Source organism: Vibrio caribbeanicus ATCC BAA-2122, assembly GCF_000165125.1.
In the GTDB taxonomy this organism is placed as follows: Bacteria; Pseudomonadota; Gammaproteobacteria; order Enterobacterales; family Vibrionaceae; genus Vibrio; species Vibrio caribbeanicus.
Window position 1 is genome coordinate 1 of record NZ_AEIU01000121.1, and the last position, 42,558, is coordinate 42,558.

At 42.9% G+C, this 42,558-nt stretch carries 36 protein-coding genes, 1 other RNA gene and 1 pseudogene; 11 read left to right on the top strand and 27 right to left on the bottom strand.

The features are described from left to right. The 5 genes and pseudogenes from RH40_RS19390 to rsmI all read right to left on the bottom strand — a co-directional run. Window positions 1-432: pseudogene (locus tag RH40_RS19390) on the bottom strand (peptidoglycan glycosyltransferase FtsI); the annotation flags it as partial. Next, the gene (gene ftsL / locus RH40_RS19395; protein WP_009603421.1) at window positions 429-746 is read right to left on the bottom strand and encodes a cell division protein FtsL; all 318 of its coding nucleotides are present in this window, start codon (window positions 744-746) and stop codon (window positions 429-431) included. The pseudogene RH40_RS19390 and the gene ftsL, both read right to left, overlap by 4 nt. Window positions 747-751: 5 nt before the next feature. Continuing rightward, window positions 752-1,702, bottom strand: a complete 951-nt coding sequence (rsmH, locus tag RH40_RS19400) for a 16S rRNA (cytosine(1402)-N(4))-methyltransferase RsmH (RefSeq protein WP_009603422.1) — start codon at window positions 1,700-1,702, stop codon at window positions 752-754. A gap of 185 nt (window positions 1,703-1,887) precedes the next feature. After that, an RNA gene (gene rnpB / locus RH40_RS20175) (RNase P RNA component class A) lies at window positions 1,888-2,281 on the bottom strand. Between the two features lie 123 nt (window positions 2,282-2,404). Next, window positions 2,405-3,268, bottom strand: coding sequence for a 16S rRNA (cytidine(1402)-2'-O)-methyltransferase (gene rsmI, locus RH40_RS19405; protein ID WP_009603423.1), 864 nt, complete (start codon window positions 3,266-3,268; stop codon window positions 2,405-2,407). 69 nt (window positions 3,269-3,337) lie between these two features. On the opposite strand from rsmI, the gene RH40_RS19410 reads away from it, so the two are divergent. From RH40_RS19410 to RH40_RS19425, 4 genes are read left to right on the top strand one after another with little or no spacing between them, the layout of a single operon-like run. Continuing rightward, the gene (locus RH40_RS19410) at window positions 3,338-5,140 is read left to right on the top strand and encodes a penicillin-binding protein activator (protein ID WP_009603424.1); all 1,803 of its coding nucleotides are present in this window, start codon (window positions 3,338-3,340) and stop codon (window positions 5,138-5,140) included. Further along, complete coding sequence (locus RH40_RS19415; RefSeq protein ID WP_009603425.1) at window positions 5,127-5,492, top strand: YraN family protein; 366 nt, start codon at window positions 5,127-5,129, stop codon at window positions 5,490-5,492. The genes RH40_RS19410 and RH40_RS19415 overlap by 14 nt, the downstream gene beginning before the upstream one ends. A 3-nt stretch (window positions 5,493-5,495) precedes the next feature. Beyond that, window positions 5,496-6,086 carry a phosphoheptose isomerase gene (locus tag RH40_RS19420; RefSeq protein ID WP_009603426.1) on the top strand — a complete coding sequence of 197 codons (591 nt, stop codon included), beginning with the start codon at window positions 5,496-5,498 and terminating at the stop codon, window positions 6,084-6,086. Between the two features lie 2 nt (window positions 6,087-6,088). Further along, complete coding sequence (locus RH40_RS19425; protein WP_009603427.1) at window positions 6,089-6,649, top strand: BON domain-containing protein; 561 nt, start codon at window positions 6,089-6,091, stop codon at window positions 6,647-6,649. A gap of 26 nt (window positions 6,650-6,675) precedes the next feature. On the opposite strand, the gene sspB is transcribed toward RH40_RS19425, so the two are convergent. The 8 genes from sspB to zapE all read right to left on the bottom strand — a co-directional run bounded on the left by sspB (window position 6,676) and on the right by zapE (window position 12,989). Next, a complete protein-coding gene (gene sspB, locus RH40_RS19430) occupies window positions 6,676-7,149 on the bottom strand; it encodes a ClpXP protease specificity-enhancing factor (RefSeq protein ID WP_009603428.1) in 474 nt (157 codons plus the stop codon). A gap of 13 nt (window positions 7,150-7,162) precedes the next feature. Further along, entirely contained in the window at window positions 7,163-7,798 is a 636-nt protein-coding gene (sspA, locus tag RH40_RS19435) for a stringent starvation protein SspA (protein WP_009603429.1), read from the bottom strand. A gap of 94 nt (window positions 7,799-7,892) precedes the next feature. Beyond that, window positions 7,893-8,630: a cytochrome c1 gene (locus RH40_RS19440; RefSeq protein WP_009603430.1), complete on the bottom strand. Its 738-nt coding sequence runs from the start codon at window positions 8,628-8,630 to the stop codon at window positions 7,893-7,895. Continuing rightward, complete coding sequence (locus RH40_RS19445) at window positions 8,627-9,892, bottom strand: cytochrome b (protein ID WP_009603431.1); 1,266 nt, start codon at window positions 9,890-9,892, stop codon at window positions 8,627-8,629. The genes RH40_RS19440 and RH40_RS19445 overlap by 4 nt, the downstream gene beginning before the upstream one ends. After that, window positions 9,892-10,485 carry a ubiquinol-cytochrome c reductase iron-sulfur subunit gene (gene petA, locus RH40_RS19450; RefSeq protein WP_009603432.1) on the bottom strand — a complete coding sequence of 198 codons (594 nt, stop codon included), beginning with the start codon at window positions 10,483-10,485 and terminating at the stop codon, window positions 9,892-9,894. Before petA ends, RH40_RS19445 begins: the two co-directional genes overlap by 1 nt. A gap of 321 nt (window positions 10,486-10,806) precedes the next feature. Beyond that, window positions 10,807-11,199, bottom strand: coding sequence for a 30S ribosomal protein S9 (rpsI, locus tag RH40_RS19455; RefSeq protein ID WP_009603433.1), 393 nt, complete (start codon window positions 11,197-11,199; stop codon window positions 10,807-10,809). Window positions 11,200-11,214: 15 nt separating this feature from the next. Then, window positions 11,215-11,643: a 50S ribosomal protein L13 gene (gene rplM / locus RH40_RS19460; protein ID WP_009603434.1), complete on the bottom strand. Its 429-nt coding sequence runs from the start codon at window positions 11,641-11,643 to the stop codon at window positions 11,215-11,217. A gap of 236 nt (window positions 11,644-11,879) precedes the next feature. Further along, the gene (gene zapE, locus RH40_RS19465; protein WP_422636329.1) at window positions 11,880-12,989 is read right to left on the bottom strand and encodes a cell division protein ZapE; all 1,110 of its coding nucleotides are present in this window, start codon (window positions 12,987-12,989) and stop codon (window positions 11,880-11,882) included. A gap of 148 nt (window positions 12,990-13,137) precedes the next feature. Here zapE and zapG point away from each other — a divergent pair, with 148 nt between their 5' ends. The 3 genes from zapG (at window position 13,138) to degS (ending at window position 16,272) form a co-directional block, all read left to right on the top strand. Beyond that, entirely contained in the window at window positions 13,138-13,596 is a 459-nt protein-coding gene (zapG, locus tag RH40_RS19470; RefSeq protein WP_009603436.1) for a Z-ring associated protein ZapG, read from the top strand. 126 nt (window positions 13,597-13,722) lie between these two features. Beyond that, window positions 13,723-15,090 (top strand): DegQ family serine endoprotease, encoded by a 1,368-nt coding sequence (locus RH40_RS19475; protein WP_009603437.1) that lies wholly within the window; start codon window positions 13,723-13,725, stop codon window positions 15,088-15,090. A gap of 117 nt (window positions 15,091-15,207) precedes the next feature. Then, window positions 15,208-16,272: an outer membrane-stress sensor serine endopeptidase DegS gene (degS, locus tag RH40_RS19480; protein ID WP_009603438.1), complete on the top strand. Its 1,065-nt coding sequence runs from the start codon at window positions 15,208-15,210 to the stop codon at window positions 16,270-16,272. Between the two features lie 34 nt (window positions 16,273-16,306). On the opposite strand, the gene parC is transcribed toward degS, so the two are convergent. The 6 genes from parC to nudF form a co-directional block, all read right to left on the bottom strand. Then, window positions 16,307-18,559, bottom strand: coding sequence for a DNA topoisomerase IV subunit A (gene parC / locus RH40_RS19485; protein ID WP_009603439.1), 2,253 nt, complete (start codon window positions 18,557-18,559; stop codon window positions 16,307-16,309). Window positions 18,560-18,562: 3 nt separating this feature from the next. Beyond that, window positions 18,563-20,443 carry a DNA topoisomerase IV subunit B gene (gene parE / locus RH40_RS19490; RefSeq protein ID WP_009603440.1) on the bottom strand — a complete coding sequence of 627 codons (1,881 nt, stop codon included), beginning with the start codon at window positions 20,441-20,443 and terminating at the stop codon, window positions 18,563-18,565. 196 nt (window positions 20,444-20,639) lie between these two features. Beyond that, window positions 20,640-21,224: an esterase YqiA gene (gene yqiA / locus RH40_RS19495; RefSeq protein ID WP_039955064.1), complete on the bottom strand. Its 585-nt coding sequence runs from the start codon at window positions 21,222-21,224 to the stop codon at window positions 20,640-20,642. Between the two features lie 5 nt (window positions 21,225-21,229). Further along, entirely contained in the window at window positions 21,230-22,051 is an 822-nt protein-coding gene (cpdA, locus tag RH40_RS19500; RefSeq protein WP_009603442.1) for a 3',5'-cyclic-AMP phosphodiesterase, read from the bottom strand. A 10-nt stretch (window positions 22,052-22,061) separates the two neighbouring features. Next, a complete protein-coding gene (locus RH40_RS19505; protein WP_009603443.1) occupies window positions 22,062-22,499 on the bottom strand; it encodes a DUF1249 family protein in 438 nt (145 codons plus the stop codon). After that, window positions 22,487-23,116 (bottom strand): ADP-ribose diphosphatase, encoded by a 630-nt coding sequence (gene nudF, locus RH40_RS19510; RefSeq protein WP_009603444.1) that lies wholly within the window; start codon window positions 23,114-23,116, stop codon window positions 22,487-22,489. Before nudF ends, RH40_RS19505 begins: the two co-directional genes overlap by 13 nt. 231 nt (window positions 23,117-23,347) lie before the next feature. On the opposite strand from nudF, the gene tolC reads away from it, so the two are divergent. Beyond that, window positions 23,348-24,661 carry an outer membrane channel protein TolC gene (tolC, locus tag RH40_RS19515; RefSeq protein ID WP_009603445.1) on the top strand — a complete coding sequence of 438 codons (1,314 nt, stop codon included), beginning with the start codon at window positions 23,348-23,350 and terminating at the stop codon, window positions 24,659-24,661. 36 nt (window positions 24,662-24,697) lie between these two features. Here the strand turns inward: tolC and RH40_RS19520 are convergent, their stop codons facing one another. The 3 genes from RH40_RS19520 to RH40_RS19530 all read right to left on the bottom strand — a co-directional run bounded on the left by RH40_RS19520 (window position 24,698) and on the right by RH40_RS19530 (window position 29,315). Next, window positions 24,698-25,138, bottom strand: coding sequence for a hypothetical protein (locus RH40_RS19520; protein WP_050790469.1), 441 nt, complete (start codon window positions 25,136-25,138; stop codon window positions 24,698-24,700). A gap of 2 nt (window positions 25,139-25,140) precedes the next feature. Further along, entirely contained in the window at window positions 25,141-27,486 is a 2,346-nt protein-coding gene (gene arcB / locus RH40_RS19525) for an aerobic respiration two-component sensor histidine kinase ArcB (RefSeq protein WP_009603447.1), read from the bottom strand. An 86-nt stretch (window positions 27,487-27,572) separates the two neighbouring features. Then, window positions 27,573-29,315, bottom strand: coding sequence for a diguanylate cyclase domain-containing protein (locus RH40_RS19530; protein ID WP_009603448.1), 1,743 nt, complete (start codon window positions 29,313-29,315; stop codon window positions 27,573-27,575). Window positions 29,316-29,810: 495 nt separating this feature from the next. Between RH40_RS19530 and gltB the strand changes: the two genes are divergently transcribed. From gltB to RH40_RS19545, 3 genes are all read left to right on the top strand, one after another. Next, window positions 29,811-34,280: a glutamate synthase large subunit gene (gltB, locus tag RH40_RS19535; protein WP_009603449.1), complete on the top strand. Its 4,470-nt coding sequence runs from the start codon at window positions 29,811-29,813 to the stop codon at window positions 34,278-34,280. Window positions 34,281-34,303: 23 nt separating this feature from the next. After that, window positions 34,304-35,716, top strand: a complete 1,413-nt coding sequence (locus RH40_RS19540) for an FAD-dependent oxidoreductase (protein ID WP_009603450.1) — start codon at window positions 34,304-34,306, stop codon at window positions 35,714-35,716. Window positions 35,717-35,832: 116 nt separating this feature from the next. Beyond that, window positions 35,833-36,258, top strand: a complete 426-nt coding sequence (locus tag RH40_RS19545) for a DUF1499 domain-containing protein (RefSeq protein WP_241209916.1) — start codon at window positions 35,833-35,835, stop codon at window positions 36,256-36,258. 50 nt (window positions 36,259-36,308) lie between these two features. On the opposite strand, the gene truB is transcribed toward RH40_RS19545, so the two are convergent. The 5 genes from truB to rimP all read right to left on the bottom strand — a co-directional run bounded on the left by truB (window position 36,309) and on the right by rimP (window position 42,457). Next, window positions 36,309-37,250: a tRNA pseudouridine(55) synthase TruB gene (truB, locus tag RH40_RS19550; protein WP_009603452.1), complete on the bottom strand. Its 942-nt coding sequence runs from the start codon at window positions 37,248-37,250 to the stop codon at window positions 36,309-36,311. Beyond that, the gene (gene rbfA, locus RH40_RS19555) at window positions 37,250-37,660 is read right to left on the bottom strand and encodes a 30S ribosome-binding factor RbfA (RefSeq protein ID WP_009603453.1); all 411 of its coding nucleotides are present in this window, start codon (window positions 37,658-37,660) and stop codon (window positions 37,250-37,252) included. Before rbfA ends, truB begins: the two co-directional genes overlap by 1 nt. A gap of 114 nt (window positions 37,661-37,774) precedes the next feature. Next, a complete protein-coding gene (gene infB / locus RH40_RS19560) occupies window positions 37,775-40,468 on the bottom strand; it encodes a translation initiation factor IF-2 (RefSeq protein ID WP_009603454.1) in 2,694 nt (897 codons plus the stop codon). Between the two features lie 21 nt (window positions 40,469-40,489). Continuing rightward, window positions 40,490-41,977 carry a transcription termination factor NusA gene (gene nusA, locus RH40_RS19565; RefSeq protein ID WP_009603455.1) on the bottom strand — a complete coding sequence of 496 codons (1,488 nt, stop codon included), beginning with the start codon at window positions 41,975-41,977 and terminating at the stop codon, window positions 40,490-40,492. 24 nt (window positions 41,978-42,001) lie between these two features. Further along, complete coding sequence (gene rimP, locus RH40_RS19570) at window positions 42,002-42,457, bottom strand: ribosome maturation factor RimP (protein WP_009603456.1); 456 nt, start codon at window positions 42,455-42,457, stop codon at window positions 42,002-42,004. Window positions 42,458-42,558 lie beyond the last annotated feature (101 nt).

The window sequence follows — 42,558 nt, forward strand, 5'->3', positions numbered from 1 at the left end:
GGGACTGACTTGTCGTTGCAAATAAATAAAACGTTTGTTTTCATTACGCTTAATTTTTTCAATCAACTCTTGTCTTTTAAGCCCCAAAACATCAGCAAGAGCGTACCAACGATTGATCTCCTTTAACCCACCTTCTTTGAAAATCCTGACCGGATCAGCCCATACAGCCTCGACGGGTACGCTTACTGCCAAAGGTTCTCCGTTTCTATCGGATATGATACCTCGAGCGGAATGAAGTGTTTTGGCTCTTATCGATCGCAAGTCGCCTTGCTTAATTAAGTTATCTGGTTCAATAATTTGAATATAGGCGATCCGACCAGCGAGCGCTGAGAATGCAAAAAAAATGACCAAGAGTACGAGATAAAAACGCCAACGAATTAATACCATTGAATCCTGATTATTTTTCTTTTTAACTGATGATTTTTTTTTCATGGCAGACTAATAACTACTTCTTTGTCAGAATCTGGCCTTTTCATTTCCAGCTCTTGCTTTGCAATGCTTTGAACACGACTGTGCTCAGCAAGGGAGGTTTCTTCGAGTAACAAATTACGCCACTCGTTATCAAGGCGCTCCCTTTCAATTAATGCGTGATCCTTTTCGGTTATTGACTGACGCGTATGGTGAGTCATGAACACAACTCCCATTGCAGTCGAAAAAATCAACACCAGCAAAATAAGAGGAATACGACCTGACTCCCATATATCAAGAACAATCATCTTTGCTAGATTATCAGACTGATTCTGCATATTCTTTATAACTTTTCAGCAATACGTAATACCGAGCTGCGTGAGCGAGTATTTTCATCAACTTCTTTCGAAGATGGCTTGATAGCCTTACCCACTGCTTTGAGGTTAGCACTGCCCAAGGCCTGAATTTGCTCTTCTGTTAATGGTATACCATGGGGAACTTGAGGGCCCTTGCTCTCTTTACGAATAAAATGTTTCACCATTCTGTCCTCTAAAGAGTGGAAACTGATAACCGATAATCTGCCCTTGGTGGCTAAAATGTTCACTGCACCTTTTAGTGCAGTGTCTATCTCATCTAACTCACTGTTGATATAGATGCGAAAGGCTTGGAACGCCCTTGTCGCAGGATGTTTTTTTTCTTTGAAACTCTTAGGTGCACTCTCAGAGATCAATTTTGCCAACTGGCCTGTTCTTGTTAAAGGAGGATTATCAGCATTCTCACGATATGCAACAATCGACTTTGCAATTCGTCTTGCGTGCTTATCTTCACCGAACTCGCGGATCACCCAGGTAATATCATCCAACTCTGCTTCTAGTAGCCATTGAGATACAGGTATGCCGGAAGATGGGTCCATACGCATATCAAGTGGACCATCCTTCATAAAGCTGAAGCCACGCTCAGCATCATCCAATTGTGGAGATGAAACACCAAGGTCAAGTAAAACGCCGTCAACTTTACCAACTAAATCATAAGTTTCAGCATAATCAGCGATCCCTGAAAATGGGCCATGGATAATACTAAATCTAGGGTCTTGAATTTTTTTTGCTTCCGCGATAGCTTGAGGATCTCTATCGATACTGAATAAACGCCCATTCTCACCTAGCTTTGATAAAATCGTTCGACTATGACCTCCTCGTCCAAACGTACCATCAATGTAAATACCATCAGGCTTTATCGATAACCCATCGATAGATTCGTTAAGGAGTACAGATATATGTTTCAGTGGTTCGGTCATAGTTTTCTCATTCGTCGGACACTCAAGCTAAATCAATCTTAAGTGTACTGGTTTAAACAATTATCGCTAGCGGTGTTTGCATCGGAATGATTGTTTTTTGCAAAGTTTAGTGGCTTGAAAATAAATTGGGTCAACTAAAAGCAAAAAACCCATCATAACAGTAAAGTTACGATGGGTCTTCGAAAAGGCGGAGTCGACATATAAGCCGGGTTCTGTTCCGCTTGCACGGTGGTAGCCATTCGTCTAGGCCAGCAATCGCTCACTGGCTCGAGCAACCTACCCGCCTCCTTACGCGAGCAACGCAATATGGAAGCCTATTTGGTCTTGCTCCGGGTGGAGTTTACCCTGCTACGGACTATTGCTAGCCGTCCGGTGCGCTCTTACCGCACCCTTTCACCCTTACCTGTGCTAAACGTCATAGAACGATAAGCCATCGGCGGTCTTCTCTCTGCTGCACTTGTCGTAGGCTTACGCCCCCCAGGCGTTACCTGGCACCCTGCTCTATGGAGCCCGGACTTTCCTCCCCTTCATCAGTCTCCATAAGGACATCAATGAAGCAGCGACTACCCAGTCAACTCCGAGGACGGATTCTATAGATTTATCTTTGCAGTGTCTAGCGAGATAGTTAAGTTCACACAAACTGCAGAGTAATTGCTTATATTCCGTTCAAATTGGCGATAACACACGTCCTTGTATCTTACTTTAAGATAGGTTTTCAAGTCCCCATTTATAAAGTGCGTTTTTCTTTGTCGAATAGAGTTCAGCGACCAATGCGGAAGCTTTCTTCAAGGGTAATTCTTTGCAGAGAAGAGTTAGAGCCCTTTTTTCTTCTTCGGAGATATCATTCACTGCAAGTGCTCGGTAACCGTGCACCAGTAATACCATCTCACCGCGTTGCTGATTTGGATCGGATTTCACCCAGTTTACCAACTCACCTAAAGGCATAGATTGAATGGTTTCGAAAGTTTTTGTCAGCTCTCTTGCAAGGGCAACTTCTCTATCGGGCCCAAGAATATCAAGCATGTCATTCAAGGAGTCTAAGATCCGATGAGGTGATTCATAAAATACACACGTTCTCTCTACCGTTGATATTTCGTTAAGTTTATCTTTACGGCCTTTACTTTTAGCAGGAAGAAACCCTTCAAAACTAAATCGATCAGAAGGCAAACCTGAAGCACACAATGCAGTAATAACTGCGCACGCGCCGGGAAGTGGCACAACTTTAACTCCCGCTTGACGACAATGATTGACAAGATGGTACCCTGGATCACTGATAAGTGGGGTTCCCGCGTCTGAAACTAACGCAATAGTCAATCCAGTTAACAATTTATCGACAAGTACTTGCGATTTTTGTTGTTCATTATGATCATGGAGTGCGTAGGTTTTGGTATTGATACCAAAATGGGATAACAATTTGCCAGTATGTCTTGTATCCTCTGCAGCTACAAGATCAACGCGAGACAGAACATCGAGTGCTCTTTGAGTAATATCACCTAAATTACCGATAGGTGTTGGAACAATATAAAGGGTTGGAGACTCTACAGGTAAAGTTTTGCTAACTGTCATTTGTTTACCATCACTACAACGATTAATATAGATACAATTTTTACGGAATAAATAAAAGAACTCATGGCTATGAAAAACCACAAGCGCAGTAGTATACCACGCCTAATGACTTCGATTGTACTTACGGCTACATTGGTTGCATGTTCTTCTGCACCGAAAGCTCCTAGAGCAATTGATATTACACTAGAACCTAATCAGGCGGTAGCTACATACCTAATGCGTGCGGACAGCAATCAGGGCGACATGCAGAATGATTGGTTAATCATGGCCCTTAAAGCGTCTGTTGAATCAAACAATACGCAGCAAGCTCAGAGAATATTTCAACGTTTACAAAGACAGAAGCTAAAGCCTAAGCAAAGCGCTCAAGTCCAGTTATCTTATGCAAAAATATTGCAACAAAAAGGATTAATTAAAGACGCTTTAGAAACGCTTAGTTTTTCATCTCAGTGGTCTCTAGAGGACAAAACTTGGCTTCAATACCATCAGTTAAGGGCTTCTCTTTTTCTTGAAATAGGAGATCAGTTTAATGCAGCAAAAGAGCTCACATCTGCTAGCCGCTTATTATCTGATTCAGACCAGCAAACCACCTCTCAAGAAGTTTGGAAAGATTTAAGTCAATACACGTTACAGGATTTAGAAAAATATCAACAAGAAGTTGATGAACCCATCATGAGTGCTTGGATAACACTAGCTATTGATTTCAAAAAATTATCCCATGATTTACCTACTCTTAAAACTGCGCTAAAACAATGGTTAATCGAAAACCCGCAGCATCCAGCTGCACTTTATACGCCTGAGTCCATCGAGACAATTTTAAATTTAGAAATAACACAACCGAAGAATATTGCTTTATTGTTACCCCTCACCGGAAAGTTTTCGAAACAAGCACAATTAATCCGTGATGGTTTTATCTTCGAGATGATGAATAGTAAGAACCCACATAGCGCCTCACTGACCGTCATAGACACAAATAAAACATCTGTTGAGAACCTAGAGCCCATCTTACTAGAGAAAAAGATTGATGCTGTTGTTGGTCCACTGCTTAAAGGAAATATTGAAAAGTTCCAAAATCTTCAGCAGAATCTAGCACAACCAATTACTACTTTGGCATTAAATATTCCAAAGCAATTCGATGACAAGATCGATATGTGCTTTTTAACACTGTCTCCAGAGCAAGAAGTTGCCCAAGCAGCAAGACATTTAGCTGAGCAGGGAGCTAAATATCCTATGATACTTGCTCCGAAAGGAACGCTTGGTGATCGCGTTGTAAATGCCTTCGAGAAAGAATGGAACAAACATAGTACTCATAAAGTTGCTATCAGTCTTTTTGGCGATAGAAATCAACTACAGAGGAACATCAACCAAATTTTTGGGCTTCAAGACAGTCAACAACAAATCGCACAAATGAGCAAAATGCTCAATATTCCGCTAGAAACTCAACCTCGTAGTCGTAGAGATATAGATGCGGTTTATATTGTCGCAAACAGCGCTGAAATAACACTCATCAAGCCTTTTATTGAAGTTGCGATCAATCCAGATACTGTTCCTCCAAAGCTGTATGCAAACTCTCGAAGTAATAATGGGCAACAGCAGTATGAAGACCTTAGTGGTGTCATGTTCAGTGATATCCCATTACTCTTGCGCCAAGATGATACAGCACGTCAAATAAATACACTTTGGCCAAACCACTCGAATGCAGAAATACGTCTTCAGGCTCTTGGGATGGATGCTTATCAACTTATCGAATATCTACCACAGATGAAACTAGTCTCCGACTACACACTTGATGGCAACACTGGACAGCTCACAATCGGAGAGCATTGCCTAATTTCAAGAGAGCTCAGCTGGACGCAATACATTGACAAAGAATAAGCGTAGAATTGGCGACACGTATGAAGTCCTTGCTCATCAATATCTAACAAAGCAAGGCTTGTCGCTAATAGAAAAAAACTTCTCAACCAAGGGTGGTGAGTTAGATCTTATTATGAAAGATTTAGACTGCATCATCTTTGTTGAAGTACGCTACCGTAAAAGTGCATATTTTGGTCATGCCGCAGAGACAGTGACGGCAAGTAAAATAAAAAAAATCGTGAAAGCCGCAAACATGTGGCTTTTAGAACATGGCTTATCGATACATTCAACCCAAGTCCGTTTTGATGTCATTGCAATACACGATAACGGACAACACATTGAATGGATTAAAAACGCAATAAATCAAGGATAAAGGATGCTAGATAGCATTAAAGACAGTTTTACTGAAAGTATTCAAATTCAAATTGCAGCAGCAGAGGCTCTTCCAGACGCGATTACTCACGCTGCACAAGCTATGGTTGCGAGTTTATTGAATGGCAATAAAATTTTATGCTGTGGTAATGGCGGCTCTTCTTCAAATGCTCAACAGTTCGTCTCATGCCTCTTAAATCGCTTTGAGACAGAAAGACCAAGCCTCCCTGCTATGGCTCTCACTGCAGATAACACCACCCTCACAGCTGTGGCGAATGACTATCATTATGAAGAGATATTCTCCAAGCAGGTTCGTGCGTTTGGTCAAACTGGTGATATTTTATTGGCACTATCGACCAGTGGGAATAGTAAAAATATTATCAAAGCCATGGAGGCCGCTGTAACAAGGGACATGACTATCATCGCTCTTACTGGCAAAGACGGGGGCGAAATGGCAGGTCTACTTGGCGAACATGATGTAGAGATCAGAATTCCCTCACACAGAACAGCACGTATTCATGAAGTTCATATGGTTACCTTACACTGCTTATGTGATTTGATCGATCAAGTTCTATTTCCGGCCCACGAGGAATAATTATGTGGATAACACGAACTGTAACCTTATTGAGTTGCCTATTTTTATTAAACGGGTGCGCTGGGCTTTTCGTGGCAGGCGCTGCTACAACGGTGGACGTTGCAACTGACACCCGAACAACACAAGAGATTTGGGACGACAACAATATAGAGTTTGAGATAGCAGGCATCAGTAATAAACCTCCATTTAGAGGGCACAGTCGAATCCACGCTAACTCATTTAGCGGCACTGTATTACTGATTGGGCAAGCAGATTCGGAACAGTTAAGCGAGGATATTGAAAAAAATGTCAGAGCGCTAAAAGGAGTGAAAAAAATCCACAATCAACTACGAATTAAGCAGCCAATTTCTTTTGGGCAAATAAGCAAAGATAGCTGGATTACCACAAAGGTTAAATCATCGCTACTGACTGATTCAGAACTAAATGGGATCAATATCAAAGTCATTACTGAGGATGGAGAGGTCTTTCTAATAGGTAAAGTGACTTCGAAGCAAGCAGATATCGCGAGTGAGATAGCGAGAAACATCTCTGGCGTCAAGCAAGTCATTAAGGCTTTCTACTAAAAAGCAGCGCTTAGGCGCTGCTTTTTTTACTTGACCACTCGTAAACTTGGCTTGCCTCGTGGACGTGGTGGCTCATCATCTGGGTCTTGGCTATCAGAGGCGTCTTCTACGTCAGAAGCTATAGAGATAGAGTTAGTGGCATTTTCTATGCCTTCAATATCTTCTTGCTCATATACCTCTTCAGGTTCAAACATTGTCCCTGCACCATTTTCACGAGCATAAATAGCTTGAACGGCATACATGGGCACGATGATAGAGTGAGGACGACCACTAAAACGGGCGTTAAACATTACCGCATCATTACCTAACTCTAAGTTTCCTACGGCTCTCGGGGCAACATTCAAAATAATCTGACCATCTTGAACAAATTCGAGCGGCACCTTAACTCCGGGTAAATCAGCAGACACAACCAAATGTGGCGTCAAGTCGTTATCCACCATCCACTCATAGAAAGCTCTGAGCATATAGGGACGTCGTGGTGTCATTTTCACAATATTCACTTCAGATGTTGAGTTAACGCGACAAACGCATTTCACGTTCTGCTTCGGTTAAAGAGGCCAAAAATGAATCTCTCTCGAACACACGATTCATATAAACCTTGAGCTCCTTCGAACCTGGACCAACTAGGTCAATACCCAATTGTGGTAGGCGCCAAAGTAGTGGAGCTAGGTAGCAGTCAATAAGGCTAAACTCTTCACTCATGAAATATTCATATTCCGCAAATATTGGACCGAGCGTTAAAAGATCATTGCGAAGTTTATTGCGTGCAGAGTCTGCTTCCTCAGCATTTCCTTTGATAACTTTTTCCGCCAGTGCGTACCAGTTTTTCTCGATACGATAAATCATTAGGCGGCTATTACCACGAGCAACAGGGTATACTGGCATAAGTGGAGGATGTGGGAAACGCTCGTCTAAATATTCCATGATGATCTTTGAATCATACAGAGCCAGTTCACGATCGACGAGTGTCGGAACCGTTTTGTAAGGATTTAATTCTATAAGCTCAGCAGGAAGATTTGCTTCGTCGACAAGCTCTACTTCAACACTGACACCTTTCTCTGCTAGAACGATACGTACCTGATGGCTATACATATCAGATGCACTTGAAAATAGAGTCATCACAGAACGTTTATTGGCAGCTACAGCCATGGAGCCCTCCAGCACAATCAAAAAATAAAAACAATGGAGGCTTAGCCTCCATTGTCTAGTTAACATTAGGAATTAGCACGGTATCCTAGCACATTTAGTGCACATCACGCCAATATTCTTTCTTCAGTAATACAACCACTATCGTAAAGATAACCAGAAAGCCCATCACCCACCAACCAATCGCATGGCGTTCAAGTTTGACTGGATCACCCGAATATTCAAGGAAATTGACTAAGTCTCGAATGGCATCGTCGTATTCTTCGGTGTTCAACTCTCCAGTGCCATCAGATTTAGTCCCTACAACTTTGGACACTTCTTCTCCATTTACAGTATGAGTCTCTACTATAGGGTTCGGAATACCTTGTAGCTCCTCTAGAACATGAGGCATGCCGACGTTAGGAAACACCACATTGTTGACACCAAATGGGCGACTGGGATCGACGTAAAAGGAACGTAAATAGGTGTATAACCAGTCGGTACCTCGAACTCGTGCGACCAAAGTAAGATCTGGAGGAGGAGCTCCAAACCATTTAGCCGCTGATTTTTCAGGCATGGCATTAAACATCAGGTCTCCGACCTTTGCTTCAGGATCAAGTAGTAGATTGCCTTTGATGAGATCATTCGGTACGCCAATATCGCGCGCTACTCTCTCATAGCGTTGGTATTGCATGGAATGACATCCAAAACAGTAGTTCACAAACAACTTGGCCCCATTTTGTAAAGATGCCTTATCACTAAGATCGTTATTCGCCTCATCAAGTGGTACATTCGCACCGGCGGCGAATGCCAGATTGGGCACGATAGCAAATAAAATTATTAGCCAGTTTTTCATTTGTAATTCACCCTTTCCGGTAGTGGTTTCGTCGCCTCGTTCTTACTGTAGAAATACAGTAATACGAAGAACATAAAATACGCTACGCTGAAAATCTGTGCTAACAAAGTGTACGTTGGTGTAGCAGGTAATGCACCTAACACTCCAAGCACTATAAAACTGATCGTAAACTGAATAATGTTAAAAATATGAAATTTACTACGATAACGATAAGATCGAACACGACATCTATCTAACCATGGGAGTACAAAGAGAACTACGATGGACGCCCCCATAGCAATAACGCCAAGTAACTTGTCAGGTACTGCACGCAAGATTGCATAAAACGGAGTGAAGTACCAAACTGGGGCAATGTGCTCCGGTGTCTTCAAAGGGTTAGCCGCTTCAAAGTTAGGTGGCTCTAAGAAATAGCCGCCCATTTCAGGGTTAAAAAACAGCACATAACAAAATAAAAACAGGAAGCCCGCAATGCCGATCAGATCTTTCACCGTTCCATAAGGATGGAATGGTATTGAATCTATAATGTCATATTTTTTAGTGTAGTCTTCATGAAATTTAAATTGAGGTTTGTACCCTTCACCCATTGATCCTTTGGGTAACTTGGTTTCGATACCATCAGGATTGTTCGATCCCACTTCATGCAAGGCGAGTACGTGTAATACGATAAGTAACAACAACACGATAGGCAATGCGATAACATGCAGAGCAAAGAAACGGTTAAGCGTAGCTCCGGATATAACGTAGTCACCACGGATCCACAAGGTGAGATCATCTCCAATCACTGGAATCGCACCAAACAGTGAAATAATGACCTGAGCTCCCCAGTAAGACATTTGTCCCCATGGAAGTAAATACCCCATGAAGGCTTCTGCCATCAAAACCAGAAATATCAGCATGCCAAAAATCCACAATAATTCACGCGGTTTTTTGTACGATCCGTATATAAGCCCACGGAACATATGTAAGTACACAACAACGAAGAATGCTGAAGCACCCGTAGAGTGCATGTAACGCAACAGCCATCCGTACTCAACATCGCGCATTATGTACTCGATAGATGCGAAAGCCCCTTCTCCAGATGGGACATAGTTCATTGTCAGCCATATGCCGGTAAGTATCTGATTAACTAATACAATCATGGCAAGTGAACCGAACAGATACCAAAAATTGAAATTTTTTGGCATCGGATATTCAGATAGGTGCTTTTTGTACGCATTCATCGCCGGAATGCGTTTTTCTATCCAATCAAGTAAAGCTTCCATTATGCTTCCTCCCCTTCCTCTACACCTATACGTATTTTACTATCACTTAGGTACATGTGCTTGGGAACAACGAGGTTTAATGGGGCAGGCACTCCCTGAAAGACGCGTCCTGCCATATCAAACTTAGAACCGTGACATGGGCAGAAAAAACCTGATTTCACGCCTTGAACCTGTTCACTAAAAGAATCGGGTAGGTAGGTGGGCGAACAACCTAGGTGAGTACATATGCCCACAGCAACGAAAAACTCTGCTTTAATCGATCGATATTCATTTTGTGCATATTTCGGTTGTTGCCCCTCTTGTGAGGCTGGATCTCGCAGTTGGTCATCGAGGGAATTAAGGCTATCAAGAACAGATTTCGCGCGACGAACAACCCAAACGGGCTTCCCTCGCCACTCAACCCTCATGATTTGGCCTTCCTCGAGTTTGCTAATGTCCACATCGACTGGTGCACCCGCAGCTTTCGCTTTTTCACTTGGGTTCCAAGACTTTATAAATGGAACGGCGACACCGAGAGCTCCTACACCGCCGACAACAGCAGTTGTCGCGGTCAAGAAACGTCTCCGACCGTTATTCAAAGGCACATTGCTCATCCAAACATTCTCCAGTTTGCTCCCTCTAGTTATTATTATTCCTATTAAAGAGCATGGCTAACGAAATACGAAATTAGTTGTATTTATATGACAATAAATGATAAATAAAACCCTACTTTTTGACAAGATAAAGCTACTTTTTTGTAACATTTGTCAAGTAAACCGCTCGTCATGTCACAAAAGCCTAGTAGGGGATTAGAGATAAAAATACTGGGGAAATTTGCGGAAAATTATAGGAATGGAAAAAACAAAGCCTGGTAAAAACCAGGCTTTGGTGACCACATTTCAGCCGAAACTGAACAAAAATCTTTCGAAGAAAGATTAACGCTTCGAGAACTGTGGACGACGACGTGCTTTACGTAGACCAACTTTCTTACGCTCAACACAACGAGCATCACGAGTAACATAACCCGCAGCACGTAGAGTTGGACGTAAAGACTCATCGTACTCCATAAGAGCACGAGTGATACCGTGACGAATAGCACCAGCTTGACCTGAGATACCGCCACCTTTAACAGTTACGTATAGATCAAGTTTTTCAGTCAATTCAACTAGCTCTAGAGGCTGTTTAACAACCATGCGAGACGTTGGACGACCAAAGTATTCATCAAGGCTACGCTTGTTGACTACAATGTTACCAGAACCTGGTTTAACAAAAACACGTGCAGCTGAGCTTTTGCGACGGCCAGTACCGTAGTATTGATTTTCTGCCATTTTCGAAATCCCCAATTAGATGTCTAGTACTTGTGGTTGCTGAGCAGCATGGTTGTGCTCAGAGCCTGCGTAAACTTTCAGCTTACGGTACATAGCACGGCCAAGAGGACCACGTGGTAGCATACCTTTAACTGCTAGCTCAAGAGCCATCTCAGGCTTACGATCAATAAGCTTTTCAAAGCTGATTGATTTTAGACCACCTGGGAATTCAGTGTGACGGTAGTAAATCTTACCTTTAGCCTTGTTACCAGTTACGGTAACTTTCTCAGCATTAACAACAACGATGTAATCGCCTGTATCAACGTGAGGAGTATATTCAGCTTTGTGTTTGCCACGTAGGCGAGATGCAATTTCACTTGCTAGACGACCAAGAGTTTTACCTTCAGCGTCTACAACGTACCAGTCACGTTTTACAGTTTCTGGTTTAGCAACGAAAGTTTTCATGCTAATAATAACCCGTTTAATAATTAAATTTACACTTAAAGGAGCCAAAGCTCCCACTGACTAAGAGTCCAGTCAACACCCCTTCGAGTGGTTGGCACTCTCGACCCGTTATGTCGAAGTATCTTCGATAAAAAAGTCTGCAGTAACGGTGGGTCGCGAGATTATAGAGAAGTCCGTTGAAAAAATCACCTTTTTTCGTCGTGATTTTGGATTTTTTTCTAAGTGAAATGGAATCTCTAAGCCAAATGTGCCCTCGCCAGATAATCATGGCTTTGCATTTCAACCAATCTAGAAATACAGCGTTTAAATTCGAACTCTAGTAATCCCCCTGAATAAAGCGATTCTAATGACGCCTCAGCAGAGATAATTAATTTCACATTCCTCTCATAGAATTCATCCACAAGAGCGATAAAGCGACGCGCAGCATCGTCGATCTCTTTTCCCATAACCGGAACATCAGCAAGCAGAACTGTGTGATATAGTCTCGATAATTCAATATAGTCATTCTGACTGCGAGCGGTTTGGCAAAGTTGTGCAAAAGTGGCATGCAACACATCGTCACAGGTCTCTATCACAGCGAGTTGCCTATGATTTACTTCAATAACGTTATCCGACGACTTACCTTCACCGACAAGCTGGCCATAATAGCGCTTCAAGTTTGTACGAGCGACTTCATCTAGAGGGTAGTGGAAGATTTCTGCCTGCTCTAACGTTCGCAATCGGTAATCAATCCCGCTGTCTACATTTATGACATCACAGTTTTGAAGAATAAGATCTATAGCAGGTAAAAACCGAGCTCTCTGCAAACCATTTCGATAAAGCTCATTGGGAGGAATATTAGAGGTCGCAACCAAAATCACCCCTCTTTTGAACAATGCCTGAAAGAGTGTTCCTAAAATCATCGCATCCGTTATATCGGAAACAAAAAATTCATCAAAACAGATAATATCCGTTTCATTACTGAATTTATCAGCAACAAGTTCCAGTGGATCATTTACCTCACCCAAACGATTCAATTCATCATGAACACGATACATAAAGCGATGAAAATGAACTCGCATTTTTCTTTGTGTAGGCAAAGCTGTGTAAAAAGTATCAACTAAATAGGTTTTTCCTCGACCAACTCCCCCCCAAAAATAAATACCTTTTGGCACCGACTTTTGTCGCTTTTTAGGGCTTTGAAACCACCGGCGCCACCCTATTTTAGAAGGTCTTGAGTTTGCTGAAAATTGCAGCAAATCATGAAAAAGTCTGTCTAAAGCTCTGACTGCTTTGAGCTGAGCCTCGTCTGTTTCAAAACCTCTTTCAGAGATATCTTTATGGTAGATTTCTAATGGTGTCATCATTTCTTTACCCGCTCAAAATGAGCACAAAACTTAGATACGAGTCGGTGTATTTTTCTTTATCGATGGATAAGCTCATAGTAACATGTCCGACCTGCATGTGTAACTTATCGGTAATATACATGTTAATTTTCAATAATAAGGAGTCATCATGCCTTGGATTTATGCCCTTTTAGGTTTACTTATTGGAATCGTACTTGGTTTGGTAGTTTCACGTTTATCAATGCCAAATAACCAAAAACAAAAAGATCTTCAAAAAGAATTAGATAAAACTCGATATCAGCTGGATCAGCAAAAACAAGACCTAACCGATCATTTTGCACAAACTGCTGAAATGCTTGATTCATTGGGCAAAGAATATACTAAACTCTATCAGCACATGTCCAAAACGTCTGCTGAATTACTGCCTTCTCTGCCTGAGCAAGATAATCCTTTTATGAAGAAAATCACGCAAAAGCCAAACAAAAATACCCCTCCCCAAAAAGAAATTTTTGAAGCCGAAGGCTACAACGTCCCCAAAGACTACGCTGCTGATGGAAGCTCAGATGAGACAAACTCAAACAACACGAGCGATGATCAACAAGACACTACGTCATCAAAAGCGTCATAATTTCAATCTATTTGAGGTGAACTTTATATTGGTTTTTAAGTCATAACATCTTACGGTGGCCTTTAAATTCTAGATTTAGGTACAAATACTAGAGTCGGTCTACTTCAATAACATTAGGAGTTTACGATGAAAAAACCTTTATTGGCACTAACTGTATTATCACTCAGCTTAAGCTCTATCGCTATCCCAACTCAAGCTGTTGCTGGTTTACCATTCTCCATAGGAGGAGAAGAGTTACCCAGTCTGGCTCCGATGCTAGAGAAAATCACGCCTGCCGTTGTCAGCATCGCAGTAGAAGGCACGCAAGTATCTAAGCAGCAGATCCCGGACCAATTTCGATTTTTCTTTGGTCCTAATTTCCCCTCAGAACAACTACAAGAGCGCCCTTTCAAAGGGTTGGGGTCGGGTGTCATCATTGATGCTCAAAAAGGTCATGTTGTTACCAATTATCACGTCATTAATGGTGCAGAAAAGATTCGTGTAAAATTGAGAGACGGGCGTGAATATAATGCTGAGCTGATTGGTGGCGATAAAATGTCAGATGTCGCTCTATTAAAGCTCGAAAAATCGAAAAACCTTACTGAAATAAAAATTGCTGATTCCGATCAACTTAAGGTGGGTGATTTTACGGTCGCCATTGGTAACCCATTTGGTCTCGGCCAAACCGTCACTTCAGGAATCGTTTCGGCCCTCGGTCGCAGTGGATTAAATCTAGAAAACTTTGAAAACTTTATCCAGACAGATGCTGCCATCAATAGTGGCAACTCTGGCGGTGCATTGGTAAACCTAAAAGGTGAGTTGATAGGCATTAACACCGCAATCCTCGGCCCCAACGGCGGCAACGTTGGTATTGGATTTGCCATACCATCTAACATGATGACCAATCTTACTAACCAAATCCTTGAATTTGGTGAAGTAAAACGAGGCATGCTGGGAGTCCAAGGTGGAGAAGTCACCTCAGAGCTTGCAGAAGCACTGGGCTATGAATCCAGCAAAGGAGCTTTTGTTAGCCAAGTAGTACCAGATAGCGCAGCAGATAAAGCTGGGTTGGAAGCAGGTGATGTTATCGTTTCAATAAATGGCAAAAAAATTAATACATTTAGTGAGCTACGTGCAAAAGTTGCAACTCTTGGAGCTGGCAAGACTGTCACTCTAGGCGTTGTACGAGACGGTGATACAAAATCATTTAAAGTCACTTTAGGCGAACAAAAAGATGTCAAGACGAGCGCAGATAAAATGCACGAAGGTCTCTCGGGAGCCGAACTTACCAATACAAATCCAAGTGACAAAGTACAAGGTGTCAAAGTAACTTCGGTTAAAGCAGGCTCGAAGGCTGAGTCTTACCAGCTACAAACAGACGATATTATTATTGGCGTCAACCGTAAGCGTGTTAAAAACCTTGGGGAGTTTAGAAGTGTTATTGAAAAACAACCTGGTGTGCTTGCTCTAAATATACAACGCGGCGATCGCAGCATCTATCTTGTCATACGGTAAGTTTTATTGATAAGCCGCAATATCAAAATAGGACAGCAATAACGCTGTCCTTTTATTAGTCACATATCTAATGGTATCCTCTTTGTAATCACGACCTATATTTGGGACCGAAAAAACATGTTACCTTTTCTGCTGCGCTCCACTGCGCTAGGTGTAGCGACAGCCATCATATTGCTATTCGCTGTTCCCTCTCTTCGCTCTGATGTGTTTAATCAGCCTACTCAAAATGCTGTAAATGATTACTCTGAGCTTCAAGTTTCTTTTAATAGCGCGGTAAGAAAAGCATCTCCTGCAGTTGTTAATATATACAGCCGTAAATACCAAGAAAATAATCGCTCAAAGCTCCAAACTCAAGGCCTAGGATCAGGGGTTATTGTCAGTGAGAAAGGCTATATCATTACTAATTTCCATGTCGTCGCCCAAGCCGACCAAATCGTTGTCGCTTTACAGGATGGTCGTATTGCGGCTGCGCAATTGGTTGGTAAAGATCGAAGAACGGACATTGCTATCTTAAGAATTGACGGTGATAACTTACCTGTTATCCCACTCAACTCTTCCTATGCGCCAAAAGTGGGTGATATTGTTCTAGCGATAGGTAACCCCTACAATTTAGGACAAACTACTACATTTGGAATCATCTCTGCAACTGGACGCTCTTCCATCAGTGCAGATAGACATCAAGCTTTTATTCAAACCGATGCCGCCATCAATGAAGGGAACTCTGGAGGCGCTCTTGTCAACACCAAAGGAGAGCTTGTTGGCATCAACACAGCCTCTTTCCAACAAGCAACAGAGCTAGAAACTTATGGCATTTCTTTTGCTATTCCCTATGCACTTGCCGATAAGATCATGAAAAAGATAATCGCAGATGGCAGAGTTATTCGGGGTTACATTGGAATTGATGGGCAAGATATAAACTCCGTCGCTTCACGCCTTCTCAACCGAGACCAAATTGGTGGCATCGTTGTTCTTGGCGTCGATCCAAATGGTCCAGCTGCTGAAGCTGGCTTTAAAGAGCAAGACATCATACTGGGTATTGATGGTAAAAAAGTTAACGGTCGCCAGAGTGTCCTAGACCTTGTTACGGAGCTGCGCCCTGGTACCAAAGTTAATATCGACATATTACGTAAAGGGGAAAAGAAAACCTTAGAGGTGACGATTAAGGAAGATACCCGCATCTAGAAAAAAGCCATGCATATATGCATGGCTTTTGCTTTTAGTCTTCTTGCTCAATATCAATGCGAGTGACTCGCTGCAATCCTCGTGGTAATAAACCACCGCGACGCCCCCTTTCGCCTCTGAAGCTATCAAGGTCTGATTCTTTTAGCCCTAATTTACGCTTACCAGCGTACAGTGTCACTGTGCGCCCTTTGGGAAGTGCTATTAGATGGGAAACAAACTCATCACGAGATTTCGCTTTCGCTGCTGGGATATTGATAATCTTATTTCCTTTTCCCTTTCCAAGCTGTGGTAAGTCTTTAATTGGGAAAAGTAGCATCCGTCCTTGATTAGTTACCGCAAGAATTTCGTCTGAATCCAAATGACCAATCGCATAAGGTGGAAGTACCTCTGAACTCTCTGGCAGATTGACTAACGCCTTGCCGCTCTTACTCTTCGATAATAAGTCTGAACCTTTACACACAAAACCATAACCGGCATCAGACCCGACTAACCAAAGCTGCTCTTCTTCACCCATAACGAGATGGCGAATATTACTTCCTGAACTGATATTTAACCGTCCAGTTATCGGTTCTCCCTGACTTCGAGCGGAAGGTAACGAATGTGACTCAAGAGAGTAGCTCCGGCCATCACTGCCCAGCAGCACTACAGGCTGGCTGCTCTTGCCTCTAGCGTGTGCCAGATATTTATCACCTGACTTATAGTTGAGTGTGGCGGGATCTAGCTCGTGTCCCTTAGCGTGGCGCACCCACCCTTTATCAGAGAGGACCACGGTAATAGGTTCACTCGGAACTAAATCGCGTTCTGTAAGCGCTTTGGCCTCTTCCCTTTCAATAAGAGGTGAACGACGATCATCGCCATATTTTTCCGCATCCGCTTCTATTTCTTTCTTAAGTAATGTGTTTAGCCTTCGTTCAGAACCGAGTAAGGTTTCGAGTTTTTTACGCTCTTTTTCTAACTCCTCTTGCTCGCCTCGAATTTTCATTTCTTCCAACTTAGCTAAATGTCTAAGTTTGGTATCAAGAATCGCGTCAGCCTGAATCTCTGTTAAGCCAAAGCGGGACATTAATTCCGCTTTCGGTTCATCTTCATTACGTATGATCTCGATAACTTCGTCGAGGTTTAGATAAGCAACCAACAAACCCTCAAGTACATGCAAGCGGGCTAAAACCTTATCTAAACGATATTGAAGCCGCCTTCTCACTGTCGCGCGTCGGTACTCAATCCATTCAGCAAGAATCTGCACTAACCCTTTCACTTGAGGGCGATTATCTAAGCCAATCATATTCAGATTAACTCGGTAATTCTTCTCTAAGTCTGTTGATGCAAAAAGGTGATTCATTAACTGATCACAGTCGATCCGATTGGAGCGCGGAACAATCACAATTCTCGTGGGGTTTTCATGGTCAGACTCATCACGTAAATCATCAACCATAGGCAGCTTTTTAGCTCGCATCTGGTTAGCGATCTGCTCAAGTAATTTAGCGCCAGAAACTTGGTGGGGAAGCGCTGTGATGATGATTTCAGGCCCTTCTTTTTTCCAAACAGCACGCATTTTTATACTACCGCGTCCCGTTCGGTACATTTTTTCAAGTTCTGCCTTTGGAGAAATGATCTCAGCCTCAGTTGGATAGTCCGGCCCTTGAACAAATTCCATCACATCTGACAGTTCTGATTTAGGATTATCGATAAGATGAATTGCAGCTTTAGCAACTTCACGAACGTTGTGTGGAGGAATATCGGTTGCCATACCCACAGCGATACCAGTTACCCCGTTGAGAAGAATATGTGGTAACCGTGCTGGCAACATTTGTGGTTCTTTCATCGTACCATCAAAGTTCGGTTGCCATTCAACCGTACCTTGACCTAACTCCCCTAGGAGAACCTCTGCAAATTTTGACAATTTCGCTTCAGTGTAACGCATAGCAGCAAAAGACTTAGGGTCATCTGGAGCCCCCCAGTTTCCCTGTCCATCAACAAGAGGATAACGATAGGAAAAAGGCTGAGCCATGAGAACCATTGCCTCATAACATGCTGAATCTCCATGAGGATGATATTTACCGAGTACATCACCAACGGTGCGAGCCGATTTTTTATATTTCGCTGCTGCAGATAAACCCAGCTCTGACATCGCATAAATAATACGCCTCTGAACGGGCTTCAAACCGTCCCCAATATAGGGTAACGCACGATCCATAATGACGTACATGGAGTAGTTTAAGTAGGCGTCTTCAGTAAATTTGCGCATCGGCAACTGTTCTACGCCATCATAAGTTATTTCATTAGACATACTTTAAACCTCTGCCATATCGCCGTTGGCCTGCAACCAAGAACGACGGTCGTCCGCGCGCTTTTTACCCAGCAACATGTCCATCATCTCTATGGTAGACTCTCTATCGTCTATCGTTAATTGAACCAATCGACGAGTGTTTGGATCCATCGTGGTTTCTCGTAACTGCAGAGGATTCATTTCCCCGAGCCCTTTAAACCTCTGAACATTTATCTTCGCTTTTTTCTTAGATAAACGTTCTAAGACGCCTTCTTTTTCATCGTCATCTAGAGCATAAAAAACCTCTTTCCCACAGTCGATTCGATAAAGAGGAGGCATCGCAACGTAGATATGACCAGCTTCGACAAGAGCTCGGAAGTGCTTAGTGAATAGAGCGCACAGCAAAGTGGCGATGTGTAGTCCATCAGAGTCAGCGTCCGCTAAAATACAAATTTTTCCATAACGGAGACCACTTAAGTCATCATTGTCAGGGTCGATACCAAGTGCGACCGAAATATCATGAACTTCTTGAGAAGCAAGCACCTGATCAGCAGACACTTCCCAGGTGTTTAAGATTTTCCCTCTAAGAGGCATAACCGCCTGAAATTCTCTGTCTCGAGCTTGCTTCGCACTGCCTCCAGCAGAGTCTCCCTCAACAAAAAATATTTCTGTCCGATTTAAGTCCTGCACCGAGCAATCAGTTAACTTCCCAGGCAATGCTGGGCCAGAGGCTACTTTTTTTCGCACCACTTTCTTGCTCGCTCGCATACGTCGATGAGCGTTTGCAATACAAACTTCAGCGAGTTGTTCCGCAAGTTGTGGAGTTTCGTTTAACCAAAGACTGAATGCATCTTTCACCACGCCCGAGACAAAGGCTGCCGTTTGTCTGGAAGACAATCTCTCTTTGGTTTGGCCAGCAAACTGAGGATCCTGCATTTTTACCGATAATACGTACGAGCAACGATCGAAAATATCATCCCCCGTCAACTTGACTCCCCGAGGGAGTAAGTTTCTAAACTCGCAGAACTCCCGCATAGCATCCAACAGGCCCTGGCGAAGGCCATTAACATGTGTTCCGCCTTGTTTGGTCGGAACAAGGTTAACATAGCTCTCGGTGATCATTTCGCCGCCTTCAGGCTGCCAAATCACAGCCCAAGTCGCCATTTCTGATTCGGCGCTGAAACTGCCAATATACGGCAGGTCTGGTAGGACCTCGTAACCTTTCACACCTTCAGCCAAGTAATCTTTTAAGCCGTCTTCATAAAACCACTTGTGCTCTTCGTTATTGACCTTATCACTGAAGATAATTTCAAGCCCGGGGCAGAGTACGGCTTTGGCACGTAAGTTATTAACCAAACGCAGGCTGGAGAATTTTGGGCTATCGAAGTATTTAGCATCAGGCCAAAAGTGCACTGATGTACCAGTATTACGCATACCACACGTCCCTGTCACCGACAGTTCTGTTACTGCGTCTCCACCTTCAAAAGCAATTTCATGAACTTGCCCGTCACGCTTCACTGTCACCTCAACACGTCGAGATAACGCGTTTACGACAGAGATACCTACACCGTGCAAACCACCGGAAAATTTATAGTTATCATTGGAAAACTTACCACCAGCGTGCAGTTTCGTCATGATAAGCTCTACACCAGAAATCCCTTTTTCGGGGTGGATATCGACAGGCATACCACGCCCGTCATCAACCACTTCTAGAGACTGATCTTCGTGGAGGATAACTCTTATTTTCTTAGCATGACCAGCTAAGGCCTCATCAACTGAGTTATCAATAACTTCTTGCGCAAGATGGTTTGGGCGCTCAGTTTCGGTATACATACCAGGGCGATGCCGCACCGGATCCAGACCTTCAAGAACCGATAGGTCTTTCGCATTATACTGTTCATTCATAATACGGTTAATCTTATATAAAGAATAAAAGAAGTGGTTAGGTGCTACTAAATCACCGAGTGCCACTTTCCAAGATGATAAGCTGCACTATAGCAGCTTTTCGAATTTGAGATAAACATACTCTGGAACCCACCCGATTATGTCAAGTGTGATGTCGAAGCGACTCACAAATTTATGATTACATCCTCAACCATGACTAGAGCTGGAGAAAATCGATGATTTCAGGTGGGTAACGTTCAAAATCAACAAAGCTATGATCACCACCTTGCTCAACGTTCTGTTTCGCATTTACAAAATATTGAACTGCTTGACGGTAATTTAAGATTTCATCGCCCGTCTGCTGAAGCAACCAAAAATCCTCTGGCGCCTTGAGAACGGCAGTATCAAGTGCTTTTAACTCATCGATATGATGGGGCTCAAGAATATAATGATGACCGCTATACGGATTCTTTTGTGGTCCCAAGTAATCAACCAATAGTTCATAGGGCTTAATCGCGGGATTAACCACAACAGCCTTCAAACCATAAAGTGAATTAAGCCATATCGCTAAGTATCCTCCCAGCGAGCTCCCAACCATACCTATATTGAATTCATCCATATGGGACTCAACAATTTCAGCTAGCATCTGTGCCGCCTCTTGAGGAAAGCTGGGTAAAGACGGAGAGATCAGTTTGATATCAGGTCTTGATTGCTCACAAAAAGAACGCATTACGCTTGCTTTGTGAGATAGCGACGAGCTATTAAAGCCATGAATATAAAGAAGTAATGGACGTTTTTTCACGATATTTAATAGCCTGTCGAATTAAAGTTAGGCTGAAATTGCCCTTGGGTAAGGCGTCTCACCGACGTAGACAAATCACCATTATTACGCAGTGTAATTTGACGCCATCCAGGTGACAATGCATCTAAAGCGAATGTATCGCTATTGGGTTTAAATTGCACGCAGGTAGAGGGAGTGGCAAGTACTCTTACATTATGACAGTAAACATCAACTTCCTGATGAACATGGCCGCAAATAATACCTTTAACGTTTGGATATTTGCTCACTCGCTTCCAGAAGTCATCACTGTTCTTCAATGTATGCTGATCTAACCACTGACTCCCGACAAGAACAGGAGGATGATGAAGTAAAACTAGAGAATAGCGCTCCGGACTTGCGCTTAATTTTTCCTCAAGTAATTCCAACTGCTCTTCAGCCAAATGTCCATAGGGTACACCTACAACCTGTGAGTCCAATAAGATCATCTGCCAATGATCACCGAGGAGAACATGAGTACTCTGTTTAACTTGTCTTGAAGGAAGTAACGCTTCCATACTGGGCTTAAAATCATGGTTACCAGGTAACCAAAAACAGTGTTGTTTCAGTGGTATAATATGTTCTTCAAAGAGCTCATACGACTTTGCACTATGATCTTGCGAAATATCACCTGTTGAAAGAATTACATCAAAGCTCGAATTCTGGTTCATTACGCCATTTATGACCGCTTTGAAGCTGTCCAAAGTATTGACGCTCAGTAAGCTACCATCAACATCTCCGAACAGGTGAGTGTCCGTAATATGGAGAAGTTCTATAGCGTCTTCTAATGAGGAACGTGGCATTACTTTCAAAACATAAAACCTAAATATTTAATGGGGCTCTACTGATACCTTGCTTCAAACAAAATGACAGCCAGTCTCCTAAGAAACGATTTATCTGTAGCTTCTCATCCTGTTGTAGCATTTTTTTATTTGGATAACTATAGCGTGCGTCTATACGTGTCAAATGCTCACAACGACATACTTCTGCGACCCGTGCGTCATGATAGAGCCTGACAGACATCCTAGGTAATGGGAACACCGGAACGTCATCACTTTGACAAATATCGATTAAAGTTGTGTACTTTGTGACTTCTGACACGCGCAGTTGATAGCTGATACCAGAAGCTTGATAACACCGAACATCGCCCACACTCGGCCGACAAGGGGACAAAGCATTAAGCTTTGCATAATTCGTTTCATACAATCTCATCAAGTCTGACAGATCGACATGGTAATTATTGTTTACTACTTGCGCCATTCTACCTTCAACCGCTGATGATTTAATTCGAGCCACTGTAAAGCGATAATTGATGCACCATTTTGAATAACCCCTTCCTCTATCCAGTGATACGCTTGCGCTCGATCTACAACGAGAACATTAATATCCTCTCCTTCATAGTCTAAACCATGAATGCCTTTCGCAGTAAGTGCATCGACTTGTCCGACAAAAACATCCAATTTTTCTGAACAGCCACCGGGAGATGGATAATAAGACGTGAGTTTTTTAACGCAGCCTAAATCAATCCCTGCTTCTTCCCTCGCTTCGCGGCGAATCACATCCTCCGAAGATTCATCGAGGTCTATCATTCCAGCAATAATTTCAAGTTGCCAGGGACACGCGTGCTCTACAGCACCAACACGAATTTGTTCAATAAGCACTACTTGATCAGTTTCAGGATCATAAGGAAGCACTGAAGCTGCATCCCCACGCTCTAGAAGTTCGCGTTCAAGGTTTGCACTCCACCCACCTGCGAACAACTTATGCCTGAAGCAATATTTTATGACAGAAAAGAAGCCGTTATATAATCTCTCTTTTGAGATTATTTCCACATCTTGTGGACTAAACTTTGGTTTGTACTTACCAGACTGTTGCATTCGTAACCTCTTTGAGTGAACCTAACAGTTTACGCAGACAAAGCATAACGTCCAAGTATAGATATCAACTTTTTCTATAAAACTTAAAAATTTAGTTAAGTAAATACCTATTACCCCTTTAAATTGCGAGAGTAAAACGTAAAAATTTACAAACTTCTTGAGTGAATAAACAGCATTTAGGTTACACTCGTCGAAATAAAAATTTTCTTATTTTGTTAGGATATAAAAGCGATGAAAAAACTGCTTCCACTTTTTATCAGCGCTGCGATTGGTGGCTTAAGCACCAATGTGTTCGCTGATACTCTGACAGAAATCTACAACCAGGCCAAAGAAAACGACCCAACTTTGCTCAACGCAGCAGCAAAACGTGATGCAGCCTTTGAAGCAATCACGTCAACACGTGCTGTACTGCTCCCTCAAATTCAACTTACTGCTGGGTATGATATCAACCAAAGTAACATTGATGCTCGAGACAGTAATAAAACAACAGCGGGTATTGGTTTTACACAAGAACTGTATAACCGCGCAAGTTGGGTAAACCTTGATACTGCAGAAAAGAGAGCTCGCAGCCTAGATGCCAGCTATGCTGCCGCACAGCAAGATTTAATTTTACGAGTTACGAGTGCTTATTTTGGCGTTCTTAGTGCTAAAGATAACCTCACATTTGTCCAAGCCGAAAAAGCTGCAGTGGGTCGTCAACTTGAGCAGACCAAACAACGCTTTGAAGTAGGGCTATCAGCAATAACGGATGTCCATGAAGCGCAAGCCGAGTATGATACTGTGCTAGCCGAAGAAGTCGCAGCACAAAATACGCTCGTCAACAGTTATGAGGATTTGCGAGAGATTACAGGGCAAGACCATTCCCAACTGGATACCCTAGATACAGCTCGTTTTACCGCCAGCAAATCTGATACCGACCTAAATACTTTGGTGCAACAAGCAGAAGAAGAGAACCTGAGCCTTTTGTCGGCTCGCATTGCTAAAGATATTGCCAAAGATGAGATCTCTCAAGCTAACTCAGGTCACTTGCCGACACTTTCTCTCAAAGGTGGCTATGGTTTCTCCAAGGAAAGCAACGATAACAACGGCAACTATGCATTAAAAGATGCTGAAGATATTAGCGTTGGGATAAACCTAGCAATACCCGTTTATAGCGGTGGTGCAACAAGTTCACTGACCAAGCAAGCAGAGTTTAATTACGTTGCGGCGAGTCAAGATTTAGAGGCAACTTATCGTAGCGTTGTCAAAAATGTAAGAGCTTTTAACAACGACATCAGCTCTTCTATTGGCATCATAAAAGCGTACAACCAAACCGTCATTTCAGCAGAGTCAGCTAAAGAAGCAACCGAAGCCGGTTTTGAAGTCGGGACAAGAACCATCGTCGATGTTCTTGACTCAACTCGTCGCCTCTACGATGCAAATAAAAATCTTTCAAGTGCGCGCTATGACTATATCTTGAACCAATTAAAGTTGCGTCAGGCAGTCGGAACGCTCAATGAACAAGATGTCTTAGACATCAACGCAGGGCTCAAAGCCAGTAAGTAAAGAATGTGGGGCAAAGTGCCCCACTCTTTTATTTCATCAGTTGATAATGTCAATCGGTACTTCCTTATCGACCAACCATTCTTTATGTCCCTGATATTTAATCATCAGAGCCACATTTGCCGGTTTTTCGGCAGTAATCGGTAGTTGCCATGTAAATCTGACTTCCCAACGGTTTAATGACAACACATTGACATCTAGGGTATCTCCATCAATTAGCCATGTATGGCCGTTTTGCTTCACGGCTAAGCTTTCAATCATCAAATTAGCTGGCAGATCTCGCTGGGAGTCTAATATCAATGAACCATGGTAGATACTGCCCAGTTCTCCACTGGTCTTTGGCATCTTATCAAGCCGAAGACTGGACTCCATAACAATATACGTTTGATCCGCCCGATTATCATGATGCCAAGCTGATGGGGCATTCGTACAGGAAGTCGTTAAAAATAGTATCCAAATAATGGTAATTAACCTTATCACCGTCATTCTCCCTTAGATTGTTGAGCCAGCCACTGCCTCAGAATGGCAATGTCGTTATCGTACTCGTTCTTTATTTCTTCAACCCAATCATTGATATTCTCCCACCATGCGGGAAGGTTAGGAGACTGCGCCTTATTTGCAACAAGCTGAATATGTTTCAACCCAATCGATCCTGCTGCACCCTTAATTTTATGTGCTTCTGATACAATCCCATCTTGATGCTTTGCCACCATATTTGAATCTAGTATTTTGAGATAATCAGGCATCATGCCCTCAAACATTTTTATACTTTCCTTCATCGGCTCTACTCCAGCAATATTCACATAGGCTTCAAGCATGTCCACGTCCAGAATACGACTATAAATATCTGCACATTCAGCATCATCGATGACTGACGAATTAACAAAGGATTTATTTAGGCCTCCAGTAGTGAAATTTGCAATCACTTCTTCTACAGCAACCACAGACAAAGGCTTGCTGATGGCGTCGTCCATACCTTTTTCTAGATATTCTTGCTTGTTTTTAAGGACATTTGCTGTCAAGGCGATCAAAGGAGGCAATGTCGCATAATGCTTACGAAAATAATGAGCGATATCAAAACCAGTCATATCTGGTAATTGAATATCCAGAAAAACCAAGTCATAGATTTCCGGATCAAACATTTCTATTGCTTCCGAACCACTCATAGCTACTGAGACTTCGTGTCCCATACTTTCTAATAGTGAACGAGCAACCGTAATGTTTAGCTCAATGTCTTCGACCATGAAAATATTGAGCTCGGGCGATTTCAACAGCTCATCTTTTGCCACAACTTTACTCAGGGGGGCTTCTATTGAAATAACAAAAGTGCTCCCGAAACCTTCTTCACTGGATACTTGAATATCTCCCTTCATCATATTGATGAGCTGCTTTGAAACCGCGAGCCCAATTCCAGTTCCCACCGCGTGTAAATTATCTTCTCCCGACTTCACTTGATAGTACATCGCAAAGATTTTATCGAGTTCTGAGGCAGGAATACCTATGCCACTGTCCTCAACCTCAATAGTAATATGCGCAACTTCACTGACCACCTCAGAAGAAACACTAACAACAACTCCCCCTTCTTTAGTGAATTTCATCGCATTACTTATCAAGTTCCAAAGAACTTGCCGTAAACGTGTCGCATCAATATCAATCGAGAGCGGCAATTCACTTAGGCGCTCCATATCGAAGCGCAATCCCTTTTGAGACGCCATCAGGGCAGAAATACTCTCTATTTCTGCGATGAAATCACCAAAGTTCAAACTTGATGGGAATAACTCTAATTTTCGACGATCAAATTTATCCATATCAATGATATCACTGAAAATATTACCGAGCGTAATTGCACTAACGTTGATGGTCTGCATTTGATGGCGTTGTTCTTCATTGAGTGGACTATCGAGTAACATTCGACTCAAACCAACAATCCCATTTAATGGTGTTCTAAGCTCATGACTGATGGTAGAGATAAATGTCGTTTTATCTCTGCTCGCTTGCTCAAGCGATTCTTCATGACGTTTTCGCTCGGTAATATCTCGTCCAAAACCTACAAGTCCCAAATGACGACCATCTTTGCTGTAGAAAGGCACTTTGCGAAGTTCAAAATAGTTTCTTCTACCATCGGGATATTCGAGCCATTGTTCGTAGGTTAATGAGGTGTTTTCTGCAAACACTTTTTGGTCAGTATCAACAATTTGCTGAGCAACCTCTTTGCTGTAAACATCCCATGGAGTGAGGCCAACAAGTTGATTCTCTGGCTTACCAGTTAGCTTCTCCATGGCTTTATTACAGCCAGAAAATACACCCTGTGCATTGCGGTAATAGATAAGATCTGGCGAAGCATCAATGAAAGAACGTAGTAATGCTGTACGCTCTGCTAACTCAACCTGAGTCCTCTCTCTTTGATAAACCTCATTTTCCAGATCTTGCATCGCCTCTTCGCGAGCTTCTTCAGCTTTGATCCGCTCTTCAATCTCAAGGTTAAGTTGGCTTATGTTATTTTGGAGTTTCTGATTCAGCTCTTGATCTCGAGAACGCATGTCCTTTAATTTTTCGACCAACTTTGTCAATCTTTGCCGTGATTCCTCCAATTGATCAACCACAACCGACAGAAAATAGACAGCCCAAGGTGTAATCAAAAGACCAAAGAAAACAGAACGAACTATATCAATATCATCAACTTGCCCATTAAGTACTAGAGTAATGCCAACTTGAACGACAACGGCTAAAGCAACCAGAGCAAGAGCAAGTAATATTGAAAAACGAAGGATTCCAAGCCTTACGAGCAAATCAACATAATACTGGGCCAAATTCTTAATCGGCTTCATTTAAAACTCCAGAGGACGCAATTCCATTGATACTAACTGTTTTATTCTAAGGTTGTAGAAAAGGTTAAAAAGAGTGGGAACTTGGTCTAACTCATTTGATAAGCGTGGGTTCTATTTCGACCGTTTGCTTTCGCTTTATACAACGCAATATCTGCCCGAGAGACCAACTTTTCACTGCTTGTTCCATAGGCAGGAACAAAGCACGCTAGGCCAATGCTGACCGTTAAGCGGTCAGAAACGCTAGATGTTTTGTGGGCAATCGATAGTTTACCAATTTCGGAATGAATACGCTCTGCCACTTGGAGTGCCCCTTCGGTATTGGTATTGGGTAAAATGAAGGCAAATTCTTCGCCCCCATACCTAGCGACACAATCACTAGAGCGATTTATTACGGATTTAAAAATATCCGCAACTTTGATTAATGCTTCATCTCCCATCTGATGTCCATACTCATCGTTGTACCCTTTAAAATAGTCAACATCGCATAACATAACGCAAAGAGGGGATTGCTCACGGATATGAAGGAACCACAATGTCTCTAACCTCTCATCAAAGCGACGACGATTACATATCTGAGTCAAGCCATCAATAAAACTCAGCTTTTCCAGTTCTTCATTTGCTGCCTCAAGTTGTTTTTCAACCAAATACCGCTCTGAGACATCACGAGCCATCACTAAAACACCAAAGGTACCAGACACTGGGTCTCTAAAGGGCGATTTCACAACATCATACCAAGTGGATGAGCCATCACTAAGATAAATCCTATCGATATAGCGTAAAGATACCCCCTGACTCAATACTTTATTATCGGTTTCTGATAGACGTTCGTAAGAGGCTTTAGGAATCACATCTTGCAATCTTTTTCCCAATAAATCATCAATTCGAGAGATACCTAGTGCTTTAACAAAAGGTTCATTACATGCTTGATAGACCATATTTTCATTGAAAATTCCGATAGAGTCAGGGCTTGATTCCAATATACTCTGTAAAATCGAGTCTCTTTGAGCAAGTGCGGCCTCAGTACTCTTACGCTTTTCCATCTCATCACGCAAGCTCTGCTGCATTTCATACCAACCTGTAACATCATGGCTGATACTTAGTGTACCTATTTTTTCCCCATGCGAATTCATTAACGTGTTCTGATAACTCTCAAGCAAACAACTTCGTCCTTCTGGACTCACTGTCCATTTACGGTAGCTGGCTCGCCCCTTCATGACATTTTGAATATCGGCAAGCCCCTCATCCTCGCGATTAAGCCAGAAACGTTGAAAAGCCCTATTGCTCGCAACCACCTCACCTTGCAGATTTTTGACAAAAATTAATTCAGACATGTTGTCGAAGGCACTCTTGATTGTTGAGAGAGATTCAACCTGCTGCTTAAGTTCAGAATGCGTGGGATGTTTAACAGAAAAGTGCAAAATCCAAACATGACGACGCTTGTATAACGAACGCTTACCGGTCAAATTGAGGACCAATGATGCCCCTCCAGATACTGGCCAATTCATAGTTTGAGTGAGACCTGCGTGTTTTGTGCAATCAATTAAGACATCTTTAATGAAGCATTGAGTCACTCGATCCGGTAATTTGAACTCTTTACCAACTTTGCGAATACCCAGTATTTGGCACGCTGTACTATTGGCTAAAATAAGCTTCTGATTAGACTCATCCAAAATCACTAACGCATTCGGTGCGAACATAAAAAGTTGTCTAAGCTGAGTCTGATGCCAATGATGGAGTTGTAAAATCACTATTACTAAACAAACGATCAGCGTATAAAGCACCGTGTGTGCTTGAAAATCTGCCCACAACCAATCTAACGCGTCATACATTCACTCACATCCATTTACTTATTTGACACACATACTTTTTAAGTTCTCAATGATAACCAGCATGGATATACAATCCAAGTACTGAAGTTATTTTGTGGTCATTTTATTAAAAACCATAAATCAATAACTTTGAGAACACTATCTCTACCAGCAAGCAAAAACATAGACGATTATTCTATTTTTATTTTAGTTATCAACATCATAAATGTTACAAAAATGTAATAACAATTAACATAACCACATGATATATATACCATTTAAACAGAAAAAATCAATTCACGAGTAATTGAAGCTTTTTTTACTTACAACTTGACCTTTTTCATTATTACCGATAGTTTGTGATGTAAGAGATATTCATATTTAGTGAATTTTTATTAAACATAAAAAGTACAAAACAATATACGATAATTATAAATAGCAATTAGTCGTAAAAACCGACTTCTATACATGTTGGTTGCTCTGTCAGGAAGACAGAGAAGCAAAGGGAGAATTGCAATGACTTTATACGATTCCAGTTTCGAGCGTGATAACTGTGGATTTGGCTTAATAGCTCACATGACTGGCGAACCGAGCCACAAGGTTGTACGCACGGCAATATCAGCTTTAGACCGTATGACACACCGTGGTGGTATTGCTGCTGACGGTAAGACTGGCGATGGCTGCGGCCTCTTGCTACAAAAGCCAGATTCTTTCCTACAACAGATCGCCTCAGAACATAGCTTTAACCTCAGCAAACAGTATGCTGTTGGTATGATTTTTCTCAGTCAAGATTCTGACAAAAGGCGTTATGCAAAGCAAATCATCGAACAAGAGCTCACCAAAGAAACAATGACCATAGCAGGCTGGAGAGAGGTCCCCATCAACTCTTCAGTCCTCGGCCCAATCGCCCTAGAATCCGTTCCTCAGATAGAACAAATATTCATATCAGCTCCAGCAGGCTGGCGAGAGAGAGATGTCGAAAGACGCTTATATATTGCTCGTCGACGGATAGAGAAACAGATCGATACTGATAAGGATGAGGACTTCTATGTTTGCAGTCTCTCCACTCAAGTCATCGTATACAAAAGCCTCTGCATGCCTGCTGATCTGCCAAGATTTTACCTTGATCTCGCAGATCTTCGCATGGAGTCCGCGATATGCTTATTCCATCAAAGGTTTTCTACCAATACCCAACCCAGATGGCCGCTAGCACAACCGTTTCGCTACCTAGCACACAACGGTGAAATCAATACTATTCAAGGCAATAGACAATGGGCTAGAGCAAGAGCCTACAAATTTTCCTCTCCTCTCTTGCCTGATCTTCACACTGCTGCACCTTTTGTTAATGAATCAGGGTCAGACTCATCAAGCCTTGATAATATGCTTGATCTCTTTCTTGCAGGCGGTATGGATGTATTTCGAGCGATGCGCATGCTCGTGCCACCTGCTTGGCAAAATCATCCGGAAATGGATAGCGAACTGCGCGCTTTCTATGATTTCAACTCTAAACATATGGAGCCTTGGGATGGCCCTGCAGGGATCGTCCTATCAGATGGGCGCTATGCTGCATGTAACCTTGACCGAAATGGTCTCAGGCCAGCACGCTATGTTATTACAAAAGATAAACTCATAACCATTGCTTCAGAGGTCGGTATCTGGGACTACGCACCAGATGAAGTCGCAGAAAAAGGAAGAGTTGGCCCAGGCGAGCTCTTAGTGGTTGACACGCGAAAAGGAAAACTATGGCAATCGAGTGAGATTGATGAAGAATTAAAACATCGGCATCCTTACAAAAGTTGGATGAAGGAAAACGTATGCAAGCTAAGACCATTTAAAGAATTGCCGGACTCTCTAGTAGGAGCACGAACGTTTAACGACGACTCACTCACCACTTATCAAAAGCAATTCATTGTCACCAATGAAGAGTTAGATCAAGTGCTTCGTGTGCTAGGTGATGTTGGACAAGAAGCGGTTGGTTCAATGGGGGACGATACGCCTATGGCGGTATTGTCATCTAAAGAGCGCTTAATTACTGATTACTTTAGACAAAAATTTGCTCAAGTAACTAATCCGCCTATCGACCCACTCAGAGAAAAACATGTGATGTCTCTTGCAACCAGTGTTGGTCAAGAGATGAATGTATTTTGTGAAACAGACGGACACGCCCACCGAGTGACGTTTGATTCACCTATTTTACTCTACTCTGATCTTCATCAGTTGCTGGAACTCAGCGATGATTATTATCGCTCTGCCCATATAGATATAAACTATGACCCCAAAGAGAAAGGACTAAAGCAAGCCATCGCCGACCTTTGTAACCAAGCAGAAACCAAGGTCAGTCAGGGTGCTGTGTTATTGATTTTGTCCGATAAAACGATAGCGAAAGGAAAATTACCTATTCCTGCTGCTATGGCCGTAGGTGCAGTACAAAATCGCCTAGTCGAAAAAGACATGCGCTGTGATGCGAACATTATTGTGGAAACAGGGGCAGCAAGAGACCCACACCAATTTGCAGTACTGCTTGGCTTCGGTGCTACTGCTATCTACCCTTACCTTGCTTATGAATCTCTGGCAAAAATGGTTGATGAAGGTAGCATTGCAAAAGGGTACCGTGAGGTTATGCAGAACTACCAGTCTGGGATTAATAAAGGACTGTATAAGATCATGTCTAAAATGGGCATATCAACCGTTGCATCTTATCGTTGCTCACAACTTTTTGAAGCTATTGGGCTTCATAAAGATATCATTAATTCCTGTTTTAAAGGGGTAATAAGTCGTATACAAGGTGCTGACTTTGATGATATCGAACAAGATCTGTTTAACCTCAACCGAATCGCATGGATCAAACGTAAACCTCTTCAACACGGTGGCTTGCTCAAGTATGTTCACGGTGGTGAATTTCATGCTTATAACCCTAATGTCGTCAATAAACTTCAATTGGCTGTCAAATCGGGGCAAAACGCTGATTATCTGGATTACGCCAAACAAGTTAACGATCGCCCAGTAGCAATGCTTCGCGACCTCCTTACTCTGGTTCCCGTCGCGAAACCCATCCCGATGGAAAAAATTGAGCCCGCAAGTGAACTTTTCAAGCGATTTGATTCAGCAGCAATGTCGATTGGTGCTCTAAGCCCAGAAGCACACGAAGCCTTAGCTGTTGCCATGAACCGACTTGGTGGATTTTCCAACTCTGGTGAGGGAGGAGAAGATCCCAAAAGGTTCGGTACCCAAAGAAACTCCCGCATCAAGCAAGTCGCCTCAGGGCGCTTTGGAGTAACACCACACTATTTAGTCAACGCTGATGTGCTTCAAATAAAAGTTGCGCAAGGTGCAAAACCTGGAGAGGGTGGGCAATTACCTGGCCATAAGGTTACGGCAGAAATTGCCAAGCTTAGATACTCTGTTCAAGGTGTAACCTTAATTTCGCCACCACCGCATCACGATATCTACTCGATCGAGGATCTCGCTCAGCTGATTTTTGATTTAAAGCAAGTCAACCCAGAGGCTTTAGTTTCGGTCAAACTCGTATCTGAACCTGGAGTCGGAACCATAGCAACAGGGGTAGCTAAAGCTTATGCTGACCTTATCACTATATCAGGTTATGACGGTGGTACTGCAGCAAGTCCCCTAACTTCAGTAAAATACGCAGGTAGTCCCTGGGAGCTTGGCCTTGCAGAGACACAGCAAGCGCTAGTTGCCAATGGCGTTCGACACAAGATCCGCTTACAAGTTGATGGAGGACTTAAAACTGGGCTTGACGTGGTAAAAGCAGCAATTTTAGGTGCTGAGAGTTTTGGTTTCGGAACCGCTCCAATGGTCGCAATGGGATGTAAGTTCCTACGAATCTGTCATTTGAATAACTGTGCTACTGGAGTCGCCACTCAAGACAATACTTTACGTAAAGAGTACTTCAAAGGGCTACCCGACATGGTCATGAACTATTTCGTCGGGCTCGCTGAAGAAGTTCGCCAGCTTCTAGCTACATTAGGCGTCGAAAAATTAACTGACTTAATAGGTCGTCTTGATCTTCTTAAACAAGTTGAAGGGATGACTGCAAAACAAAGTAAATTAGATTTGAGTGGGATACTCACTAAACCGGTCTCTCCCGATCATCATCCAGTCTCTTGGACCGAGCCCAATACACCATTTGATGATGCACAGCTCAATCAAGCCATGTTGCTCAAAGCACAAGACGCGATTGATAAAAAATATCCAGCTGAATTTTTTTATGATGTCATCAATACCGATCGTTCTATTGGCGCACGTATTTCTGGAGAAATTGCCAAAAAACACGGCAATCAGGGAATGTCCTCAACTCCGATCAAGATCCATTTACGAGGAACAGCAGGACAATCATTCGGTGTTTGGAATGCGGGAGGGCTTGAGCTTTACCTCACAGGGGATGCGAACGACTACGTAGGTAAAGGTATGGCAGGTGGCAAGATCACGATTAAACCTCATCAGGGTACCGCTTTCTCTTCTCATGAAGCCGCAATTATCGGCAATACCTGCTTATATGGCGCGACAGGTGGAAAACTTTTTGCCGCTGGAACCGCTGGTGAACGTTTTGCTGTTCGTAATTCAGGCACAATTGCTGTCCTCGAAGGCTCTGGTGACAATGCATGCGAGTATATGACGGGAGGTATTGTTGCCATTTTAGGCTCTACAGGCGTTAATTTTGGGGCAGGCATGACTGGCGGCTTCGCCTACGTTCTTGACAAAACAGAAGACTTCCTCGACCGAATTAACCAAGAATCCGTCGATACTGTTAACTTGTCTGATCTGGTGATCCACCAAGAGCACCTGCGAGGGTTAATTGCGGAGCATTTAGAAGAAACAGGATCAAGTTACGCTGAAACAATATTGGCTAATTTTGATGAGTGGATCCCTAAATTTATGCTGGTAAAACCTAAAGCCGCAGATGTCAGTACCTTACTAGGTCATCAAAGCAGAAGTGCCGCTGAATTGCGTGTCCAGGTCCAATAATCGTCATGGAGGATAATTAAGTCATGAGTCAAAATGTATATCAATTCATTGACGTAAAGCGTGTAGACCCGGCTAAAAAAACCATAGATACGCGGAAAATTGAGTTTGTAGAAATCTATGAACCTTTCACGAAACAGCAAGCAAAAGCACAAGCTGACCGCTGTCTAGATTGTGGAAACCCATATTGTGAGTGGAAATGTCCCGTTCACAATTACATCCCTCAGTGGTTAAAGCTAGCAAACGAGGGCAGAATCTTTGAAGCCGCCGATTTATCTCACCAAACAAACAGCCTACCAGAGGTTTGCGGACGAGTGTGTCCACAAGACCGCTTATGTGAAGGATCATGTACTCTCAACGAAGATTTTGGTGCAGTGACCATAGGAAATATTGAAAAATACATAACTGATAAAGCGTTTGAAATGGGCTGGAAGCCCAACATGTCAGGTGTAGAATGGACAGACAAAACGGTAGCTATTATTGGTGCCGGTCCCGCAGGCCTTGCCGCAGCGGATGTATTAGTGCGTAATGGCGTAAAACCTGTTGTTTTTGACAGATATCCAGAAATAGGTGGGTTATTGACGTTTGGAATTCCTTCTTTCAAACTCGAAAAAGACGTTATTAAAAACCGCCGCAAGGTTTTTTCTGAAATGGGTGTAGAGTTCAAGCTTAATGTTGAGGTAGGAAAAGACGTTGAACTAGATACTTTACTAGAAGATTTTGATGCCGTTTTCCTCGGTGTGGGAACATACAAAAACATCAGGGCCAATCTAAAAAATGAACAAGCACCGGGTGTCTACGACGCCCTGCCCTTCCTTATCTCCAATACTTATCAAGTAATGGATTTAGATTCTCCTCAAGCAGAGATTTCCATGACGAGCAAAAAAGTCATCGTGCTTGGTGGTGGCGATACAGCAATGGACTGCGTCAGAACTTCCATACGCCAAGGAGCAGCCGATGTCACTTGTGCTTATCGCCGTGATGAAGAAAACATGCCCGGCTCACGTCGAGAAGTAAAAAATGCCAAAGAAGAAGGCGTCAAATTTGAATTTAATATTCAGCCATTGAGTATTGAGGTGGATAAAGAAGGTAAGGTTATCGGTGTTAAATTTATCAAAACGGCATTGGGGGCGCCAGACGAAGCAGGGAGACGTCGCCCTGAGCCAGTGCAAGGTAGTGAGCATACCCTTGACGCCGATGCTGTCATTATGGCTTTTGGGTTCCAGCCTCACTCTATGTCATGGCTTACACCTCATGATGTAGAGCTTGATGACTGGGGAAGAATTAAGGCTCCGCTGAATCAACAGTACCAATTCCAAACCAGTAATCCAAAGATCTTTGCTGGTGGTGATGCTGTGAGAGGGTCTGATTTAGTGGTCACAGCCATTGATGAAGGTCGAAAAGCCGCGGAAGGTATTCTTGACTTCTTAGAGGTATAGTAAGTAGGTTGATGGTAACACCATCAACCTAACGCTCGAGTAACGTCAATAGACTTTGACGAAATAGGATTTTCAATCTATACATGATAGATTTTTTTATTTCCAGAGAGATAGTTATGAAAGTCGCCATTATGGCCTTTGCATTACTCACGCTCACCGCTTGCAGCCAAGGAGTTAAGAGTATGTCGGATAGAACTTCGTCCCCATGCAATCAAAAACCAAACTGTGTATCTACCGAGGATGAAAGACAGCAGCACCATATTCCACCGTTTAGCCTAGCGGCTGGTACTGATATCGACACCATTGAACGTATCGCGCTTCAGTTACCAGGATCAAAAACTGCGATCAAAAAACACGATTATCTCCGTATCGAGTGCACTTCCAAAATTCTGCGCTTTGTCGATGATCTTGAGCTGCGTCTCCAAGGAGAACAACTCATTGTTCGTTCAGAATCCAGAGTGGGTTATTCAGATTTTGGCGTCAACAGAAAACGAACTGAACAGTTAAGGCAATTATTGCAACAGCAAGGCGTGCTTCAGTAAAAATTAAAGAAAAAGCCGAAGTAATATACTTCGGCTTTTAGATTGAGATTTTATTGTTCTCTAAAAACAACTAACCTTTTAGGAGCAATATTGCCGTCATCATTCATTTCTCCTACGCCAATAAAGAGTTTCTCTTCTCCTTTAGTAAGGCGAACAGGTCCCTCAGTCGGCGCTCCAAGCACTTGAACAGGCTGGCCATGTTGGGTCAAATTAGCAAGTTCTGGGATCAAGTTTACCTCAGGCAAACGGGAAACTGCGCTATCCATTGGTAATAGCAGTGCGTCGATCTCTTCGTTCGAGGAATCTTCTTTTTGCTGAGATTTCTCGACGAGCTCATGAAGTTGTTCAAGTGTCACCATCTTGTCATAAGGATAATCAGCAACGGCTGTACGTCGAAGCATAGTAACGTGAGCCCCGCAACCAAGCATTTCACCTAAATCATCAACAATAGTGCGGATATAAGTCCCCTTTGAGCAATGAATTTCCATTTCGACTTCATCACCCTCGAAGTGATGTAAGATGATCTCATATACTTGAATGCTTCGGGCTTCTCTCGGTACCTCGATACCTTGACGAGCATACTCATATAGAGGCTTACCTTGGTACTTTAAAGCAGAGAACATAGAGGGCACTTGTTCTGATTGGCCTCGAAACTTATCGATGCATACCTCTAACTGCGCTAGGCTAACCTCTACGGGACGAGTTTCGACAACTTCACCATCAGAGTCGGAAGTGTTAGTCCTTTGTCCTAACTTAGCAATAACTCGATACCGTTTATCTGACTCGAGCAAAAACTGTGAAAACTTCGTCGCCTCACCAAGACATATTGGGAGCATACCCGTTGCAAGAGGATCAAGAGCGCCAGTGTGTCCTGCTTTTTCAGCAAAATATATACGTTTTACTTTCTGCAGAGCATCATTTGAAGAAATGCCTGTTGGCTTGTCTAACAGAACGATACCATTAATTGGGCGACCTTTACGACGACGAGCCATTAGCTATCATCTCCCGAAAGGTCTTCGTCACGTCCACTGTCTTGCTGTTTACGCTTATCTTGGTTAACAACCTCAGAGACCAAATTGGACATACGCATACCTTCAACGAGCGTATTATCATAGTAAAAACGCACTTCAGGTGTTAAACGTAGACGAATACGCTTACCTAACATCATACGAATATGAACTTCATGTTCACGTAACGCTTCTAGACAGGACTCTGGAGTTTGTTCACCAACACATAAAAATGTAACAAAGACTTTTGCATAAGCCAGATCACGAGACACTTCCACATCAGAGATCGTCACCATTCCGAGGCGAGAGTCACGAACCTCTCGTTGCAAAATTAACGCTAGCTCTTTTTGCAGTTGCTGTGCAACACGCTGTGTTCTACTAAATTCTTTTGACATAAACTTTTCTCTTATTAGAAAGAATGGGGGGATGGTTCTAACCAGCCCCCCATGGTGTATTCAACAACCCATCACCAAGCCTCTTATTATAACGAGACTGGTAATGTTCGTTCATTAGTCAAGTGTACGTTTTACTTCAACGATTTCAAATACTTCGATCTGATCGCCTACACGAACATCGTTGTAGTTTTTAACGCCAATACCACATTCGTAACCGTTCTTAACTTCTTGAACGTCATCTTTGAAGCGGCGCAGAGACTCAAGTTCACCCTCATAAATAACCACATTTTCACGCAAGACGCGAATAGGGTTATTACGTTTGATGGTTCCCTCTGTCACCATACAACCCGCGATAGCGCCGAGTTTAGGTGACTTAAATACATCACGTACTTCAGCAAGACCAATAATCTCCTGCTTGAATTCAGGAGCAAGCATACCGCCCATTGCTTGTTTAACTTCATCAATCAATTGATAAATGATTGAGTAGTAACGTAAATCAAGGTTTTCCGTTTCGACAGTACGACGAGCAGATGCATCGGCACGAACGTTAAAGCCCAAGATAATTGCGTTAGAAGCAGCCGCCAATACAGCATCAGTCTCTGTAATACCACCGACACCTGAACCAACAATGTTCACTTTAACTTCATCAGTAGAAAGCTTAATCAAAGAATCAGAAATGGCCTCAACAGAACCTTGAACGTCAGCTTTCAGTACCACATTCAGCTCTGCTACTTCACCAGCCGCCATATTAGAGAACATATTCTCTAGCTTAGCTTTTTGCTGGCGAGCCAATTTGACATCTCGGAACTTACCTTGACGGTAGTTAGCAACTTCACGAGCTTTACGCTCATCACGAACAACCGTTGCTTCATCACCAGAAGCTGGAACACCGGATAATCCCAAAATCTCAACAGGAATCGACGGTCCTGCAGAAAAGACTTCTTGGCCATTTTCATCGCGCATGGCTCTAACACGGCCATACTCTTGACCACATAGAACAATATCACCCTTGTTTAGAGTACCTGACTGAACGAGAACTGTCGCTACCGGACCGCGTCCTTTGTCTAGACGAGATTCAACAACTACGCCCGACGCCATACCCTCTTCAACAGCCGTCAACTCAAGAACTTCGGATTGAAGTAAGATCGTCTCTAACAAGCCTTCAATGTTTGTGCCTTGTTTTGCAGAGATATGCACAAACATGTTTTCGCCGCCCCATTCCTCAGGAATAACATCATATTGAGCAAGCTCATTTTTAACATTGTCTGGGTTAGCATCTTCTTTATCAATCTTGTTCACTGCAACGATCAAAGGTACTTCAGCCGCTTTCGCGTGTTGAATAGCTTCAATTGTCTGTGGCATTACACCATCATCTGCAGCAACAACAAGAACAACGATATCAGTCGCTTGAGCACCACGAGCACGCATTGCAGTAAAGGCCGCGTGTCCAGGAGTATCAAGGAAAGTGATCATTCCATTGTCAGTTTCTACATGGTAAGCACCGATATGCTGTGTAATACCACCAGCTTCGCCAGAAGCAACATGAGCTTTACGAATATAGTCAAGTGTCGACGTCTTACCGTGGTCAACGTGACCCATGATGGTAACTACAGGCGCTCGAGGAACAGACTCAGCGTTATTGTCTCGGTCAGAAAGTACTGCTTCTTCCAACTCGTTTTCTTTGCGTAGGATAACCTTGTGGCCCATCTCTTCAGCAACAAGCTGTGCTGTTTCTTGGTCAATCACTTGGTTGATGGTTGCCATAGCTCCCATCTTCATCATTACTTTAATGACCTCAGTGCCTTTAACCGACATTTTATTTGCCAGTTCAGAAACAACGATGGTTTCACCGACTACAACATCAGCTTTTGCAACGGTTGCAGACTTATCAAAGCCTTGTTGCATTGAAGTTGGCTTAGCAAGCTTACCTTTGTTACGCCCTTTTGCACCGCGTTGATTGCGCCCACCACGAGGAGCCACATCTTCATTAGCGGCTGATGCTTTTTTCTTTTTCTTGCGACGAGCTCCCTCTTCACGACGATCCGCTGCATCTTCAGCTTCTCTCGCGTATGAAGAAGTCGTTACATGATAGTCTGAATTTTCAAGTTCCTTTTTCTTGGCTTCTTCTTCAGACCAACGGGCTTCATTTTCTTCAGCAAGCTTCTTCGCTTCTTCAACGAGCTTAGCTGCTTCTTGCTCTGCTTTACGCTGAGCTTCTTCTTCCTGACGACGTTTTAATGCCTCAGCTTCTTGTTGCGCTTGCGTATTTACTTCCGCAGTTTTTGCATTCATGTCTTTCTTAGCCTTTTCAGCTTGGACGCGTTTTGCCTTCTCTTCAGCTTCACGTTTTGCATCCGCTTCTCGTTTCGCTTTTTCTTCGGCCTCGCGTTGTGCTTTTTCTGCAGCCTCACGTTTTGCTCGCTCCTCAGCTTCACGTTTCGCAATCTCTTCTGCTTCACGTTGAGCGGCTTCTTCAGCCTCACGTTTTGCATCGTCTTCGATAATGCTGCGCTTCACGTAAGTTCGTTTTTTACGAACTTCTACTTGAACATCTTTACTCTTACCACCTCCAGCATTTACGCTCAATGTGCTGCGAGTTTTACGTTGCAATGTTAAACGAGTCGGCTCTGCTTCACCTGAAGTATCACCGTGCTCTTTTTTTAAGTGAGTTAATAATTGCTGTTTCTCTTCATCAGAAACTTTATCACTGCCCGCTTTTTTCATTCCAGCGTCAGCAAGTTGTTCAATTAAGCGGTCCACTGGAGTTCCAATTTCTTCACTCAGTGCCTTAACAGTCGTTTGTGTCATGCCGCTTCCTCCTTGCTGAAATTATTCGTCTTCACCGAACCAACAGATATTACGAGCAGCCATAATAAGCTCTCCCGCACGTTCTTCTGTCAGACCTTCAATACTCTCGATATCGTCAATACCTTGCTCTGCTAGATCTTCTAGGGTAGCAACGCCACGAGCAGCTAGTTTAAATGCCATCTCACGCTCTAAGCCCTCTAGACCTAACAGGTCGTCTGCAGGTTCAACACCTTCAAACGATTCTTCTTGGGCAAGAGCTAGAGTTGTTAACGCATTTTTGGCGCGATTACGTAGCTCTTCGACAAGCTCTTCATCTAAACCATCCACTTCAAGTAATTCGTTCACTGGAACATAAGCGACTTCTTCAAGGGTTGAAAAGCCCTCTTCAACAAGAAGCTGTGCAAAATCTTCTTCAATGTCGAGATGTTTCATGAAGTTCTCAATCGCTGCTTGAGACTCTTCAGCGTGCTTTTTATGAAGATCGTCCACTGTCATTACGTTTAACTCCCACCCTGTTAGCTGGGATGCAAGACGTACATTTTGACCATTTCGACCGATTGCTTGGGCTAAATTGTCAGCCTCAACAGCAATATCCATCGTATTTGTATCTTCATCAACAATGATGGATGCCACATCAGCAGGAGCCATTGCATTGATAACAAATTGAGCAGGATTATCGTCCCAAAGCACGATATCAATACGTTCCCCACCGAGTTCACCAGAAACGGCTTGAACACGAGCACCGCGCATACCTACACAGGCTCCGACAGGATCAATACGTTTATCATTGGTTTTAACCGCAATCTTAGCGCGAGAACCCGGATCACGAGCTGCACCTTTTAGCTCAATGATCTCTTCAGCAATTTCGGGAACCTCTACCCTGAAGAGTTCAGCAAGCATATCAGGCTTAGAACGTGTGATGAACAGCTGAAAACCCCTAGCTTCAGGCGCAACTTTGTACAACAAACCGCGAACCCTGTCACCTGGACGGAAGTTTTCACGAGGCAGCTGGTCATCGCGAAGTATAACCGCTTCAGCATTGTTGCCTAAGTCTAAGACAATAGTGTCGCGATTGACTTTTTTTACCACACCAGTGACGAGCTCACCTTCATTGTCAATAAACTGTTCGACAATTTGAGCTCTCTCCGCCTCACGTACTTTTTGTACGATAACTTGCTTTGCCGTTTGCGTCGTAATACGGTCAAAAGTAACTGACTCTATATCATCTTCTACGAAGTCACCTAATTGAATCTCAGCATCTTCGTATTGAGCAGCCTCAAGTGAAATTTCTTTTGTTGGATTTTCTACCTCTTCAACGACTAACCAACGGCGAAATGTATCAAACTCGCCAGTTTTACGGTCAATCTCGACACGAACATCAATCTCAATTTCGTGTTTCTTTTTAGTAGAAGTCGCAAGTGCAATTTCAAGGGCCTCAAAGATACGCTCACGAGGGACAGCTTTCTCGTTGGATACCGCTTCTACTACCGCTAAAATTTCTTTACTCATTTTAAATAGCCTCTAAGACTTTAATTAAAATTTAGGGATCAGGTTAGCTTTTGAAATATTGCTAAGTGCAAACTCTTCAGTATTGCCATCTACCGCAATGGATATGATTTCACCATCAACAGACTCAATGATGCCTTTCCATTTACGGCGATTATTCATAGCCATTTTCAAGACGAGGCTTACCTCGTGACCGATAAATTGCTCATAGTGTGCAGCTTTAAATAGTGGTCTCTCTAATCCTGGCGAAGAGACTTCTAGGTTATAAGCTACCGTAATGGGGTCCTCAACATCCATAACCGCACTAACTTGACGGCTAACTTCTGCACAATCTTCAACATTGATCCCGTTGGCATGATCAATGAAAATACGCAATGTCGAGTGCTCACCAGCACGTATGAACTCTAATCCAACCAACTCATAACCTGATGCCGCAACAGGGGCTTCAAGCATTTCAGTAAGTTGCTTCTCTAAACCAGTCATTTCAACCACTCCAGAAACAAAAAAGGGCTCAGAGCCCAATTTAAATACCAAGCACAATCTAAATCTCATTAAATATAAGAATTTAGATAACAAAAACACAC

Coding starts and splice junctions, on each gene's coding strand:
- ftsL (WP_009603421.1), bottom strand. CDS start 746: ATGCAGAATCAGTCTGATAATCTAGCAAAGATGATTGTTCTTGATATA.
- truB (WP_009603452.1), bottom strand. CDS start 37,250: ATGGCTCGTCGTCGTAAAGGTCGCCCAATTAATGGTATCGTTCTGTTA.
- RH40_RS19410 (WP_009603424.1), top strand. CDS start 3,338: ATGAAAAACCACAAGCGCAGTAGTATACCACGCCTAATGACTTCGATT.
- rsmH (WP_009603422.1), bottom strand. CDS start 1,702: ATGACCGAACCACTGAAACATATATCTGTACTCCTTAACGAATCTATC.
- zapE (WP_422636329.1), bottom strand. CDS start 12,989: ATGATGACACCATTAGAAATCTACCATAAAGATATCTCTGAAAGAGGT.
- rsmI (WP_009603423.1), bottom strand. CDS start 3,268: ATGACAGTTAGCAAAACTTTACCTGTAGAGTCTCCAACCCTTTATATT.
- rimP (WP_009603456.1), bottom strand. CDS start 42,457: ATGACTGGTTTAGAGAAGCAACTTACTGAAATGCTTGAAGCCCCTGTT.
- tolC (WP_009603445.1), top strand. CDS start 23,348: ATGAAAAAACTGCTTCCACTTTTTATCAGCGCTGCGATTGGTGGCTTA.
- arcB (WP_009603447.1), bottom strand. CDS start 27,486: ATGAAGCCGATTAAGAATTTGGCCCAGTATTATGTTGATTTGCTCGTA.
- RH40_RS19540 (WP_009603450.1), top strand. CDS start 34,304: ATGAGTCAAAATGTATATCAATTCATTGACGTAAAGCGTGTAGACCCG.
- infB (WP_009603454.1), bottom strand. CDS start 40,468: ATGACACAAACGACTGTTAAGGCACTGAGTGAAGAAATTGGAACTCCA.
- nusA (WP_009603455.1), bottom strand. CDS start 41,977: ATGAGTAAAGAAATTTTAGCGGTAGTAGAAGCGGTATCCAACGAGAAA.
- RH40_RS19440 (WP_009603430.1), bottom strand. CDS start 8,630: ATGAAAAACTGGCTAATAATTTTATTTGCTATCGTGCCCAATCTGGCA.
- RH40_RS19420 (WP_009603426.1), top strand. CDS start 5,496: ATGCTAGATAGCATTAAAGACAGTTTTACTGAAAGTATTCAAATTCAA.
- petA (WP_009603432.1), bottom strand. CDS start 10,485: ATGAGCAATGTGCCTTTGAATAACGGTCGGAGACGTTTCTTGACCGCG.
- gltB (WP_009603449.1), top strand. CDS start 29,811: ATGACTTTATACGATTCCAGTTTCGAGCGTGATAACTGTGGATTTGGC.
- RH40_RS19545 (WP_241209916.1), top strand. CDS start 35,833: ATGAAAGTCGCCATTATGGCCTTTGCATTACTCACGCTCACCGCTTGC.
- parC (WP_009603439.1), bottom strand. CDS start 18,559: ATGTCTAATGAAATAACTTATGATGGCGTAGAACAGTTGCCGATGCGC.
- RH40_RS19475 (WP_009603437.1), top strand. CDS start 13,723: ATGAAAAAACCTTTATTGGCACTAACTGTATTATCACTCAGCTTAAGC.
- parE (WP_009603440.1), bottom strand. CDS start 20,443: ATGAATGAACAGTATAATGCGAAAGACCTATCGGTTCTTGAAGGTCTG.
- rbfA (WP_009603453.1), bottom strand. CDS start 37,660: ATGTCAAAAGAATTTAGTAGAACACAGCGTGTTGCACAGCAACTGCAA.
- RH40_RS19530 (WP_009603448.1), bottom strand. CDS start 29,315: ATGTATGACGCGTTAGATTGGTTGTGGGCAGATTTTCAAGCACACACG.
- RH40_RS19445 (WP_009603431.1), bottom strand. CDS start 9,892: ATGGAAGCTTTACTTGATTGGATAGAAAAACGCATTCCGGCGATGAAT.
- nudF (WP_009603444.1), bottom strand. CDS start 23,116: ATGCAACAGTCTGGTAAGTACAAACCAAAGTTTAGTCCACAAGATGTG.
- sspA (WP_009603429.1), bottom strand. CDS start 7,798: ATGGCTGTAGCTGCCAATAAACGTTCTGTGATGACTCTATTTTCAAGT.
- RH40_RS19425 (WP_009603427.1), top strand. CDS start 6,089: ATGTGGATAACACGAACTGTAACCTTATTGAGTTGCCTATTTTTATTA.
- RH40_RS19505 (WP_009603443.1), bottom strand. CDS start 22,499: ATGGCGCAAGTAGTAAACAATAATTACCATGTCGATCTGTCAGACTTG.
- rpsI (WP_009603433.1), bottom strand. CDS start 11,199: ATGGCAGAAAATCAATACTACGGTACTGGCCGTCGCAAAAGCTCAGCT.
- rplM (WP_009603434.1), bottom strand. CDS start 11,643: ATGAAAACTTTCGTTGCTAAACCAGAAACTGTAAAACGTGACTGGTAC.
- degS (WP_009603438.1), top strand. CDS start 15,208: ATGTTACCTTTTCTGCTGCGCTCCACTGCGCTAGGTGTAGCGACAGCC.
- zapG (WP_009603436.1), top strand. CDS start 13,138: ATGCCTTGGATTTATGCCCTTTTAGGTTTACTTATTGGAATCGTACTT.